At 57.5% G+C, this 55,301-nt stretch carries 43 protein-coding genes and 2 rRNA genes (1 of these 45 only partly in view); 17 read left to right on the top strand and 28 right to left on the bottom strand.

Annotation, left to right across the window (positions count from 1 at the left end; translation table 11 throughout):
* The 9 genes from IEX77_RS08200 to rpsA form a co-directional block, all read left to right on the top strand.
* On the top strand, window positions 1-70 hold the final stretch of the coding sequence (locus tag IEX77_RS08200) for a helix-turn-helix domain-containing protein (protein WP_188808493.1). 2,201 nt of this gene lie to the left of the window's left edge; the window shows 70 of its 2,271 coding nt (coding positions 2,202-2,271); its start codon lies beyond the left edge, outside the window; it ends in the stop codon at window positions 68-70.
* A 90-nt stretch (window positions 71-160) separates the two neighbouring features.
* Window positions 161-775: a DUF4254 domain-containing protein gene (locus tag IEX77_RS08205; RefSeq protein WP_188808494.1), complete on the top strand. Its 615-nt coding sequence runs from the start codon at window positions 161-163 to the stop codon at window positions 773-775.
* A 24-nt stretch (window positions 776-799) separates the two neighbouring features.
* On the top strand, window positions 800-1,867 hold the full coding sequence (locus tag IEX77_RS08210) for a glycosyltransferase family 9 protein (protein ID WP_188808495.1): 1,068 nt from the start codon (window positions 800-802) through the stop codon (window positions 1,865-1,867).
* A 30-nt stretch (window positions 1,868-1,897) separates the two neighbouring features.
* Window positions 1,898-2,416: a S4 domain-containing protein gene (locus IEX77_RS08215; RefSeq protein WP_188808496.1), complete on the top strand. Its 519-nt coding sequence runs from the start codon at window positions 1,898-1,900 to the stop codon at window positions 2,414-2,416.
* Between the two features lie 53 nt (window positions 2,417-2,469).
* Complete coding sequence (locus tag IEX77_RS08220; protein WP_188808497.1) at window positions 2,470-3,018, top strand: histidine phosphatase family protein; 549 nt, start codon at window positions 2,470-2,472, stop codon at window positions 3,016-3,018.
* 156 nt (window positions 3,019-3,174) lie between these two features.
* A complete protein-coding gene (locus tag IEX77_RS08225) occupies window positions 3,175-3,660 on the top strand; it encodes a ferritin (protein WP_188808498.1) in 486 nt (161 codons plus the stop codon).
* 270 nt (window positions 3,661-3,930) lie between these two features.
* On the top strand, window positions 3,931-4,503 hold the full coding sequence (locus IEX77_RS08230) for a hypothetical protein (RefSeq protein WP_188808499.1): 573 nt from the start codon (window positions 3,931-3,933) through the stop codon (window positions 4,501-4,503).
* Between the two features lie 70 nt (window positions 4,504-4,573).
* Entirely contained in the window at window positions 4,574-5,062 is a 489-nt protein-coding gene (locus IEX77_RS08235; RefSeq protein WP_188808500.1) for a hypothetical protein, read from the top strand.
* A gap of 276 nt (window positions 5,063-5,338) precedes the next feature.
* Entirely contained in the window at window positions 5,339-7,132 is a 1,794-nt protein-coding gene (rpsA, locus tag IEX77_RS08240; RefSeq protein ID WP_188808501.1) for a 30S ribosomal protein S1, read from the top strand.
* Window positions 7,133-7,238: 106 nt separating this feature from the next.
* Here rpsA and IEX77_RS08245 read toward each other — a convergent pair whose 3' ends face one another.
* Window positions 7,239-8,213 (bottom strand): endonuclease/exonuclease/phosphatase family protein, encoded by a 975-nt coding sequence (locus tag IEX77_RS08245; RefSeq protein ID WP_188808502.1) that lies wholly within the window; start codon window positions 8,211-8,213, stop codon window positions 7,239-7,241.
* Window positions 8,214-8,749: 536 nt separating this feature from the next.
* Here IEX77_RS08245 and IEX77_RS08250 point away from each other — a divergent pair.
* From IEX77_RS08250 to dnaJ, 5 genes are all read left to right on the top strand, one after another.
* Entirely contained in the window at window positions 8,750-9,253 is a 504-nt protein-coding gene (locus tag IEX77_RS08250) for a DUF4199 domain-containing protein (RefSeq protein WP_188808503.1), read from the top strand.
* A gap of 9 nt (window positions 9,254-9,262) precedes the next feature.
* Window positions 9,263-10,216, top strand: coding sequence for a glycosyltransferase family 2 protein (locus IEX77_RS08255; RefSeq protein WP_188808504.1), 954 nt, complete (start codon window positions 9,263-9,265; stop codon window positions 10,214-10,216).
* A 19-nt stretch (window positions 10,217-10,235) separates the two neighbouring features.
* On the top strand, window positions 10,236-11,264 hold the full coding sequence (locus IEX77_RS08260) for an FAD:protein FMN transferase (protein WP_188808505.1): 1,029 nt from the start codon (window positions 10,236-10,238) through the stop codon (window positions 11,262-11,264).
* A 233-nt stretch (window positions 11,265-11,497) separates the two neighbouring features.
* A complete protein-coding gene (locus IEX77_RS08265; RefSeq protein ID WP_188808506.1) occupies window positions 11,498-12,082 on the top strand; it encodes a nucleotide exchange factor GrpE in 585 nt (194 codons plus the stop codon).
* Window positions 12,083-12,100: 18 nt separating this feature from the next.
* On the top strand, window positions 12,101-13,264 hold the full coding sequence (dnaJ, locus tag IEX77_RS08270) for a molecular chaperone DnaJ (RefSeq protein ID WP_188808507.1): 1,164 nt from the start codon (window positions 12,101-12,103) through the stop codon (window positions 13,262-13,264).
* Window positions 13,265-13,370: 106 nt separating this feature from the next.
* Here the strand turns inward: dnaJ and IEX77_RS08275 are convergent, their stop codons facing one another.
* The 3 genes from IEX77_RS08275 to IEX77_RS08285 form a co-directional block, all read right to left on the bottom strand.
* Window positions 13,371-13,739, bottom strand: coding sequence for a DUF805 domain-containing protein (locus IEX77_RS08275; RefSeq protein WP_188808508.1), 369 nt, complete (start codon window positions 13,737-13,739; stop codon window positions 13,371-13,373).
* Window positions 13,740-13,928: 189 nt separating this feature from the next.
* Window positions 13,929-14,294 (bottom strand): DUF805 domain-containing protein, encoded by a 366-nt coding sequence (locus IEX77_RS08280; protein WP_188808509.1) that lies wholly within the window; start codon window positions 14,292-14,294, stop codon window positions 13,929-13,931.
* Window positions 14,295-14,475: 181 nt separating this feature from the next.
* Entirely contained in the window at window positions 14,476-16,122 is a 1,647-nt protein-coding gene (locus IEX77_RS08285; protein WP_188808510.1) for a diphosphate--fructose-6-phosphate 1-phosphotransferase, read from the bottom strand.
* A 579-nt stretch (window positions 16,123-16,701) separates the two neighbouring features.
* Here IEX77_RS08285 and IEX77_RS08290 point away from each other — a divergent pair.
* Both IEX77_RS08290 and IEX77_RS08295 read left to right on the top strand, forming a co-directional pair.
* Window positions 16,702-17,502 carry a patatin-like phospholipase family protein gene (locus IEX77_RS08290; protein WP_188808511.1) on the top strand — a complete coding sequence of 267 codons (801 nt, stop codon included), beginning with the start codon at window positions 16,702-16,704 and terminating at the stop codon, window positions 17,500-17,502.
* 21 nt (window positions 17,503-17,523) lie between these two features.
* Window positions 17,524-19,185, top strand: coding sequence for an alpha-amylase family protein (locus IEX77_RS08295; RefSeq protein WP_188808512.1), 1,662 nt, complete (start codon window positions 17,524-17,526; stop codon window positions 19,183-19,185).
* Between the two features lie 96 nt (window positions 19,186-19,281).
* Here the strand turns inward: IEX77_RS08295 and lpdA are convergent, their stop codons facing one another.
* The 22 genes from lpdA to IEX77_RS08405 form a co-directional block, all read right to left on the bottom strand.
* The gene (lpdA, locus tag IEX77_RS08300) at window positions 19,282-20,628 is read right to left on the bottom strand and encodes a dihydrolipoyl dehydrogenase (RefSeq protein ID WP_188808513.1); all 1,347 of its coding nucleotides are present in this window, start codon (window positions 20,626-20,628) and stop codon (window positions 19,282-19,284) included.
* A gap of 36 nt (window positions 20,629-20,664) precedes the next feature.
* Window positions 20,665-22,329: a formate--tetrahydrofolate ligase gene (locus tag IEX77_RS08305; protein WP_188808514.1), complete on the bottom strand. Its 1,665-nt coding sequence runs from the start codon at window positions 22,327-22,329 to the stop codon at window positions 20,665-20,667.
* A 134-nt stretch (window positions 22,330-22,463) separates the two neighbouring features.
* Window positions 22,464-24,512 carry a dipeptidyl-peptidase Dpp5 gene (gene dpp5 / locus IEX77_RS08310; protein ID WP_188808515.1) on the bottom strand — a complete coding sequence of 683 codons (2,049 nt, stop codon included), beginning with the start codon at window positions 24,510-24,512 and terminating at the stop codon, window positions 22,464-22,466.
* A gap of 36 nt (window positions 24,513-24,548) precedes the next feature.
* A complete protein-coding gene (locus IEX77_RS08315; RefSeq protein WP_188808516.1) occupies window positions 24,549-26,399 on the bottom strand; it encodes a DNA polymerase III subunit gamma/tau in 1,851 nt (616 codons plus the stop codon).
* 166 nt (window positions 26,400-26,565) lie between these two features.
* The gene (locus IEX77_RS08320) at window positions 26,566-28,671 is read right to left on the bottom strand and encodes a M3 family metallopeptidase (protein WP_188808517.1); all 2,106 of its coding nucleotides are present in this window, start codon (window positions 28,669-28,671) and stop codon (window positions 26,566-26,568) included.
* A gap of 41 nt (window positions 28,672-28,712) precedes the next feature.
* Window positions 28,713-29,228 (bottom strand): isochorismatase family protein, encoded by a 516-nt coding sequence (locus IEX77_RS08325; RefSeq protein ID WP_188808518.1) that lies wholly within the window; start codon window positions 29,226-29,228, stop codon window positions 28,713-28,715.
* A gap of 139 nt (window positions 29,229-29,367) precedes the next feature.
* Entirely contained in the window at window positions 29,368-30,561 is a 1,194-nt protein-coding gene (locus IEX77_RS08330) for a saccharopine dehydrogenase family protein (RefSeq protein WP_009433404.1), read from the bottom strand.
* A gap of 653 nt (window positions 30,562-31,214) precedes the next feature.
* Window positions 31,215-32,321: a BACON domain-containing protein gene (locus IEX77_RS08335; protein ID WP_188808519.1), complete on the bottom strand. Its 1,107-nt coding sequence runs from the start codon at window positions 32,319-32,321 to the stop codon at window positions 31,215-31,217.
* A 9-nt stretch (window positions 32,322-32,330) separates the two neighbouring features.
* Window positions 32,331-33,656, bottom strand: coding sequence for a DUF4302 domain-containing protein (locus tag IEX77_RS08340; RefSeq protein ID WP_188808520.1), 1,326 nt, complete (start codon window positions 33,654-33,656; stop codon window positions 32,331-32,333).
* Between the two features lie 28 nt (window positions 33,657-33,684).
* Window positions 33,685-34,758 carry a zinc-binding metallopeptidase gene (locus IEX77_RS08345; protein WP_188808521.1) on the bottom strand — a complete coding sequence of 358 codons (1,074 nt, stop codon included), beginning with the start codon at window positions 34,756-34,758 and terminating at the stop codon, window positions 33,685-33,687.
* Window positions 34,759-34,787: 29 nt separating this feature from the next.
* Window positions 34,788-36,332 (bottom strand): RagB/SusD family nutrient uptake outer membrane protein, encoded by a 1,545-nt coding sequence (locus tag IEX77_RS08350; RefSeq protein ID WP_229770844.1) that lies wholly within the window; start codon window positions 36,330-36,332, stop codon window positions 34,788-34,790.
* Between the two features lie 24 nt (window positions 36,333-36,356).
* Complete coding sequence (locus tag IEX77_RS08355) at window positions 36,357-39,710, bottom strand: SusC/RagA family TonB-linked outer membrane protein (RefSeq protein WP_229770845.1); 3,354 nt, start codon at window positions 39,708-39,710, stop codon at window positions 36,357-36,359.
* A gap of 1,199 nt (window positions 39,711-40,909) precedes the next feature.
* Complete coding sequence (locus IEX77_RS08360) at window positions 40,910-41,185, bottom strand: Txe/YoeB family addiction module toxin (RefSeq protein ID WP_009433636.1); 276 nt, start codon at window positions 41,183-41,185, stop codon at window positions 40,910-40,912.
* Between the two features lie 2 nt (window positions 41,186-41,187).
* Window positions 41,188-41,454: a hypothetical protein gene (locus tag IEX77_RS08365; protein ID WP_188808523.1), complete on the bottom strand. Its 267-nt coding sequence runs from the start codon at window positions 41,452-41,454 to the stop codon at window positions 41,188-41,190.
* Between the two features lie 210 nt (window positions 41,455-41,664).
* Window positions 41,665-42,903, bottom strand: a complete 1,239-nt coding sequence (locus IEX77_RS08370) for a 3-deoxy-D-manno-octulosonic acid transferase (RefSeq protein WP_188808524.1) — start codon at window positions 42,901-42,903, stop codon at window positions 41,665-41,667.
* 18 nt (window positions 42,904-42,921) lie between these two features.
* Window positions 42,922-44,445: a glutamate--tRNA ligase gene (gene gltX / locus IEX77_RS08375; protein WP_188808525.1), complete on the bottom strand. Its 1,524-nt coding sequence runs from the start codon at window positions 44,443-44,445 to the stop codon at window positions 42,922-42,924.
* A 41-nt stretch (window positions 44,446-44,486) separates the two neighbouring features.
* Complete coding sequence (locus tag IEX77_RS08380; RefSeq protein ID WP_188808526.1) at window positions 44,487-44,777, bottom strand: hypothetical protein; 291 nt, start codon at window positions 44,775-44,777, stop codon at window positions 44,487-44,489.
* A 9-nt stretch (window positions 44,778-44,786) separates the two neighbouring features.
* Complete coding sequence (locus tag IEX77_RS08385; protein WP_188808527.1) at window positions 44,787-45,662, bottom strand: DUF4296 domain-containing protein; 876 nt, start codon at window positions 45,660-45,662, stop codon at window positions 44,787-44,789.
* A 17-nt stretch (window positions 45,663-45,679) separates the two neighbouring features.
* The gene (locus IEX77_RS08390; RefSeq protein ID WP_188808528.1) at window positions 45,680-46,348 is read right to left on the bottom strand and encodes a lipoprotein signal peptidase; all 669 of its coding nucleotides are present in this window, start codon (window positions 46,346-46,348) and stop codon (window positions 45,680-45,682) included.
* A 15-nt stretch (window positions 46,349-46,363) separates the two neighbouring features.
* Window positions 46,364-46,747 (bottom strand): TraR/DksA family transcriptional regulator, encoded by a 384-nt coding sequence (locus IEX77_RS08395; RefSeq protein WP_060935719.1) that lies wholly within the window; start codon window positions 46,745-46,747, stop codon window positions 46,364-46,366.
* A gap of 57 nt (window positions 46,748-46,804) precedes the next feature.
* The gene (ileS, locus tag IEX77_RS08400; RefSeq protein WP_188808529.1) at window positions 46,805-50,233 is read right to left on the bottom strand and encodes an isoleucine--tRNA ligase; all 3,429 of its coding nucleotides are present in this window, start codon (window positions 50,231-50,233) and stop codon (window positions 46,805-46,807) included.
* Between the two features lie 876 nt (window positions 50,234-51,109).
* Window positions 51,110-53,476, bottom strand: a complete 2,367-nt coding sequence (locus tag IEX77_RS08405) for a TonB-dependent receptor (protein ID WP_188808530.1) — start codon at window positions 53,474-53,476, stop codon at window positions 51,110-51,112.
* A gap of 264 nt (window positions 53,477-53,740) precedes the next feature.
* On the opposite strand from IEX77_RS08405, the gene IEX77_RS08410 reads away from it, so the two are divergent.
* Window positions 53,741-54,286 (top strand): DUF1697 domain-containing protein, encoded by a 546-nt coding sequence (locus tag IEX77_RS08410; RefSeq protein ID WP_188808531.1) that lies wholly within the window; start codon window positions 53,741-53,743, stop codon window positions 54,284-54,286.
* Between the two features lie 659 nt (window positions 54,287-54,945).
* On the opposite strand, the gene rrf is transcribed toward IEX77_RS08410, so the two are convergent.
* Together rrf and IEX77_RS08420 are read right to left on the bottom strand one after the other, a co-directional pair.
* Window positions 54,946-55,055 (bottom strand): 5S ribosomal RNA (rrf, locus tag IEX77_RS08415).
* An 82-nt stretch (window positions 55,056-55,137) separates the two neighbouring features.
* Window positions 55,138-55,301, bottom strand: a 23S ribosomal RNA gene (locus tag IEX77_RS08420); the annotation flags it as partial.

Here is a 55,301-nt window from a genome sequence, read left to right on the forward strand (position 1 = left end):
GGGTCGCCTTGACTACTACGAACTGCGCCTCTACCTCACCGCCTTCCGACAGCATCGGACCCGCCGATAGAGGTAAGTCGGAGTCCATTAGGACAATACACCTTTTTCATTATCTTTGATAGGCGCTACACCTGACACTAATAAGGCGCTCAGATAAGATATGAAGCAGTTCAGCCAATTAGCTATCCGCATCTTCCAGGAAGCTATCCAAGCCTACGAGCTACGAGGCAGCGTGGACACACCCTGCACAGGCAACCCCTACCCCGAGCACACGATCGAGCATGACCTCTTCCGCAAGAACTGGATCGACAACGCCCAGTGGTGCCTCGAGGACATCATCCGCGACCCCGAGATCGACCCCGTCGAAGCGCTGAAGATCAAGCGCCGTATCGACCGCAGCAACCAAGAGCGCACCGACCTCGTAGAGCTCATCGACAGCTTCTTCTACACCCACTTCGCGGATGTGAAGTCCCTCCCCGATGCCAAGATCAACACCGAGAGCCCCGCTTGGGCTATCGACCGTCTCTCCATCCTCGCGCTGAAGATCTACAATATGAACAAGGCCGTCCAGCAGGCTGGCTCCGACGAAGCACTCCGTGAGAAGTGCGCCTCCAAGCTCCGCACCCTACGCGAGCAAGAGGTTGACCTCACGACAGCTATCAACGAGCTCCTCGAGGACATCGCCGCTGGTCGTAAGTACATGAAGGTCTACAAGCAGATGAAGATGTACAACGACCCCGAGCTCAACCCTATGCTCAAGGGTCAGACCTTGTAGTCTCACCACTCCTACCCGCTATCTGTGGCCCGCTACCTCATCATCCGCCTCTCTGCCATGGGCGACGTGGCGATGCTCATCCCCCTGCTCTACGCCGTAGCACGTGCCAACGAGCAGCATGAGTTCATCCTGCTCACCCAGCCGTTCTTCACGGAGCTCCTCCTCGATGCCCCCGACAATGTCGAGGGGATGGCTATCGACATCCGTCGTGGCGAGGAGCGTAGCTTCCTCGGACTGCTGCGCTATGCTCGGCGCCTAAGGCATGAGCACTTCGATGCGGTACTGGATCTGCACGACGTACTGCGCACCAAGGTACTCCGCTCGATCCTCCGACTGACGGGCGTACCCACGCAGCACCTCATCAAGCCCCGTGAGGGGCGACGCCGCCTCGTCGCCGACAGTGCGACGAAGGATCTCACGCCGCTGCCGCCGATGTGGAGCCTCTATCAGCAGGTCTTCCGCTCGGCGGGGCTGAGCGTCCCCGAGGCCATCCCTCCAGTGGCCATCCACCCCAGCCTCCGTGCGACCTTCGAGCGGCTCCACCCCGAGCTGACTCAGCCTACGCCTGGACGCCTGCGTCTCGGCATAGCTCCCTTCGCCTCGACACGGGCGAAGACCTACGACCCCGCTCTGATGCAGGAGGCACTCCGCCTCATCGAGGAGAGCGAGCGCTTCGAGATCTTCCTCTTCGGTAGCCGTGGCAAGGAGCAAGCGCAGATAGAGCAGTGGGCTACGAACCGCCCTCATGTCCACTCCGTCGCTGGGCGGCTTGACCTCTCAGACGAGCTCATCCTCATCGCTTCGATGGACGCTATGATCTCGATGGACAGCGCGAATATGCACCTGGCGTCCATGGTCGGCACGCGTGTCTTCTCCGTCTGGTGCTGCACACATCCCGCAGCTGGATTCCTCGGTATAGGCCAGCGCCTGGAGGATTGTCTACAGCCCGAGGATGCTCCTCGCCGTCCATGTAGTATCTTTGGGGACAATAAGCACTGCCACACGGGGCTCGACTTCGCTTGCTCAAGGGCACTTCGTCCCGAGCGCATCCTCGAGGCAGTCCTCACTCTCAGCGAAGGCGCAGCTTCATAGCGCCACCCTTTTCCCGCCCTTTCTCCACGAATGAAACTACGTATCAATAAGCTGATCAGCGACGCTGGCCTGGGCTCTCGACGTGATGTCGAGGAGTATATCCGCCTCGGTCGCGTCAAGATCAACGGGCGTCGCGCCCAGCTCTCCGACCTTGTCTCGGAGACCGATGTCGTCTTCTTCGACGAAGTAGACCTCCCTGTCAAGGAGCTTATCCAAGAGCATGTCGCCGAGGAGAAGCTCCAGACCAAGCTCAAGAAGGATAGCGAGCGCCCTCGTACCCGCGACCGCCGCAGCGAGCGCGCCGAGAGCCAGCGCATCCTCTCCGCTCCGAAGAGCGCTGCTCTGCGCAAGACGAGCAAGAACAACCCAGAGAACAAGCGCACCCATAAGGCTCGCACTGAAGGCTGGGGCGACGAAGAAGAAGTCTTCGACGAACGACTCCTCCGCCACCACAATAGTGGCCGCCGCGGCAGTGCACGCAACACCCGCCCCGCTCGCTCTGAGCATCGCGGGCATGGTGGCAAGCGCCGCTCCTTCGACGAAGAGTAGTCCGCACGGCGTGCAGGCTTCACCTCTTCACGCTCTTATCCCCACACATCTTTATGCACGTATATATTGTACGCCACACGTCTGTCGTCCTCGACGGCAATGAGACGTGCTACGGCGATATGGACATCGACGTACGCCCCACCTTCGAGGAGGAGGCCAGCGTCACACGCGCCGCACTCGAAGGTCTTAGCTTCGACGGCGTCTTCTCCTCGCCCCTACAGCGCGCCCGCAAGCTCGCGGACTTCTGTGGCTACGGCTTCGCCACCCTCGATGACCGACTGAAGGAGATGAACTTCGGCCATTGGGAGGGTCAGCCTTGGGCCGAGATCATCAAGGACGAGCCTGTGGATCAGTTCTTCGCCCGCTACATCGAAGGCGTCCCTCCTGGCGGTGAGTCGCTGATGATGCAGTATGCTCGCGTGCGGGACTTCCTCCTCGAGAAGCGTCGTGAGGGCTATAAGCAGATCCTCGTCTTCTGCCACGGCGGCGTCATCAACTGCGCCCGTGCGATCACTGGTGAGGTGCGCCTCGTCGATGCCTTCGCTACCCTCCCCGGCTTCGGCTCCGTCACACGCCTCGACTTCACCCATCTCGAGGACTAATCGACATCACGAAGGACACGGAGCGAACAATTATGCCCTGTATCTTGTAGTTATATAAATAGGGATCCCGTGGGTACGCATACCCGATGGGGCTTCCCATACAGACAAGACGCAAGACCCGCTATTTACTATTATCACTTCTACATAAACAAGACAATGAAATTCTCAGAAAGAATGCAGTCTGCTATCAATGAGCAGATCAACTTAGAGATGTTCTCCGCGAACACCTACCTCTCTATGTCCACTTACTTCGCTCAGCAGGGCCTCGACGGCTTCGCTCACTGGTACTATATGCAGTACAAGGAGGAGCTGACTCACGCCGAAGACATGATGCGCTACGTCATCACGCGCGGTGGCAAGGTCGAGATCAAGGCTGTCGCTGCAGTAGAGACGGAGTTCAACTCTCCCCTGGAGATCGCTGAAAAGGCTTACCACCACGAATGCCTCGTCTCCGAGAAGATCGAAGGCCTCGTGCGCATCGCTTCTGAAGAGAAGGATATGCCTTCGCAGGACTTCTTCTGGAAGTACATCCGCGAGCAGGTCGAAGAAGAAGCTAACGCTACGAACCTCATCGAACGCGTCCGCATGGCTGAGGGTGCTGCTATCCTCTTCCTCGACAAGGAGCTCGCTGCACGCCAGTAATTCCTTCGTCCCCCTAACGACGAGCCGCCAAGTCACCCCGCCGGGGTACTTGGCGGCTCGTCTGCTTTATACAGTGACCGCTCAGAGGGGTAAAACGAACCAGTACTGGTCACCGCTCCGAGCAGTACTGGTCACGATGCGAAGTAGTACTGGTCACCATGAGCTACCAGTACTGGTCCACTCAGTGACCAGTACTGGTACGAAATCCCTCCCCTGCGGGAAGCTTACCCGACCCGCAGTACTAAGGCTATTTCGCCTATATTTGCAGCCATGAAAAAGATATTACTCTCTCTTATCCTCCTCGCTTGCCTCGGGGTCAGCCAGCGCGCCACTGCGCAGAACGAAGACCGCGTACACTCCGCCACCGTCGTCGAGCTCGGCCTACATAGCCGCTTAGCCTACCACCAAGCCCTACCACTGGGACTGGTGGCGAGCGCACACGCCGGCTACGAGCTCCACACCAACCCCGTCGGCTTCCTCGACAAGGAGAATAGTGCTCCCCTCGAGTACACCTTCCCGATGCTTCTCCCCACGGCGGGCATTGAGCTTCGCTGGTACACAGGGCGTGAGAAGAGCCAAGAGGAAATCAATAGCGGGCTCTATGTCGTGGCAGGTGGTGACGTGCAGACGCGCACCGCAGGCGTCGTCTTCAACCGCCTCTACCGCGGTCCGTGGCGCTATCGCTACGGAGCAAAGGCAGGCCTCGGCCTTGTGTCCGTCCTCGGCGATGTCATCTACGCCAAGATCGAGATCGGCGGACGCTATAGCAGCCCCTTCCTCGGGAGCCAAGGCAGCGAGTACTTCGCCCCCTACGGCGACATCGGGATCGGTATCAAGCTGTAGACGGCTGAGGAAGGACTTGATATGAAAGCTCTACCTTTGATCGTTTCGCTTATAGAGTAGCACGATCATTATGAAAGCAAATAAGATCCTCCTTGGCTTAGCACTAAGCCTCTCCGCCTTGACAGCTTGCGGTGGCGGACAGAGCGAGCAGTCCGCGCAGGATAGCACCGCTCAGCCCTCTGCCAGCGTCGTGGCCAACCCCGACAGCCTTCCCTACCGCATCGCAGAGAACTACTTTGCAGCTCAGGACTCCCTACCTGCGACCCTCACGAGCGAAGAGGGGCTGAATCGTCACCTCGGTATGGCTACGACCATGGCGGACAAGCCCACCGAGATCGACTGGCAGCGTGAGTTCGTCATCCCCGTCGTCCTCCCTGCTACGACGATCTCCACGGAGATCCTCCCCGTACGCTTGAAGAAGGACGCCGAGGGCAACCTTGTCCTCACCTACAAGGTGCAGCGTGGCGAAGACATGAAGACCGCTGAGATACGCCCCTTCACCGCGATCATCGTATCGCGTGACTTCCTCGCTCCTGTACGCCTCGAGGAAGTGCAGTAACCTCCTTATTACCTATTGAATAGGGCATACGCAGCCCCGCTTCCGAGCCTTCGGGAGCGGGGCTGCGTGCGTCTATACAGCCGGCTCTCGGTGGGGCAGTCGCAGAGTGTATGAAAAAAGACAGTGACAGTGGGGGATAAGTACGTGACTTTTTCGTACATTTGCGCTGACTTTTGCGGGGGTAGTGCATCGCTTGATGTCCACTTTGCTGGGTCACAAGTCATGTGCTATGCACCAGCAGAAGCACTCGTGTGTAATTCATAGTAAGTTTAACAAATGGAAAATTTGAAAGAGATCAAGCCCATCGCGGACTTCAACTGGGATGAGTTTGAGAAGGGAGAGATAGCGTGCTCTGCTTCTCGTCAGGAGCAGGAAGCCGCTTATGATGGCACCCTGAACAACGTTAAGGATCAGGAGATCGTCATCGGTACGGTTACCAAGATTGGTAAGCGCGAAGTACTCGTCAACATCGGCTTCAAGAGCGAAGGTGCGATCAACTCAGCTGAGTTCCGCTACAATCCTGACCTCCAGGTAGGCGACAAGGTCGAGGTCTTCATCGAATCACAGGAAGACAAGAAGGGACAGCTCGTCCTCTCACACCGTCAGGCACGTGTCGCTCGCTCATGGGATCGTATCAACGAAGCCCTCGAGAAGGACGAAGTGGTACGCGGCTACGTCAAGTGCCGCACGAAGGGTGGTATGATCGTCGATATCTTCGGTATCGAGGCCTTCCTCCCTGGCTCACAGATCGACGTCCGTCCTATCCGCGACTACGATGCTTATGTCGACAAGACCATGGAGTTCAAGATCGTCAAGATCAACCAGGACTTCAAGAACGTCGTCGTATCGCATAAGATCCTCATCGAAGCTGAACTCGAAGCTCAGAAGGCTGAGATCATCAGCAAGCTTGAGAAGGGTCAGGTCCTCGAAGGGGTCGTCAAGAACATCACCTCTTACGGTGCCTTCATCGACCTCGGTGGTATCGATGGTCTCGTCCACATCACCGACCTCTCTTGGGGCCGTGTATCTCACCCCAGCGAAGTTGTTAGCCTCGACCAGAAGCTCAACGTCGTTATCCTCGAGTTCGACGAAGCTAAGAAGCGCATCGCTCTTGGTATCAAGCAGCTCCAGCCACATCCCTGGGATAGCCTCGACCCTAACCTCAAGGTGGGCGACAAGATCAAGGGTAAGGTCGTTGTCCTCGCTGACTACGGTGCATTCATCGAAGTTGCTCCTGGCGTAGAAGGTCTCGTCCACATCTCTGAAATGTCTTGGACGCAGCACGTCCGCTCGGCTCAGGAACTCCTGAAGGTCGGCGACGAAGTCGAAGCTGTCATCCTCTCTCTCGACCGCGAAGAGCGTAAGATGAGCCTCGGTCTCAAGCAGCTCAAGGAAGATCCATGGGAAAACATCGACAAGCGCTTCCCCATCGGCTCTCGCCACACGGCTAAGGTCCGCAACTTCACCAACTTCGGTGTCTTCGTAGAGATCGAAGAAGGTATCGATGGTCTTGTACACATCTCCGACCTCTCTTGGACGAAGAAGATCAAGCACCCCAACGAGTTCACGGAAGTCGGTGCTCCTCTGGAGATCGTCGTCCTCGAAATCGACAAGGAAAACCGTCGTCTCTCTCTCGGCCACAAGCAGCTTGAAGAGAACCCCTGGAACGCCTTCGAAGCTGACTACCGCGTAGGTACGATCCACGAAGGTACGATCCGCGAATTCGTAGAGAAGGGCGCTGTCATCTCTCTCCCCGAAGGTATCGAAGCATTCGCTACGCCTAAGCACCTGGTCAAGGCCGATGGTACGCAGGCTGTCAAGGGCGAAACGCTCCCCTTCAAGGTCATCGAATTCAACAAGGATTCTCGCCGCATCATCGTCTCTCACAGCCGCACCTTCGAAGACGAAGCTAAGGCTGAAGCTCGTGCAAGCGAGCGTGCAGAGCGCGCTGACCGTCAGGCTCGCCACCAGGATGCTGCCGCTGCCGTCGCTGCTACCAACGCTGCTACGGAGAAGGCTACCCTCGGTGACCTCGATGCACTGGCTGCCCTTAAGGAAAAGCTCTCCTAAGAGACGCTTCGCATAGCCTACCCATAAGGTAGGTGCAAAACAACGGACGCCCCGTCTTCCACTGTGGAAGGCGGGGCGTCTTCTTTATATCGCTGGGCGCTTAGGCCTATCGCTTCTGAGGCGCAGTGTGCTTGCGGGAGATATGGGCAGTGCCGCACTCGGCATCCCTATCATAGCTCAGGCGAGCAAAGACGGGATAGTGGTCGGAGGGAGCGCGACGCACGTGCTTCTTCAGGCGCACCTCGGCGGGGGCTTGGCTGCTCCCCTCTTCGGTAGCGTCCTCACGCTCCGTCCAGTAGCTATCGGTACGCACGGCATAGCGCAAGACACGGTAGTCAGGTGAGACGAAGATATGGTCGATACGGCTCGGCGTCTTCAGCTCGGTGTCGAAGGCATTGAACGTCCCGTTGGGCGCCAACTTACGCTCGGCGATAGCATACGAATCGCGAAGGAGGGCTGTCGAGGTCAGTAGGCCATAGACCTCATCGGTCTGGTCGACATTGAAGTCACCCGTGAGGATGTGAGAAGCACCCGCAGGCACGAGACTCCGGATACGGCTCATGACGAGGCGAGCGGACTCCATACGCGCCCGACGCCCGACGTGGTCGAGGTGGAGGTTGAAGAAGTACAGACGCTGATGAGTGCGCAGGTCTTCAAATTCGCCCCACGTACAGATACGGATGCAGGCAGCATCCCAGCCGAGGGCGGGGCGGTCGGGCGTCTCGCTGAGCCAGAAGTTACCCGAGCGGATCTTCTTCAAGCGCCCCTTGTGGTAGAAGATGGCGGAATACTCGCCTTCCTCACGCCCATCATCACGGGCGACACCGATGTAGTCGTATTCGGGAAGTCCTTTCAGAAGGTCATGGATCTGCCCGACCTTCGCCTCCTGCGTGCCGAAGATATCGGGGCTTTCGTAGGAGAGGATTTCGCAGATGACGGGGCAGCGCTGGCTCCAGCCATTGCCCTGCTTGGCGTCGGATTCATTCTGGTAGCGGACGTTGTACGTCCCGACGAGAAGCTCTTGGGCCTGCACACCGAGGACGGCGACGAGGCTAAGAGCGAGGGTGAATAGTCGCTTCATGCTGATTGATTCATGTATTCAGTGTGTATCTATACAAATATACGCCATTCACCAGACTGCTCTGCGACCCGCTCCTTGCGCACATCACTGCTCCTCCTCTGATTCTGGAGGCGTGACGACCTATATTGGTCACTGAGTCGACCTATATAGGTCCACGTCGCGACCAATATAGGTTCGTATGCGGACCAATAGTGGTTCACCCGCAGACCTATATAGGTTCATACTCCGATCCAATAGTGGTTCATACCACGAACCCATAGTACTTCCACTGCAAACCAATAGTGGTCGAAATAGGGGCGCTATATAAGTGCACGCTCTACCCCAAGTAAGTCACTGAAATATAGCGGGCTAATCGGAGTGCCTTTACCCTGCCCTTCCTCACACCACCAGCGAGGTACGATCAGGCGTAACTCACCGAGCGAGGAAGTCGTACCTCCCGCCCCTCCTCACCCTACCCCACAGGAATGCGCGGGAGAGGCTAAAGTCTGGATAACCACGAGAATAGTCGTACCTTTGCGCCCAAGAATAGATAACTGATGTCGACAACACCTCATCCCTCCCCCCTCATCCCATCGGCAGCACGTGCCGGCCTGACCTTCGGGCTCATCCTCGTCGTGATGTACACCGCCCGTATACTGAGCTTACAGGTACCCCTCCTACAGATTCTCTACTTCTTCGGGGTCATCATCGTGCCCATCGTGGCCTATCGTGGTGCCCGAGCTTATCGAGATTACTTCTACCCCACGGGGCCCTTCAAGGCTGGTCAAGGCTTCAGCTACGTCGTCCTCCTGCACGTCTTCGGCGGTATCTTGGCCTTCATCCCTCAGTACTTCTACTTCCGCTATGCGATGCCTGCGCTCCTGGCGGCTTGGGAAGAAGCCCTGCGCACGATGCCAGGGGCGACCGCTCAGATGCGTGAGATGATCCTGCAGATGCAGGGTATCACCCTCTGGCAGTGGCTCTGGACGGACTATTGCCTGACGATCATCCTGGGCGGGATCTGGGGCCTCATCACGGGGCTCATCCTACGTCGCAAATAAGATAGATATATGGACATCTCTGTCGTAATACCCCTATATAACGAAGCCGAATCCCTGCCCGAACTCGAGGCATGGATCCGACGCGTGATGGAGGAGCATGGCTTCTCCTACGAGATCATCTTCATCAACGATGGTAGCACGGACGACTCCTGGCGCATCATCCAGGAGCTTCGCGAGAAGAATCCCCATGTGCGTGGCGTGAAGTTCCGCCGCAACTATGGGAAGTCCCCCGGTCTGCAGTGCGGCTTTGCCCGCACCCAAGGCGATGTAGTCATCACGATGGACGCTGACCTGCAGGACAGCCCCGACGAGATCCCTGGCCTCTACCACATGGTCAAGGAGGAGGGCTACGATCTGGTCAGCGGCTGGAAGCAGAAGCGCTACGACCCCGTCCTCAGCAAGAACCTCCCCTCCAAGCTCTTCAACGCTACGGCGCGTAAGCTCTCGGGCATCGACAACCTGCACGACTTCAACTGCGGGCTCAAGGCCTATCGCTCCGAGGTCGTCAAGAGCATCGAGATCTACAACGACATGCACCGCTACATCCCCTACATGGCGAAGGTGGCGGGCTTCTCTCGCATCGGCGAAAAGGTCGTACAGCATCAGGCGCGTAAGTACGGCACGAGTAAGTTCGGCCTCAACCGCTTTGTCAATGGCTACCTCGACCTCATCACGCTGTGGTTCACCTCGACCTTCGGCCGCAAGCCCATGCACTTCTTCGGGCTCGGCGGGAGCCTGATGTTCATCATCGGCTTCCTCGCGCTGGCCGTCGTCCTGTGCAGTAAGCTCTTCCACATCTGGACGGGTACGCCTGCACCGCTCGTCACGGACCGCCCCTACTTCTTCATCGCACTCACGGCGATGGTCATCGGGACGCAGCTCTTCCTCTCGGGCTTTGTAGCAGAGCTGCTGGCACGTCAGTCGCAGGACCGCAACGACTACAGGATCGACGAAGAAATCTAACTCCACATACACACACGCTATGCACCACCTACGCCACGTAGCGCTGGCTGCTGCCCTTCTCCTCGGCTTCGGCTCGTGCCAGAAGTCTGGGAGCGGTAGCGAAGGCGACTACACCAAGCTCACGGGGGAGGTCTTCACGACGACCTTCTCCATCCAGTACAATGCCCAGAAGGACTATTCGGAGGCCGTTGACTCGACCTTCCATGCCTTCAGCCACTCGCTCAATCCCTTCGACTCCACGAGCCTCATCTCAGCGATCAACCGCAATGAGTCACAGCTCATGGACTCGATGCTGCGCGAGGTCTTCCTGCAGTCCGTCGTCATCTCGCGCCACACGGGTGGGAGCTATGACGTGACCTGCGCCCCACTCATCAACCTCTGGGGCTTCGGCTTCGAGAAGAAGAAGACCGATAGCGTCACCCCCGAAGCTATCGACAGCGTCCGCACCTTCGTGGGCTTCGACAAGATCCACCTCGACGGCATGCGCATGATCAAGGAGGACCCTCGTATGAAGATGGACTTCTCCTCCATCTCCAAGGGCTACTGCTCCGATCTCGTGGCACGCATGCTCAAGCGCCGTGGCGTGACGAGCTACCTCGTCGAGCTCGGTGGGGAGATCGCCTTCGAGGGCACCAACTCACGAGGTGAGAGCTGGGTCATCGGTGTCGACAAGCCCATCGCAGACCCTGCGGGCGTCATCAATGACTTCCAGGTGCGCGTACAGCTCCCCCGTACCGCTGGCGGGCTGGCGACCTCGGGCAACTACCGCAACTTCAAGGTCTTGAATGGCAAGAAGATCGCCCACACCATCGACCCACACACGGGCTATCCCATCCAGACGGACGTGCTGAGTGCAACGATCATCGCCCCCACGTGTATGCTCGCTGATGGGCTGGCGACGGCCTGCATGACCCGCATGGCAGCCGACGTCCCCGCACTGATACAGAACTTCCCTGGGGTCGAATACATGCTCATCCTCGGTGACGAGAAGACGGGCTTCCGCACGGTGATGTCTCCCGGCTTCGAGCGCCTCATCCTCCCCGACTAAGGAGCATCGCACTCCCGAGCACCAAGAGTCAGGGGATCCAGCCGCACCGCTTGCAGCTGGATCCCCTGATTCTTTCTCCCCCACTCCCCGCCTGCTAAGAGATTGGTATCATATTTGCACGAAGGTAAATAGCTCCCGCACGACACAGCACGATCGGGAGGATAATGATAGCGCCTACACCGCCCCTCCATACGGTGTAAGCCACTAATATATAGCAAATAACAATAAATAATATGAGCGAAGAAATCAAAGATCAAGAGCTGGAGTGCAACGAGCAGACAGCCGCAGAAGAACAGACAGATTGTCAGACAAACGAGCAGGCTCAGCCTCAAGAGGAAGAATTGACCGAGAGTCCAGCCGAGGAACTTTCGCCCGAAGCCAAGCTTCAGGCTGAGCTCAACAAACTCAAGGACACGCACCTGCGTCTGGTCGCCGAGTACGACAACTACCGCAAGCGCACCCTCAAGGAGAAGAGCGAGCTCATCCGCAGCGGTGGCGAGAAGGCCCTCACCGACCTCTTGCCCGTCGTCGATGACCTCGAAATCGCCCTGCAGAACCTCGACAAGGCCACCGACCTTGATGCCCTCAAGGAAGGCGTGCACCTGATCTACTCAAAGTTCGTGGACTACCTCAGCCGTCAGGGCGTCACAGCTATCCCCACCGAGGGCGAGAGCTTCGACGATGAGCTCCACGAAGCCATCGCCACCTTCCCCGCCCCCGAGGAGAGCCTCAAGGGTAAGATCATCGACTGCGTCAAGAAGGGCTACAAGCTCCACGACAAGGTACTACGCCACTCCTCTGTGATCGTAGGTCAGTAAGGAAAGGAGAAACTATCTATGGCAGAAAAGAGAGATTACTATGAAGTCCTTGGCGTAGCTAAGGGCGCTTCAGCCGAAGAGCTGAAGAAGGCCTACCGTAAGCTCGCCATCAAATATCACCCCGACAAGAACCCCGGGGACAAGGAGGCCGAAGAGAAGTTCAAGGAGCTTGCTGAGGCCTATGACGTACTGAGCGATCCAGAGAAGCGTCAGCGCTACGACCAGTTCGGTCATGCCGGCGTCGGCAGCGGCGCCGCCAGCGGTGGCGGTGGCTTCGGCGGAGGCATGTCGATGGAAGATATCTTCAGCCGCTTCGGTGACCTCTTCGGAGGTGGTGGCTTCGGAGGCTTTGACTTCGGAGGCTTCGGCGGTGGCGGCGGCGGTGGCCGTCAGGTCCTGCGCGGCTCCGACCTTCGCGCTCGCGTCCGCCTCACCCTCGAGGAGATCGACAAGGGCGTAGAGAAGAAGCTCAAGGTGAAGAAGCAAGTCGCCTGCTCCCACTGTCACGGCGACGGCACTATGGAGAAGGACGGCAAGAAGCAGTGCGACACGTGTCACGGCTCGGGCGTCGTCATCTCCGCTCAGCGCAGTATCTTCGGCATGATGCAGACGCAGTCCGTCTGCCCCACCTGTGAGGGTACGGGCGAGGTCATCACCAAGCCCTGTAGCTTCTGTAAGGGTAAGGGCACGCAGATCGGCGAAGAGGTCGTATCCTTCCGCATCCCTGCTGGGGTCGCCGAAGGCATGCAGTTCTCCGTCCAAGGCAAGGGGAACGCAGCTCCCCGCGGTGGTATCCCCGGTGACCTGCAGGTCGTCATCCAGGAAGAAGAGGATCCCAATCTCATCCGCAATGGCAATGACCTCATCTACAACCTCCTCATCTCCGTACCTACAGCCGCCCAAGGTGGCTCCGTCGAGGTACCTACGATCGGCGGGAAGGCACGTGTGAACATCGCCGCAGGCACTCAGCCAGGCAAGGTCCTCCGTCTGCGTGGCAAAGGACTACCTTCGGTCAATGGCTACGGCAAGGGTGACCTCTTAGTCAACGTGAACGTCTTCATCCCGAAGCTCAACGAGAAGACCGATGCCTCCGTCCTTGAGACGATGTCTGCACCCGCCTTCGAGCCCACAGACGAAGCCCGCAAGGAGATCGATAGGCACTACCGTCAGATGCTTCGATAGTCCCGACAAAAAGGGAACTCTATAAATAGGCGAGGCCGCGATCATCAGATGATCGCGGCCTCGCTGTCGTTTTGTGTGTACGTTCGTGGAGAAGTCTGTGTCCTACTTAGAGGCTCTTAGGATTGGGGCCATAGGCATTTTCCTCAGGCTCGCTGTCTTCTATAAAGAGGAAGAGCAGGTAAAAAGCACCGAGGATAGGGATAAGCCCAGCGAGGATATAATACCCGGGCTTACCGACATCATGGAGACGCCGCACACTCACAGCAAGACTGGGGAGGGCGAAAATAAGGGATACGATTTTCGGTAAGATCAGGCCGAGGTCGAGGAGAATATCGATGAAGATAAATACAAAGGCAATGATACTGTAGAAGAGTACATACCCCCAGTATTCACGACGGCGTGCACGACCATCGAAATCAGCAAGCTTGAGCGTGATACAATCCGTGAAGTACTCGAAGAGACCTTTTTCTTGCATGAGTCTTTTAGTTATTTGCGGGTTGATGAATATGATTGGAACGTGCACAAAGGTACAGATATTATCGACCGCTACAAAGGTCATAGCAGAGAAGGCATAATGAAGTATAGAAGTGAGGCCGCGATCATCAGATGATCGCGGCCTCGCTGTCGTTTTGTGTGTATGTTCGTGGAGAGGTCTGTGTCCTACTTAGAGGCTCTTAGGATTGGGGCCGTAGGCGTTGTCACCGGGCTCGCCTTCCTGAACGAAGAGATAGATCAGGTAGAAAGCACCGAAGGGGATAAGAGCAATAAGGAGGTACTTCCAGTCCTTACCCAGGTCATGGAGACGACGTACAGCGATTGCGAGACCAGGGAGGAGGAGAGCAAGGCTTACAATAAGGGAAAGGACGCTGTGCAGACCGATGAGGCCATCAATGAGACCAGCTACAAAGCCAATGACGAAGGCGCAGAGTGCATAGCTCCAATATTCACGGCGGCGTGCACGGCCATTGAAATCCATGTACTTAAGAGTTACACCTTCCTTGAAGTACTCGAAGATACCTTTTTCTTGCATGAGTCTTTTAGTTGTTTGTGGGTTGATATATCGTAATTATAACGTAGGTAAAGGTACGTAATATTATCTACGGCAACAAAAAGACTACTCCACAGCACTCTATAAATAAAGCGAGCGTGCCCGCACCGACCTCGTGGGGTCGATGCGGGCACGCCTTGTATAGAGGTACGAGCCTCAGGGCTTACTTACCCTGCTCGAGAGCGAGCGTACGTGAGGGCTGGTCGCAGAGCTCGGGATCACCGTAGAACTGGATGGGCCCAGGGTAGATGAAGCACGTATCCTTAGCCCACTCAGCGCGGTTAGCTACGAAGTAAGCGAAGGGCTTGCCCTGAAGGTCTACGAGAGCCTTCTGGATCACAGGCTTCATTTCGCCGTGACGACGCTCCATATTCATCATCATCGTCGTGGGGATACCACCAGCGATCCACTCAGTAGCGGGAGCCGTGAGGTTCTGTACAGAGCTCATGTAGCCCGTCACACCTGAGGCAATGAGGCAAGCAGCCGTACGACCGAGGGCGTAGCAGTAGTCAGCATCGAAGTTCGAGGGCATAGCACAGCGGCCTTCGTAGCCGAAGAAGTGCGTGAGGGAAGCGAACTTACCCGTGAAGCGACCTTCTTCCTTCCAAGCAGCGAGCTTGGTAGCGACCATCTCAGCCAGGAGCTTTTCCGTCTCGATGAGCGACACCTGGACGTTGCCGTGGGGGTCACGGTCGAGCGTCAGCTGGCGAGCTACCGTAGCGGGCAGGCTGGCATAGAGAGCTGAGTTAGCAGCGCTGAGGTGCTCAGCGATATAGGCACGCTGCTCGTCAGCGGGGACAGCGCGGAACTCTGCCTCGTGGTGTGCGAGGTAGTCGTTGAGCTCAGCGATGAGCGCCTTGAAGGCAGGGATAAATTCGATAAGACCTTCGGGGATCAGGACCGTACCGAAGTTCTCACCCTTAGCAGCGCGAGCGGCTACGACCTCAGCGATGTAGGTGACTACGTCGTCGAGGGTCTGGTTCTTAGCCTCTACTTCTTCGCTGATGATAGCGACGTTGGGCTGTACCTGCAGGGCGCACTCAAGGGCGATGTGCGAAGCAGAGCGGCCCATGAGCTTGATGAAGTGCCAGTACTTGCGGGCAGAGTTACAGTCGCGCTGGATGTTACCGATGACTTCGGCGTAGACCTTCGTAGCGGTGTCGAAGCCGAAGGAGGTCTCGATCTGCTCGTTCTTCAGGTCACCGTCGATGGTCTTGGGGCAGCCAATGACCTGGACGGGAGCGCCGATGCTCTTGTAGTATTCAGCGAGGACTGCAGCGTTGGTGTTGGAGTCGTCACCACCGATGATGACCAGCGCACGGATGTCGAGCTTCTTGAGGATCTCGAGACCCTTGTCGAACTGAGCCGTTTCCTCGAGCTTCGTACGGCCAGAGCCGATGATGTCGAAGCCGCCGGTATTGCGGTACTCGTCGATGATGTCGGCCGTCAGCTCGATGTAGTTGTGCTGTACGAGACCGTCAGGCCCCATGAGGAAGCCATAGAGACGGCTATCGGGATGGATCTTCTTCAGACCGTCGAAGAGGCCTGCGATGACGTTGTGCCCACCAGGAGCCTGACCGCCAGAGAGGATGACACCGCCATTGATGGGCGTGCCAGAAGTAGCCTCGCTCGAAGCTTCGAAGGTGAGCTTGGGGAGACCGTATGTGTTAGGGAAAAGCTTGGCGATAGCTTCCTGATCGCTGACGCTCTGCGTAGCTGCACCGAAGACGGTCTTCACGCCACCTTCCAGTGCCTTAGGGAGCTTGGGGCTGTACTTACTACGAGCCTGCTGGAGTGCACTCTTAATCATATTGCTTGTTTGGGTATAATAGAACCTATGGATTTGCGGTACAAAGATCTTAAAATTTCTTCATAATAGCCCCCACTTTTCCTTTTTTCCCGTAGACAAAGGCCTTTTTAGATGCTCGCGCGCCCGCCCGCGAAGGCGATTTACCGACCACCCACCTCCATTTTTCGCCCCGCTTACCTCACCTTCTTTACCCCTCCCAAGCACCTCTATCACAGCGCCTCCCAAGGTAACCACGCCACGCACCTCGCAGCCAACGAAATTTGACCAGTACTGGTCGCCGTTCTGACCAGTACTGGTTGCTTTCGTGACCAGTACTACTTACTATGGGTGACCAGTACTGCTTGCCGTTCTGACCAGTACTGATTGCTTTCGCGACCTATATTGGTCCGCGGGTGGACCTATATAGGTTCATTCAGCGACCTATATAGCTTCACTCGACGACCTATATAGATCCACCCACCGACCAATATAGGTTCACACCACCCCTCCGATATAGATACAGAAGCTACTGTACGGGAAATGGGAGGGGGCAGGTATGCGGGGCATGGCGTATCTTTGCGACAATAAATGACTCAGCCAATGGCAGACAATCGCTCCACCCGCCCCTACCAGCTGGGGCTCGCCCTCAGTGGCGGCAGCATCAAGGGCTTTGCCCACCTCGGCGTCTTGAAGTACCTCAATGAGGTAGGCCTACGCCCCGAGATCATCGCTGGCACCAGTGCTGGCTCCATTATGGGCGCCTTCTACGCATCGGGCTATGCGCCTGAGGAGGTCCACGAGCTCCTCTCGCAGACGGGCTTCATGCAGATGACCAGCTTCACCACCAAGGGGGGCGGGATCTTCAGCACGACGAAATTCCTCCAGTTGCTTAAGAAGAACCTCCGCCACCGCAAACTGGAGGATCTACCGACCCCCATGCGTATCGTAGCCACCGACCTAAACCGAGGAGAACCACACGTCTTCACCGAGGGCCCCTTGGCGAAGATTATCTTAGCTTCATCAAGCATCCCCATCCTCTTCTGCCCTGTAGAAATCGACGGTCACACCTACGTCGACGGCGGGCTCTTCCGCAACTTCCCTGTCACGGCCATCCGCGAGGACTGCGAGGAGGTCATCGGTATGAACCTCGACCCTATGCAGAGCGCAGAAATCCCCATGAATATAAAGGACATCGCTAACCGTGCATGGGAACTAATCTTCCGCCAGAATACCACCCCTGACTGTGCAGCCTGTGATTATCTCCTTGAGACGAGCGAGGTAATGAAGTTCGGGATGTTTGAGGTCAGCGCTTCCGAGCAGCTGATGAAGATAGGCTACGAGCTGGCGAAAGCTGAGCTCGCCCCGCTGGTCAAAAAGAAGAAGGGCACGAAAAAGCCTTAGCCCCACCACCTACCCATACCTATGCAGCAGAAGATCGTCATCTACTCCGCCCTCACTCGACTCTGGGGGAATAAGAATACGACCCGTCAGCCCCATGGCACACTCTCCGCGAATGGCTCGGGGAAGCTCCGTGACTTCACTCCCGAAGCCCTCGCCTATATCCGCAGTCTCGGAGCAACTCACGTCTGGTATATCGGTCTGCTGGAGCACGCTACGAAGACCGACTACAGCGCCCAAGGCATCCGTCCCGACCACCCCGACACGGTGAAGGGGCAGGCTGGCTCGCCCTACGCTGTCAAGGACTACTACGACGTCGACCCCGACCTCGCCGAAGATCCACACACGCGACAGGCAGAGCTGGATGCCCTCATCGAGCGTACCCACCAGGCAGGGCTGCAGGTCTTGATGGACTTTATCCCCAACCACGTCGCCCGCACCTATCACTCCGATGCGTGCCCTGAGGGCGTCGCAGACCTCGGTGCTACGGACGATGTACAGCTGGCGTTCTCCCCGCGCAACAACTTCTACTACCTCCCCGACACCTCACTTATCCTACCCTTATCCACAGAGTCATCCCCATACACCGAGTGTCCCGCACGCGCTACGGGCAACGACTGCTTCAGCCCCTACCCCAGCATCACGGACTGGTACGAGACGGTGAAGCTCAACTACGGGGTGGACTACTGCGGGGGAAGTGGCCTACATGCCGACCCCATCCCCGACACGTGGGTGAAGATGCGTGACATCCTCTGCTACTGGGCTGCACGTGGTGTCGATGGCTTCCGCTGTGATATGACCGAGCTTGTCCCGCCCGCTTTCTGGGCTTGGGCGATCCCCTCGGTACGTGAGCAGTACCCCGAGACGCTCTTCCTCGCAGAGATCTACCAGCCCCACCGCTACGGCGAGTACCTCTATGCAGGCTTCGACTACCTCTATGACAAGGTCGGCGTCTATGACTTCCTCATCGCTCTCGGCAAGGGCACACGCGATGCAGCGGACTTCACTGGTGTGCGTGATGCCGTCGGTGGCGAGCAACCAGCGATGTGCTACTTCACGGAGAACCACGACGAGCAGCGCCTCGCCTCGGACTTCGTCTTCGCCTCACCCCGTCAGGGCTTCCTCGCTACGGCTGTCGCAGCCCTAAGTGGTGGCAATCCCCTACTCCTCTACTTCGGTCAGGAGCTGGGCGAGCGGGGTATGGACAGCGAGGGCTTCAGCGGGTGTGATGGCCGCACGACGATCTTCGACTACTGGAGCCTTGACAAGCTCCAGCGCCTGCAAGCAGGTAATTACACCCCCGCCCAGCTAACGGACGAAGAGGCCCGCCTACTCAGCGACTACCAGCGCCTCGCCTCCTGCTACACCGACCCCATCATCAGCCGAGGGAGCTACTACGGCCTGCGTGCCGAGGGCTCTGGCAGAGAGCGTGTCCTCGCCTTCGCCCGCGCTTCGGAGGAAGGGCTCTACCTCGTGCTGGCGAACTTCTCCAGCGAGCAGGCTGACATTGCCCTCCCCCTACCCGCCGAATTCTTCGCCGCTACGGGCATCAACGAGGGCACGGCCTTCCGTGCCGCAGACCAGCTCACGGACGCAGTGGACTTCCTCTGCCTCACCACGCTGGCTCCCCTTCGCCTGAGCCTCGCTCCCCACGGCCTGCAGATCCTCCGCCTCACAGCGGTGTAAAGCAAAGCCCCCCGTACATATCAGTATAAAAAGGCCCGCCGGCTACCCTCCTTCGTGGAGCGTAGCCGGCGGGCTTATTATGGGGAGTAGCTTCCCTTAGTGCAGGGTAGCCGAGCGAACGATCTCGCAGACCGTGGGATGTGGGAAGACGATGCGAGACAGCTCAGAGAGCTTCATACGCTGCTCGACAGCCATGATCGCAGGCACCAGGATCTCCGAAGAGCCATTACCGAAGAGATGCGCACCGAGGATGACACCCTCCTTGTCCGTGAGGAGCTTGCAGAAGCCATTGCCCTGCTCGTTCTCGATGATGAAGCGACCAGAGAGCGTCATCGGCACACGATGCACCTCATAGTCGATGCCAGCCGTACGCAGCTCCTGCTCCGTCTGACCGACAGCAGCGATCTCGGGATCGGTATAGACGATACCAGGGATAGCGCGGTAGCTCATCACATCCTCCGTGCCGGTGATGTGGTGTACAGCGACCTGCCCTTCGCGAGCAGCCGTGTGAGCGAGCATAGACGTACCGTTGACATCACCGACGGCATAGATACCAGGTACTGAGGTCTGGAGGTGCTCATCGACGACGACAGCCCCACGCTGGAGCTCGACACCGACCGTCTCCAGTCCCAGACCATCGGTCACAGCACGACGACCGACGCTGACCAGCAGCTTGTCGAAGGGGATCTCCAGCGTCTCGCCCTCATGCTCAGCGATGACCTTGCCCTCACGCACTGCAGTGACCTTCGTGGAGAGGTGGAACTTCACCTTGCGCTTCTCGAAGGCCTTCTGCAGCTCCGTGGAGAGCTCTTCGTCCATAGGCCCGAGGATCTTAGGCAGCATCTCGACGACCGTGACCTCCACGCCGAGCGTAGAGAAGAAGGACACGAACTCCATACCGATGACCCCGCCACCGAGGACGACGAGGCGCTGTGGGAGCTCCTCGACCTCGAGCGCTTCCTTAGCTGTCCAGAAGGGCACGTCGCTCAGCCCATCGATGGGTGGGATGAAGGCACGTGAGCCCGTAGCGATGATGACGTGGCGCGCCGTATAGGTCGCCTCGCCTGCAGCGATGGTGAAGCCCTCATCACCGCGCCCCGTGAGACGAGCCTCTTCGGTGACGATCTCGACCTCGTGCCCCTGCAGACCGATACGGATACCAGCACCGAGCTTCTTGAGGATCTTCGTCTTGCGCGCCATCACCTTACCGAGGTCGAAGGCTGCTTCGGGGATCGTAAGACCATATTTCTTGCCATCGAGGGCTTCGGAGAGGAGATGGGCTGAGTGCAGGAGTGCCTTCGTAGGTACGCAACCTTCGTTGAGACAGACACCACCGAGCTTATTTTTCTCGAAGATGACGACGCGGAGGCCGTGGGCTGCTGCATGCTCTGCAGCGTCGGTACCGCCAGGGCCAGCACCGATGATAGCTACATCGTAGTTCATGAATTTGAGTGTAGTGAGTGAGTTATATAGGTATTATTAGCTAAGACCCTCGATGTGTCCATCGATGAAGTCTATCTTTTCTGCTTGGGGGACGCGGGGCAGACCGGGCATACGCACCAGAGCGCCGAGGACGAGGACGATCATCTCAGCACCCGTGTTGATGACGACGTCGCGCACCTCGAGGTCGAAGTCACGCACGCTACCATAGGCCGTGGGATCGTCGCTGAAGGAGTACTGCGTCTTGGCGATACAGACGGGGAACTTCGACCAGCCGTGGCGCTCGATACGCTCGAGCTGGCGCTGTGCCTTTGCCGAGAAGTGGATGGAGCGTGCACCGTAGATGCGCTGAGCGATAGCCGTAGCCTTCTCCTCGATAGAGGCGGTGAGGGGATAGGTGAACTGCAGGGGCTGCGAGGGCTTCTGCTCGATGGTCTCGACGACGAGGCGAGCGAGCTCTTCCGCACCAGCACCACCTTCGCCGAAGGCCGTATTGACAGCGAAGCCCACACCAGCGGCGTGGCAATGCTCACGCACCAGTGCGATCTCTTCCTCCGTATCGGTAGCGAAGCGGTTGAAGGCTACGACAACCGTCTGCCCGAAGCTCTTGAGGTTCTTGATATGGCGGTCAAGGTTAGCCAGCCCATGGCGGACGCCCTCGATATTCTGCGTCTTGAGATCCTTCTCATCGACACCACCGTGCATCTTCAGCCCGCCGAGGGTAGCCACGAGGACGGTGAGCGCAGGCTGGAGGCCTGCCGTGCGGCACTTGATGTTGTAGAACTTCTCTGCGCCGAGATCCGCACCGAAGCCAGCCTCCGTGATCGTGTAGTCGGAGTGCGCCAGTGCCATGCGGGTGGCGAGGATCGAGTTGCAGCCGTGGGCGATATTAGCAAACGGGCCGCCGTGGATGAAGGCAGGGGTATGCTCGGTCGTCTGCGCCAGATTGGGCTTGATAGCGTCGAGGAGGAGGACGGTGATCGCACCCGCTACACCGAGGTCACGCACGGTAAAGGGCTCCCCCTGCTTCGTATAGCCGAGGAGGATATTCTCGATACGGCGACGCAGGTCTTCGAGTGAAGTCGACAGACAGAGGATCGCCATAATCTCCGAGGCAGGCGTAATGTCAAAGCCCGATTCGGCTGGGATACCATTGACCTGACCACCGAGGCCCGTGACGATGGAGCGCAGAGAACGGTCGTTGACGTCGAGGACACGCTTCCAGAGGACTTCGCTGAGACCCTTGTCCGTATTGCGGTTCTGGTAGATGTAGTTGTCCAGGAGCGCAGTGATCATGTTGTGCGCCGAGGTGATGGCGTGGAAGTCACCGGTGAAGTGCAGGTTGATCTTCTCCATAGGAAGGACCTGAGCGTAGCCACCACCAGCAGCACCGCCCTTCATACCGAAGCAAGGGCCAAGAGAGGGCTCACGCAGTGCGACGACCGCCTTATGACCGAGGCGGTTCATACCGAGAGCGAGGCCGATAGAGACCGTCGTCTTGCCGATACCAGCCTTCGTAGCGGTGATGGCGGTGACGAGGATGAGCTTACCAGGCTTATGACCAGCTTGGAGCTCGGAGAGGTCTACCTTGGCGAGGTACTTGCCGTAGTGCTCCAGGTGGTCGGTGGGGATAGCCACCTTGGCAGCTATCTTTTCGATCGGCTCGAGGGCTATCGAGCGGGCGATTTCGATGTCGGTCTTCATTACCAGAAAGAGAGTTAGGGGATCAATGATGTGAGTAAAAGAGCTTCCTATTCGGGAGGGAGATGGGGTGAAAGCAAGCCGTGCGAAAGGACTGTAGAGGGGACTAACAGTTCTTTCGCACGGACATATAGAGGTTACTTGAGGTACTTATCAAGCCAGCCGAAGAAGGTACGCTGCCAGAGCAGGGCGTTCTGCGGGCGGAGGATCCAGTGGTTCTCATCGGGGTAGATGAGGAGCTCGGCAGGGATGCCACGGAGCTTAGCCGCATTGAAGGCCGCCATACCTTGGCCTGCGAGGATGCGGTAGTCGCGCTCGCCGTGGATGACCAGTATCGGCGTATCCCAGTTACCTACGAGCTTGTGGGGGGAGTTGGCGAAGGTGCGCTGAGCGACTGCATTGTCCTTCTCCCAGGGAGCACCGCCCATATCCCAGTTGGCGAACCACATCTCCTCGGTCGTCATGTACTGCATCTCGAGGTTGAAGATACCTGCATGGGCGATGAAGGCCTTGAAGCGCTTCTGGTGCACGCCTGCCAGATAGAAGACGGAGTAGCCACCGTAGCTGGCACCGACACAGCCGAGACGCTCGCTGTCGACCCAAGGCTCCTTCTTCAGCTCATCGACTGCGGTGAGGTAGTCTTGGATATTCTGCCCCGAGTAGTCGCCGCTGATCTGCTCGTTCCACGCCTTACCGAAGCTGGGGACGCCGTGGCGATTGGGAGCGATGACGATATAGCCTTGCTCAGCCATGAGGCGCATATTCCAGCGGTAAGAGAAGAACTGACTGACGGGGCTCTGTGGACCACCCTGGCAGAAGAGCAGCGCAGGGTACTTCTTCATCTTGTCGAAGTTCGGAGGGAGGACGACCCAGACAAGCATGTTGCCCCCGTCGGTCGTCTTGACCCAGCGCTTCTCTACCGAGATAAGAGCGAGGCCGTCGAGTGTGGACTTATTCTCTGCTGTGAGCTGCTTCGCTACTCCCGTCTTGACGTCTACGAGGTAGAGGTCCGTGGGCTCGATGTAGCTCTGACGGCCAGCAAGGATCTTACCGCCCTGCACATCCAGCGAGGTGTAGTCATGCATACCCGTGGTGATCTGGCGGATCTTACGACCCTTGAGCGCGATCTCCCAGAGCTGGGCTTCGGCGTGCTTCGTCGAGAGGAAGAAGAGGCTCTGGCTATTGGCCGACCACTGGAGCTCATCGACATCGTACTCAAAGCCTTCGGTGAGGAAGGTCTTCTGTCCCGTCTTCAGATCCTGGACGAAGAGACGCTTGAGGTCGGCTTCGTAGCCGTCACGCTCCATGCTGATCCAGCTGATGCGCTTACCATCGGGTGAGAAGCGAGGGTGGGTATCATAGCCGCCCATCCCCTCGGTGATATTGCGAGTCTGACCCGAGGCGAGGTCGTAGAGATAGATATCGGTGTTGGTGGAGAGGGAGTACTCCATGCCCGTCTTCTTGCGGGAGGAGTAGGCTAAGGTCTTACCGTCGGGGCTCCAGGAGAGCTCTTCAGCTCCGCCGAAGGGCTTCGTAGGAGCTTCGTAAGGCTCACCTTCGAGGATGTCCTTACCGCCCGTGATCGCTTCGCCTCCTACGGGGGCGATGAAGATATGGGGGATCGTCTCTACCCATTCGTCCCAATGCTTGTACATCAGATCGGTGACGATACGACCCGTAGCCTTAGGCAGGTCGGGGTAAATCTCCTTAGTGCTCTTCCCGAAGGAAATCTCCTTGATATAGGCCAGCTGCTTCTCATCGGGTGAGAAGAGGTAGTCCGAGAGCCCGCCCTCGATATTGGTCACCTGACGGCGGTCCGTACCATCGGGAGCCATCGTCCAGACCTGAGGAGCGCCACTCTCCGAGGAGATGTAGCTGATACGACGGCCCTGCTGGATCCAGCGAGCGCCATGCACGCCAGCGACACCCTGAGTGATCTGGCGGCGTGCACTGCCATCGGAGGAGATGGTGAAGAGCTCGGTGCGGATCTTATTGTCCTTGATACTGGGGAAGCCCACGCTGTAGACGACCGTCTTGCCGTCGGGAGAGAGGGCGGAGGCACCGACACGAGCGAGCGAAAGCATCGTCTCGGGCGCCATGTGCTGCGACTGCTGAGCCACAGCAGGCAGGGTAGCTGAGAGGGCTGCTGCCGTAGCAAGAGCGGTGATGTGCTTCTTGATCTTCATAGCGATATGCGTATTGTATATGTATGTGGTCTGGGATTAGGAGAAGCGTAGGCCAAGGGCTTCCTTGAGCTTGCGCACCTCGGGGTTGATCTCCGCGAGCTGATTGAAGCGATCCTCTTGGGTGAGGACGATCTTCGCCTGCTCCTCTACGGTCTTCTCACGCAGGACGAGGTTGAACTTCCGATTCTGCAGCGTCGTACGGAGGAACTCCACGAGCTGAGGATAGACCTCCATCACCGTGGTATGGATAGCCTCACCTGGTGGGAGGGAGATCTCGGCCTGCACGCCGTCTAAGAGCTTCGGTAGCTCGGGGCGCAGGATATTGCGGTAGAGGATCTGCGAGGGCGTCAGCTCCTGCTCGACGAAGCGCACCCAAGCTCGCTGGAGGTCATCCTCCGTGAAGTCCTTATCCTCGATAGGGGCAGGAGCCTCAGCTGGAGCCGTAGAAGTGGCTTCGCTGGGAGCGTCTGCACGACGGCGTGCTCCGAAGAGGCGCTTAGGAGCGGACGAGGGGGGAGCTGGTGCAGGGGGTGTAGCAGATGCCGCAGTTGCTGGTGCTGCTGGTGCAGGCGCTGGTGTCGGTTCAGCTGCCGCGGGAGGAGGGGTCATCGCCGCAGGGGCAGGATTGGGAGCGGCCTGCGGTGCGGGAGCTGCTACGGGAGCTGTCTGCGCTTTGGGTGCAGGAGAAGCTGGGGGTGTAGTCGCAGGGGGGGTCTGAGGAGCTACCTGTGGTGTAGCCGTCGGAGGTGCAGCAGGGGCTGGCGCAGCAGGGAGATTGAGGTCGGAGTCCCGCTTGAAGAGAGGGACCATGCTGAGGAAGCTCAGCTCAACTAAGAGGCGCTTATTCGTTGCCCCTCGATACTGCTGGTCAGCCTGCACCAGAGTCTTGAGCGCAGCGAAGAGGCTGGCAGGTATGCACTGCTGGGCAATAGTCGCATAGGAGGCAGCTACGGCATCGGGCTTCTCCAAGAGCTGGAGCGTGTCGGGATGCTGGGCTACAAGGAGGTCACGCACGAAGGCCGATAGCCCCGTGAGGATCGTCTGTCCCTCAAAGCCCTTCCCCATCAGCTCATCCAGGAGGAGCAGGACACTACGATGGTCCCCGCTCAGGAAGAGCTCGAAGATGCGGATGAAGTAGGTATAGTCGAGGACATTCAGACTCTCCAGCGCATGCTGGTAAGTGATATGTCCACCGGCGAAGCTGGCGATACGGTCAAACATCGAGAGCGCATCGCGCATCCCCCCATCGGCCTTCTCGGCGATGAGCCCGAGCGCCGTCTCCTCGGCATCGATACCCTCGCTATCGGCGACATAGCGCAGGTGGCGGGTGATATCCTGCACGGTGATTCGCTTGAAGTCATAGATCTGACAGCGCGAGAGGATGGTGGGGAGGATCTTGTGCTTCTCCGTCGTCGCTAAGATGAAGATAGCGTACGAGGGGGGCTCCTCGAGGGTCTTGAGGAAGGCATTGAAAGCCGCCGCCGAGAGCATATGCACCTCGTCGATGATATAGACCTTGTAGCGACCAAGCGCAGGAGGCATCTGCACCTGCTCGGTGAGCTGACGGATGTCCTCTACGGAGTTGTTCGACGCAGCGTCCAGCTCGAAGATATTGAAGGAGCGCTGCTCCTCGAAGGCCTTACAGCTCTCGCACTGCCCGCAAGCCTCACCTTCGGCGGAGAGGTTCTCGCAGTTGATCGTCCGCGCCAAGACGCGTGCTGCCGTCGTCTTCCCTACCCCACGGGGCCCACAGAAGAGATACGCATGGGAGAGTTTGCCCGAGCGAACAGCGGTGCGTAGTGTGGAGGCCATAGCCTCCTGCCCGACGATACTACGGAAGGTATCGGGGCGGTATTTGCGTGCGGAGACGACGTAGTGCTCTGTCATTCTTCGAGGTCTGTGCTGGATCTATTACTGGTAGGACAAAGATACGTATTCCGCTCCAGCCTATAGAGTGCTATCTATAAATAAAGTAGCGCCCCCCACCCGACGGATCTCAGTCCGAGGGATGGGGGGTGCCTATTATGTGGGGAGGTGACGAAGCACCCTTAGCTTACTTCGTGAGGCCGCGGAAGCGCAGAAGGCTCGACATATCGGGCTCCGTGAGGCCGGTGAAGTTCGTGAAGAACGTGCCGACAGGGGCGGTATTCCCGCGTGAGAGGACCATCTCACGGAAGCGCTGACCATTCTCACGCGTCAGCCCGCCGTGTGCAGCGAACCACTCATAGATATTGTGGTCGAGGACCTCCGTCCAGAGGTAAGAGTAGTAGCCCGAAGCATAGCCACCAGCGAAGACGTGCAGGTAGTAAGCCGAGCGGTAGCGGGGAGGTACGAGAGCAAAGTCAAGACCAGCACGAGCGAGCGCTTCACGCTCGAAGGCATCTACATCGGTGATCTTAGTCCCAGCAGGGAGCATCCCCCAAGCCATATCAATGGTGACGGCAGCGAGGTTCTCAGCCAGCGCGTAGGACTGTCCGTAGGTAGCAGCAGCCTTCATCTTGTCGATGAGCGCCTGAGGCATAGGCTCACCCGTCTTGTAGTGGCGGGCGTAGTGGCGCAGGACGACAGAGTCCGTCATCCAGTGCTCGTTGAACTGCGAGGGCATTTCCACAAAGTCACGAGGCGTATTCGTACCCGAGAGCGTCTCGTACTTCTGCGAAGCGAAGAGGCCATGCAGAGCGTGGCCGAATTCATGGAAGAGCGTCTCTACATCCGACGAGGTGAGGAAGGCGGGAGCACCCTTAGCGGGAGCCTCGAAGTTACAGACGTTGTAGATGACAGGCTTAGTACCGAAGAGCGAGCTCTGCTGGACGAAGTTCGACATCCACGCCCCACCCGTCTTCGTTGGGCGACGGAAGTAGTCCGTATAGAAGAGGGCCATAGGGGTATTATCCTGGTCGAAGACCTCGTAGACCTGTACGCCATCAGCATAGACAGGGATATCAGGACGGGGCTTGAAGGTCAGACCATAGAGCTGGTTGGCAGCGTAGAAGACCCCATTCTTCAGCACGCTATCCAGCACGAGATAGGGCTTGAGATCGGCTTCGTTGAGGTCGTACTTAGCCTTCTTCAGGCGCTCGGCATAGTAGTCGAGGTCCCAAGCGGCGAGCTTGAAGTCCTTACCCTCAGTCTGCTGAGCGAAGGCTTCGAGTTCGGCGACATCGGCAGCGACCTTAGCACGGCAGGCGGGAGCCAGCTGGCTGATGAGGCGCTCTACGGCCTCGGGACGGCCAGCCATCTGGTCGCTCAGTACCCAAGAGGCGAAGTTGGGCAGTCCGAGGAGCTTTGCCTTCTCGGCGCGCAGGGCAGCGATGCGGGTGATCGTGGGGTGCGTATTCGTGCTATCACCACCCGAGCAGCGCGAGAGCGAAGCCTCAAGGACGCGGCGACGGACATCACGGTTGTTCAGGTCGGCAAGGTAGCCTGGGCGTGACGTATTCGTCTGCTCCAGCAGGTACTTACCCTTGTGGCCTGCAGCGGTAGCCGCCTCAGCAGCACGGGTGATCGCTTCTTCGGAGAGGCCATCGAGCTCCTCGACCTTGTCGACGAGGACGGCAGCTTCCTTCGTGCCAGCGTTCACCTGATTCGTGAACTTCGTCTGCAGCACAGCGATCTCGCTATTGATCTTCTTCAGAGCTTCCTTGTCGGCAGCTGAGAGGAGTGCGCCCTCATGGACGAACTGATCATAGAGGACCTCCGTGAGGCGTAGATCTTCACCCTGGAGGCTGGAGCGCTGGTCGTAGACGGCCTTGACACGAGCGAAGAGCTTCTCATTCAGGAGCAGCGCATCGTGGTGGGCGGAGAGCATGGGCGTCGTCTCCTCATCGATCTTCTGCAGCTCCTCAGTGCCGTCAGCACCTACGAGGCCTGAGAGGATAGAGGTAGCGCGTGCGAGGAGGCGACCGGATTTCTCATACGCCAGTACGGTATTCTCGAAGGTCGGAGCAGCCGTATTGCTCGTGATGCTGTCGATCTCGGCGAGCTGGATACGGATCCCCTCCTCGATAGCGGGGATGAAGTGCGCAGGGCGGATCTTACTGAAGTCGGGAGCTTGGTAGTCAAGCGTGCTCTCGGTGAGGAGGGGATTCTCCTTGGTCGAGCTGGTATGGCAAGCAGTGAGCATAGCGAGGAGGCTCAGAGTGGCAATGAGTCGTTTCATAGGTGTGTGGGGGAATTAGAGGTGGGAGGTCGCTGGGGGAGCTACACCAGGGGCTGGGGCTCACCGATCCAGGCGATGGCCTCATCGATCGGGTGGATCTGAGGGGCGGAGAGGAGGCGTCTGAGATCTTCGATAGTAGTCTTGACGCAGTAGTCCCCTGCGAGGCCTGCGACGTCGATGCGGCGGGCGTTCATAAGGAGGTCGGGCACTGCGTCGTGGAAGGCACTATAAGCATCCTTGTGGCGAGTCATTGCCTTGGGGATGAAGAGGACATTTTGCCCCTGACGCTTGCGCTCCATGATCGCATCAGCCAGAGGGGGATAGAGAGCCGCCCCCGTCGTGTAGCGGACGCAGTGGATAGGCCATGGGCCACCAGAGACATCGAAGCTACAGTGGTCGGCAGGATGCTGGTCCATGGTGACGACGATAGCATCGTACTCGGCGTGGTGCTCCTTGACGTAAGCGGTGAGGTAATCCATCGCTGGGATCGCGCCTTCGATGGCGAGGGAGCCAGTGATGAAGTCGTTCTGGGGATCTACGATCAGCAGGATGTTCATGATTAGAAGGGTGGTGTGGTTTTTGGGGGTAAAGAGTGAGGGGATAAGGATGGCGCGGGGAAGGCGCCTGAGTGCCCCAAGGCTGAGCCTCTAAGAGAGGGCACTCAGGCGGCTCCGCTACGCCGCATCTCGAGTCTTATCAGAGCTCGAGATCGAGGTCGAACTGCTCATGCCAAGGCAGGCCCTGCTTCATGAGCTGCTCCATGAAGGGATCTGGATCAAACTCCTCGACGTTGTACACGCCTGGGCGACGCCAGAGGCCCTTGAAGAACATCATCGCACCGATCGTGGCGGGTACACCCGTGGTGTAGCTCACGCCCTGAGCACCGGTCTCCTGATAGGCAGCCTGGTGGCTGCAGTTGTTCCACACGTAGTAGGTCTTCTCCTTGCCGTCCTTGATACCGCGGATACGGCAGCCGATAGACGTCTCACCCGTGTAGTTCTCACCGAGTTCACCGGGGTTAGGCAGGATCGCCTTGAGGAACTGGATGGGGACGATCTCCACGCCGTTGTAGAGGACGGGGTCGATACGCGTGATACCGATATTCTGCATGACGCGCAGGTGGGTCAGATACTCCTGCCCGAAGGTCATCCAGAAGCGTGCACGGCGGATCGTGGGATAGTTCTTCACGAGCGACTCAAGCTCCTCGTGGTAGAGGAGGTAAGACTCACGCACCCCGATATTGGGATAGGTCAGGGGCTTGTGGATCTCCTGAGGCTCGGTCTCGCGCCACTGTCCATCCTCGTAGTACTTACCCTTCTGGGTGATCTCGCGGATGTTGATCTCGGGATTGAAGTTCGTGGCGAAGGCCTTGTGGTGGTCGCCGCCGTTGCAGTCTACGATATCGAGGTAGTGGATCTCATCGAAGTGGTGCTTGGCAGCATAGGCGGTGAAGACCCCGGTCACCCCTGGGTCGAAGCCACAGCCCAGGATAGCCGTCAGCCCAGCTTCTTCGAAGCGCTGCTTATAGGCCCACTGCCAGCTGTACTCGAACTTAGCCTCGTCGAGCGGCTCATAGTTCGCCGTGTCGAGGTAGTTGACGCCGGCCTCGAGGCAAGCATCCATGATATGGAGGTCCTGATAGGGCAGAGCGACATTGATGACCAGCTCTGGCTTGAAGGACTTCATCAGAGCGACCAGCTCGGGGACGTTATCAGCGTCGACGGCTGCCGTCTGGATCTTGACATTGGTAATCTCGGAGGCAATCTTATCGCACTTACTCTTCGTGCGGCTGGCGAGCATAATCTCAGTGAATACGTCGCTATTCTGTGCCACCTTCTTGGCCACTACCGTACCGACACCGCCGGCACCGATAATGAGGACTCTTCCCATACGCTATTCTTAGTCTTCTTAGGCTAAAGGATAAATAATACGATTTCCGTCTATACCACTTAAGGTACAGATCTACACAAAGGTACAAAAAGTAGGGGGAAGCCCTTCTCTCCCCTCTTCAGAGTGCCTTGCCTCGACTCTCCTGAGACTGCTTCGGAGAGTCCTACCCTCTATTTATTCTGCTAAGGCATCGCACGCCCAGCTCCCCGATATACCCCTCCGAAGTGATACGCTTTTCCCTTCGCCTTATCGTGAGTATTCCTCTTATCCAGCGGAGGGGAAAGCGTCATTCCCGTGAAGAAAAAAGCACCTTCTCGCAGTGGTTTTCCTCTGTCTATGTACGTAGTCTTAAAGACCAGGCACGTCAATCCAAATATCCACGTACGTAGATTTATCGTCCACGCACGTAGCCCAAACTTATCTGCCACTCGTCCACAACTTTTATCCCTACGCGGACCAACAACCCAATGTAGGTCACGCCACAAAGCTATATAGGTTGATATCACCCTCCTATAGAGCTTTGGCGATCGATAAGCCACACCCAGCACTCCTTACCCGATGTACCACCCTCACCCACAGCATAAGAAGAAAGGCAGGCCGACCCACAGACAGTGGGCCGGCCCGCCAGGGGAATGAGCAAGAATGAGTGTGTGCTATTTCTTCGTCAGCGAGAACTCAAGGATCGTGTGGATCCCCGTAGTCCCTGAGTAGGCACTCTTATAGCTACCACCCTCAAAGAGGAAGAAGTGCAGGCCGTGATGCCCTCGAGTCTTCCCAGCTTCCGAGGGAGCGAAGGGGAAGGCGGGGTGCTCAATAGACACCGCATCCCACGTAGCGGAGTAGGTGTAGTCGGCAGCCCACGTCAGGTCGCCCGTAGCCTTGCCATTGGGACCTGGGAACCAGCCGGCATACGAAGCGAGGATGAGCGATGCCGTCACGCCCTGGGGCTTCGCGAGCTCCTGTGGCTTGATGGTCAGCGTATTCGTCTTCTCTTCGAAGGCTACTGGGATATCAGCAGCCAGCCCCTGCAGGATGAAGGCCTTCTTAGCTTGGTCAGCGATGAGCTTGACATCCGCCGTCTTCGTCTCACCCTTATAGGTGGAGATATAGGTCAGCGTATAGTCGCCGAGCACCGCATCGTAGCCGAGCGGACCATAAGACTGTATCAGGCGGAAGCTCTTACTGTAGAGCTCACTCAGCTTCAGCGTGAGGTTAGCCTCGCGCTGGAAGACGTTTGTGCTCTCGACTGTGAGGAGGAGCTTCTTACCCTCGACCTTGAAGGACGCCCATTCAGGCAGCCCCTCGATCTTGACCGCACTGGGACGGATGTCCCCGACGAGCGTGATCTCGATGGTGCCACCCTTACGCTCGATGGTGTAGGCTGACTCCAGGTCGGAGACGTAGCTATAGGCACCGAGCTGGGAGATGGCTACCTGCTGGGTCTCGTCGCCTCGCGTGAGGGTGATGAGGCCCGTGCGAGTCGTGGGCTCAGTGAAGGGTGCGACGGTGAAGGTAACCTTCGTACTCTCGGTAGCGCCAAGGGTGATCCAGCTGGCCTCCGACTTCGCGGTGAAGCCTCCTTCGGCGAGCGTGATCGTCCCCGTCCCACCTGCAGCAGTGAAGTTGTGCTCAGAGGAGAGGACACGTAGCGTGTGCTCGGTCTTCGTAGCAGGGTCGTCCTTGCGGCAGGAGCTGACACCTACGAGGAGCGTAAGCGAAGCCAGGAGGAGCGCCCCGAGCGAGCGATGTATGATCTTCATATCTCTTACTTATTTCTTAGTGAATACGGGCGAAGTGAAGCGAGAGTCACCGAAGGACTTGTATTCGCCACCACCGGGCTTCCAAAGGATATAGGAGCCTGCTATGAATGTACCCCAGATACCATTATCGACCAGCTTATAGCGCTTGCCCGTAGTATAGGTCTCATCGAGCTTGCTATACATACCGAAGCCTGTGCCCCACGAGAGGTTGGTACCATTAGGAGCAGCCCACACCGCGAGGAAGGCACCACCCGTATTCTCGAGCTTCTGCGTCTTGATCTCAAAGCGATCCTTAGCAGCGTCGTAGGTAGCGTAGATCGTGAGGTTGGGCGCCATACCCGTGATACGATAGAGGTTGCGTGCAGCCTGCGAGAAGGTGACGGTGCGAGGCGCCGTCCAGCCCGTGCACATCAGGTCATACTCACCGAGATAGTGAGCGAAGCCAGCGTAGTCGGGGTCGGTACGTGCCGTGAGCTTCTCACCCGCAGGGGTGTTGTAGCTCTTATCTGCATCCTTCCACAGCAGCGTAGAGACGCCGTTGTACTCCTTGTGGAACTGCAGTCCATCAGGCGTGTAGACGTAGGGGACCTCCGTCTTCTTGCCCGTCTCAGCATCCTCGATGGTGAGGATGTTGTATCCCTCATTATTGAGGTAGGCCACGACGGCCTTGCCTCCGAGCTTACCCGTCAGACCGTAGAGGTGCTGCTGGTACATACTCTCCGAGGTATAGGCACGAGACTTCAGGTCGAGGACCTTCGCAAGATATTCCTTAGCAGCTACCTGCGGGCGGAACATGCGCATGACGACACCCGTCTTACGGCCCTTCAGATAGAGCGTATCGGGCGAGACCGAGCGAACGAAGGTGAACTCATAGTCGCCCTCGAAGCTCTTCCCTTCGCCAGCCCCGTAGGACTTATCGGGGTCAGAGAAGAGGTGCAGAGGTGAGCTATACGTATCGAAGCTCAGCGAGACCATCTTGTCGGACTTCAGATGGTAGTTGCTCTTGACCTCTGCCGTAGAGTGGCCCTTCACGGGAGCATCCGAAGCCATGAGCACTTCGTTCTTAGCACCGAAGGTCATCGTCACGGGATAGCCCCCGTAGAGGAGCTGGGTGTGAGGATAGTACTCCAGCACCCAGCCCGTGGAGGAGGCGGTGAGGGTCTTCTGCAGCTCAGAGGTGAGTGCATCGACACGCTCCGAAGCGGACTTCTCAAAGAGTGCATCAGGCTCCTGACGACATGAGGGAAGTACCCCGAGGACAAGGCCCGCAGCAGCGAGGAGACCAAGACGGGCACCCTGCAGGACAGCCCGCCCTATCGCTATATTCTTATTCATCGTAGTCTATGAATTAGGGGGTCTGACATTAGTGGAAGTACTGGGTGATGACCTGGCACTTAGCGTGGTCTGCATGCTCACCCGTGTGAAGCTCGAGGAACTTCGGGTGGCGCATCAGCTCCTCGACGACAGCGTCGCGAGCAGCCTCGTAGCCAGCGAGCGAGCGGGCAGCCTGTGGCAGGCTATGGAGCGAAGAGCCGAGAAGCTCCTGCCAAGAGCTCTCGATGAGCGGCAGACGGCTCACCTCCTCGAGGCGACGCTGGGCGATAGCACGGAGCTGATCCATGTCGATACCCCACGTACCCTTCATGTACTTCTTGATGATCTCCATCTTCTTATTGAGCTTCGCACGACCTTCGTCACCAGCGGCATTCATCACCGCATCCCACTGACTCTGGGGGAAGGTGATGTAGCAAGCCGTCATCTCAGCGATATCCTCGCGAGGCTGACTGCTGGCGTAAGCCGTGATGAAGCCCAGAGGAGCGTAGTCGCTGAGGCTACGGCGGTTGAACCACGAGGTGGGAGCATAGCCCTCAGAGATGGCGTCGTACTCCGTCGTAGGCCAGATCTTATTCTGGTGAAGGATGTGGCTGAACTCATGGTGCATGACCTTGAAGAAGGTCGTATTGAGCGACTGAGGATCGTTCACGTTGAGCCAGTTTGCCTGATAGAGCGTGACCTTCAGCCCACCCTCGGCCGTACCTTGGGTGATCGTGCCGTCGCCGTTCCACGAAGCCGAGCCGACGATGAAGAGCTGACGGGGGGACGTCTTGCGCATGAAGTCGACACGCCCCGTGGCTTCATCATAGGCGCCATACCATGCGTGCTGGATGATCTTAGCGAGCTTCATGCTGTTCTCGAGCTTGGCAGGCGCGAGGTTGCGTGAGCGGTCGGCCTCGATATCATCCAGGGTATAGATATAGCTGGCGTTGTACGCGTCGGTATAGTTCTCTTTGAGCCAGCGGTCGAAGCTCGTCATCTCCTTGGCGGGAGCCTTGGTGACACGACGAGAGGGATCGGGCTGGTCGCTATCCTTACACCCACCGAGTGTAGCCACGAGAAGGGCTGCACAGAGGGAGAGCTTGATCTTATGTAGATACATAGTTTCTGATCTGATAAGGGGGTTCGTGTCTAATACCCAGGGTTGGGCTCTACGCCTACCGAGCGGATGCTGGCAGGGATCTGGAGGGCACGGCGATGGTCGTCGGTCTTGAGCGTCATCGTCTCGCCCGTGTAGAGCTTGTGGGTGATCTCGATGCCGTAGCGCTTGATATCATCCCAGCGCGTACCATCGTGCATGCTGAGGATACGGCGGGCATGGAGGACGGCGTGCATCATATTCGTCTGCATACCTGCAGCGATGTCGAACTTAGGATGCAGGGGCTTGGAGACCGTCTCTTGCTTGCGGATCATCGCCTCGCGTACATCGTCGGGATCGGTGGGATTGATGACGACGTTGTAGTAGTCCGAGATCTGCTGAGCTGTAGCAGCCTGTCCCTTCTTAGAGACGTACCAAGCGGAGAGGTCGCTGGCAGCACCGTCGAAGTCGGAGAGCATCACGCGGGCCTCAGCTCTCCACAAGAGGACGCGGTCCACCGTGAAGGGAAGCGCCACGACGTGGGGCTGACCCGTGCGGGCCACGACGTCGGTGATCTCGAAGAGCTCACGATACTTGGGGTAGTAGAGTGCGCCATTATTCGAGCCGAAGAGGCGGTCGTAGACGGGGAAGTAGCCTCCCCATGGGCCTGGGCTACGATAGGTCTGCGTCGAAGCGACATGCCCATTGTGAGCATAGCGGTAGGACGTCAGCGCACGGATCCAGAGCGAGCGGGTGACGATGAGCATAAGGTTAGCAGGCTCGTCATCGCGGATATAAGCATTACAGATCTCATCGGCGTTGGTCAGCTTGTCGTACTTCGACATATCACGCAGATTGGAGACGGCACCTGTGCCGAGCACTTCGTCAGCATACTGCTTGGCCTTGTCCCACTTCTCGTAGTAGAGGTAGAACTGCGTAGCGAAGGCCTTCGCTGCTCGCGTCGTGAAGTGGAAGATGGGCTTGCTGTAGCGGTCGTCATTGATCAAGGGAATACCCTCCTCGATGTCCTTAGCGATGAGCTCGTAGACCTTCGCCACAGAGAGGCGGGGTACGGCACGCTCGAGCTTCGTCTCGGGCTTCGTGAAGTAAGGGATACCGAGATCCTTGTCGCTGGTGCGGCCGTTGTAGGCCTGACCGAAGACATTGACCCAAATGAAGTTGGTATAGGCACGGCAGAGGAGCGCTTCACCGCGGGCGGACTCCAGCTCCTTGGGGTTGCCGAGTTCTTCGATGGACTTCAGAGCTTGGTTGGCAGTACCGACTATGCTGTAGCAGGTACTCCAGAAGTTCGTCTCATCATCCCAGGCCGTTCCGCTGGAGGGTTCCCAGAAGAAGGCTTCGTGATTGCCAATATGGCTATCCTCGAAGAGGCGGCCGTTGTCCTCGACGTTGTCGGTACGGTTCTCCGTGAAGCCCATAGGCAGGAGCGTCGGATAAGCCGAGACGAGGAGGCGCTCGATCTTGTCAGCGCGGTTGAGCTCTGTACGGGTATCGGGCATGGTATCCAGGTAGCGATTGCAGCTACCGAGGGCGCCTGCCAGGAGGCAGAGGCCTGCCATTCTATATAGTCGTTTCATAGTGTACATGATCCTATTGCATGATTAGAAGCCAATGTGCACCGTAGCCGTGACCTGCTTAGGCAGCGGAGCAGCTACCCCACCCGAGCGGAAGAACTCAGGGTCTTGGCCATAGAGCTTCTTATCGGCGTACAGCAGAGCGAGGTTCGTGGCCTGCACCTTGAAGGAAGCACTCTTGAGGAAGCCCAGGCGCTTGATGAGAGGCGTAGGCAGCGTATAGGTCAGTGAGACCTCCTTGAGGCGGATGAAGCTACCATCAGCGACACGAGCCGTAGAGTAGTTGTAGGCTGCATAGCCCGTACCGAGGTTGGAGTAGCTGTAGTGGTCGCGTACCGAGGCGATGACAGGGATATCCGTCTTACGCTCATCTCCGAGGGTCGTCCAGCGATTGCGGTATTCCTTAGGCGTAGCCCAGAGGTCGGAATAGGAAGCATAGAAGGAAGGATCCAGGCGGAGCTTGTTACCACCCGAGTAGGTGATGAAGACGTTCAGCTTGAAGTTCTTGAACGTGAAGATATTCCCGAAGCTACCATTGTAGGTAGGCTCTGACGAACCCTCATACTTGAGGAAGTCCAGATCATCGACCTGCTGGAAGTTGATATCACGATAGTTGCGACGCGTGACTTCCTTCCCGTTGACCATAAAGGTGGGGAAGCCCTCATCATCGAGCCCTGTGAAGGGGATCGAGAAGAGCGAACGTACGGGATAGCCCTGACGAGCGAAGCCGTTACCGGTGAGGAAGTTGAACATATTGCGCTTCGTATCGAGCTCAGTGACCTTATTGAAGGTCGAGCCGAAGATGAAGTCCGTCGTCCAGCTAAAGTCCTTCGACTGGATATTCTTCGTCGATACGGAGAGCTCGAAGCCGTGGCTCTTCATCGAAGCGACGTTGCCCCAGCGAGTCCCCCCGATGGTATAGGCTGCACCGATGAGGTCGAAGTTGTTACGCCAGTAGATGTCAGCAGCGATGTTGAGGCGGTTCTTCAGCAGACCCATATCGACACCGAAGTTCAGCTCATGCTTCTTCTCATAGGTGAGGTCTTCGTTCTCGAAGCTACCGATGTAGTTACGGTTCTCCGACTGCCCAGCCGAGGGTCTCCAGGCCGCGCGGCTATAGATGATGGCGCGGGAGTTGGTGACCCAGCTGGGGGCAACCCCTACGAGGGAGTATGAGCCCTTGAGCGTCAGGTGTGAGAGGAGGTGCTGCTTCTCGAAGAAGTCTTCGCTGTGGGCGTTCCATGCACCAGAGATATTCCAAGTGGGGAGCCAGCGAGCCTTGCGTGTGCGACCGAGTCTATTCGTCCCTTCATAGCGGGTCGTACCCGTGATCGTATAGCGGCCCTTGTAGGAGTAGGTGGCATTGGCGAAGAAGGCGACCGAGCGGCCGAAGCTCTTCGACAGGCCGTAGTAATCCCAGTTCTTCTCCGTGAGGCGCTTGAAGGCGCGGTAGTCCCAGAAGGGCGTCAGACCACTGTCGTACTGCATACCCCAGCCGTCCATCCAGCGCGAGACGCGGTCCTGTGAGTTGACTTCGGAGCCGAGGTAGGTATTGATGATGTGGTCGTTGTTGAGCGTCGTATTATACGTAGCAGAGGCACGGAAGTCATAGCTCTCCATGGTGCGCGTCTGCGTATTGTAGAAGCCCCCAGCAGGGAGGATGGTCTCAGGCAATGAGTTGGGCTTATCCTGATCCTTCCAGAGGTACTGGTTGCCATTGCGTACGGTAGCATCCTGCATAGCGCGGAAAGCGAGTGCGCGGTTGGCATACTCCGTGACGATGCTCTCCATCGTCGTACCCGAGTCCTTGTAGGCACCGAGCAGAGCGAGAGTCAGCCCCTTGATGGGCTTCCACTTCAGCTCGAGCTGGAGCTTGACATCCTTCACACCGAGGTCGATATAGTTGTTGTCGAGCTCGTGCTTGATATTGAAGGGAGCGTAGTCACGGGTGTAGAACTCATTGGGGTCGAGCGTGCGGCTCGTATTGAGCGCGTAGGAGAAGGGGTTGATGTCGAAGCCACGTGACACCTCACCAGTAGTGGCGTTAGCATCCTGAGTGACCGTACCTGGAGCACGCTGCATACGTGAGGAGAGGTTGATCAGGGCAGATACTGAGAGCTTGGGCGAGAAGGTATAGGTAGCGTTGAGGTTCCCCGTGTAGCGGCGTACGTTGCTGGCACGCATCCATCCTGGGTCGAGCATAGCCGAGACGGATACATAGGTCTGGAGGTTCTTCGTCCCCCCTGAGAAGCTCAGTGAGTGATTCTGAATGAGGGAGGGAGAGAAGAGTTCGCCGAACCAGTTGGTATTGCGCATCTCTGCATCGCGGAGGTAGTTAGCACGAGCCTCGGGCGTGTTCTCCAGCCCGAAGATCCCCGTCGTGGGGTCGTAGTCGTGCGTCAGGTGGTACATCTTCCCGTAGATACCTGAGGAGCTGTAGTTGTAGACGCGGGCAAAGTTCAGCCAGCCCTTACGCTCCATCTCGTTGTAGACCTCCATCTGGTCCTGCGAGTTCATGATATTGTAGTCGCGGTAGCTGGGCACAAAGCGCGAGGTGAACTCCCCCGTATAGGAGAAGGAGCTGCTACCCGAGCGACCCTTCTTCGTCGTGATGACGATGACCCCTGCCATAGCCTTTGCCCCGTAGATGGACGTTGCCGAGCCGTCCTTGAGGATCTGGAAGCTCTCGATATCGTCGGCATTGAGGCCTGCGATAGCCGAGCTGAGGAGTGTCGTAGCGTCCCCTGAGCTGAGGTCATCAGCGCCGACGTCGACGACATCCTCCTGGATGACCCCGTCGACGACCCAGAGGGGCTTGGACGAACCCATGATCGAGGTCGCCCCACGCACGCGGATCTTAGGTGCTGTACCGAAGGTCCCCGAGAGGTTCTGCACGGAGACCCCTGCGGACTTCCCTTCGAGACCGCGGCTGATGTCAGCCATACCTGCCATCTTCACCTTGTCGGCCTTGAGCTTGTCGCTCGCACCCGTGAAGAGGCGCTTGTCGGTGGCGACCATACCCGTGACGACAATATTGTCGAGGGTGGTGGCTTCGGGCTGGAGCTTGATGACCATACCGTCCTTAGCCGTGACGGTCTGGCTCTTGTAGCTCACGAAGCGAATGAGGAGCTGGTTCTTGCCAGCAGGGAGCTTGATGGTGAAGTCACCCTTGGTGTTGGTCGTGACACCCACCTTCGTCCCAACGACTAAGACGGAGGCCATAGGTAGGGGATCTCCGCTTTCGTCGAGGACCTTGCCTCGGATGGTCTGAGCTGTACCCTGGGCTAAGAGGTCGCCCCCTAAGCCAATGACCAGGCCTATCATCAATAGTCCTAATCGGATCCAGCCCATGCCCAATCGAAGTACTCTTTGATTGTTCATAAGCAGTGTGTAGTTTGTTTGTGTAAGTGATTAGCGTGTATGCATGGCGATGTGGGCGAAGGCAAGGCACAGAGCTGGGTGCTCGGATCAGCTGAGGGATGCACTCCTCCCGTGGTATCGTGTAGCTATTTCTTCATACAGTATCGTTTAATCGTGACGGTGTCCGGTGACAGAGTAGAGGTCAAGGGTAGCTCATACTGCGGGACCACTCCATGGTACATTGGGCTCGCGACGCTACACCTTCGATTGGCGTGCTCTATCGTTGTCAAATGTATGGATTTCCCTTATACACTCCAAAAGCTCGGGCTAAATAAAATTCACGCTAGGTGAGCTGCCGAAAATACCGAAATTCCCTCGCGCTAATATTTCCTAAAATAATTACCTTTCATAGCTATGACAAAAGGATAGCACTCACACCATATTTATACGCTCTACCCTACCCCAACCCCTACAGATTGCCACATTTCCCCACGATTCTGTGGCACAGGCTCCCACCTAAGTACTCTACGAAGAGGTAAAGGAAAGCACAAATACCCTTGTATTTCATACCGTATTTGCCCCTCCTTCGGGGATATTCTTCACCTCCTCAGAGAGGCTTTTCTGAGGGGCTGTAGCACAGAGCAATATGAGGGCGAGAAAGTAACCTATAGTGGTCGGCGAGTGAACCACTATAGGTTTGCAGTAGCAACCACTACTGGTCCGACGCTGAACCAGTAGTGGTCGGTGAGCGAACCAGTAGTGGTCAGAGCCGCGACCAATACTGGTCGGATGAGTGACCACTACTGGAGACTGTTGCTCCGCGTAGGGATAAAAGTTGTGGACGAGTAGCAGATAAGTTTGGACTACGCACGTGGCTCTAATATCTCCGTACGTGGATATTTGGATTTACGTGCCTGGTCTTTAAGACTACGTACATAGATAGAAGAATACCACTACGGGAAGACGCTTTTTTCTTCACGAGAACGATGCTTTTCCCTCGGCTGGATAAGAGGAATACTCGCGATAAGGTGAAGGACTTGCGTATCTCTTCGGAGAGGCATATCGGGGAGCTGGGTGCGCGACGCCTTAGCACTCTAAATAGAGGACAGGACTCTGCCGCAACAGTCTCTACTGGTTGCGTCCACCCCTCCGAGCGAGTAGCAAAAACAAAGGGGTATCCCGATGACGGGATACCCCTTACTATAGAGTCGAGAGAGTAGCTACTCTCCACTATAATCGTGGTCATACGTATTGACCACGATGACCTGTATACAGACTTCCTCTACACGGTAGATTAGGCGATGACGCCTACTGATGCGCCGACTCCAGTAGCCAGCTAAGTTCCCTTTGAGAGGCTCGACCTGCCCCGTCCCCGTCAGAGGATGCTCCTGCAGCTCTACCAGCAGGGTCAAGAGCTTCTTATACGCCTGGGGCTCGTGTCGCTTGAGCCGTCGGATGCCCTCCGTCGCCTTGTCTGTATAGAGGACTTCGTACATCGCTAAAGGGCATCCAAGAAAGCCTGCAACTCCTCGGGTGTACGGACGGATGTATAGCGCCCCGCACGCAAATCCTCTTCGCCGGCCTCGATGCTTCGCTGTAGCATCTCTTCTTCATGAGGAGTCAAGCCGTTTTCAGTCAACGCTTCGGCCTGCCCTATATGGAGCATCTGCCCCTCAGAGGTAACGATACGAAGCCCCCGCTGGAGTGCCTCCTTGAGGTAGCGCTCCACATTCTTTGCAAATGCCTCTGCTGTTATCGTTGTCATAGCCATAGTTACTTCGTTATCATCTATATGAGTAGTACAAAGGTACACACTTCTCTCGCATCATAGTCTTCGTAAGAGGAGTAGACCAATAAGTCCACCCTTCTGCCTCTACCAATCTCCCCATCAGTTAGCTTCTCTTCTCTCCACCAAAAAGCAGCGCCCCCGAAGGATGACCTTCGGGGGCGCTGCTTATATATATAGGTATAGGGCTTATTCGCTGGGGAGGATATCGCCGAGGATAGCTGCCGTAGCACCGCACTCCTCTCTGAAGTAAGCACGGGTACGTGCCTCAAGGGCCTTGCACTCTTCCTCCGAGGAGAAGCGCTGGAGGAGCTGCGAGAGCTCCGCCCGATCGTGCAAGATGAAGCCCGACTCACGGCGCACCAGCTCGCGCACCTCACGGTGCTTGTGGATCTCTGGGCCGAAGAAGACGGGGATACCATATACCGCAGCCTCGAGCGTATTGTGCACGCTCTTGCCGAAGCCACCGCCTACATAAGCCCACGTGCCGTAGCGGTAGACCGAGGAGAGCAGGCCGAAGCAGTCGATGATGATGCAGGCTGTGCCCTCAGGTAGACCCTTCGCTTCGTCATACTCGGAGAGGCGGATGGACGGACGCTTGATCCCCGACTCGATAGCTCTTAGGTGCTCCTCGTGGATCTCATGCGGTGCCAAGACCAAGGCGAAGTCCTCGGGAGCCTCCTCATTGAAGTAAGGCAGGAGGATAGCTTCGTCCTCGGGCCACGAGCTACCGACGACCAAGAGGCGACGACCACGAGAGAGCTCCGCTACCGCAGGGATATCCTTCGCTGCACGGGCGATCTCCTCGACACGGTCGAAGCGCGTATCCCCTGTGACCTTGACCGACTCGATACCGTGCTCCAGAAGAAGCGTGCGCGAAGCCTCGTCCTGCACGTAGAGACGGCGGAAGAGGTGCAGCAGGCGCAGGTACCAGCCTCCGTAGCTACGGAAGAAGAGCTGGTCGGGGCGGAAGATCGCCGAGACGAGGTAGGTAGGGATAGAGCGCGTAGCCAGCTCACTGAGCATCGTAGGCCAGAAGTCATACTTGATGAAGATAGCTACCGTAGGGTGCGCCAGATCAAGGAAGCGACGTACCGATGAGGAGCGATCCGAAGGCAAGTAGACCACGACATCTGCCCCAGCATAGTCCCGACGCACCTCATAGCCCGAGGGGCTGAAGAAGGAGAGCAGGATCTGATACTCGGGGTGCGCCTTACGCCACGCCTCCATAAGAGGACGGCCTTGCTCGAACTCTCCCAGCGACGAGGCGTGGAACCACACCACGGGACGATCTGCCGTGAGCCCCTTGAGGCGCTGAGGAGTCTCCCGACGCCCCTCGATGATGAGACGAGCCTTCCGATGGAAAGGGGCCACCAGATGCAGCAGCGCCGAGGCCGCTATGCCAGCGAAGCTATATAGAGGATTCATGCAGTGGGTACGACCCGCTTAGCCCAGGACTTCGATAGCACGCTGCAGACGCTGGAGGGTCTCTCCACGGCCGAGCAGTGCGGTGATATCAAAGAGGTGGGGACCCTTAGCAGCACCGACGAGTGCCAGACGGAAGCAGTTCATCACCGCACCGAGGCCGTAGCCCTTCTCCTCGATCCAAGCCTTGACGACCTCTTCGGTCGCTTCGCTGGGGAGGTCTTCGGGCTGGGTGGCGAGGAGTGCAGCGAGCTCGGTGAGCTGGGCTGCGCTGTCTTCCTTCCAGCGCTTCTTCACGGTCTTCTCATCGTAAGCCGTGGGGGCGGTGAAGAAGTAAGCGATCTGCTCCTCAAGCTCGGGGAGCGTCTGAGCACGCTCCTTCGTCAGGGCGATGGCGCGAGCTACATAGTCTGCATCGAAGGTGATACCTGCAGCCTCGAGGCTGGGGCGCAGGAGGGCAGCCAGACGCTCATTGCTGGAGGTCTGGATATAATGATGGTTGAACCACTTGCCCTTCTCGTAGTCGAACTTAGCGCCAGCCTTGCTGCACTTCTCGATACGGAAGTAGCGGATCAGCTCGTCCATGCTCATGACTTCCTCATGATCATTACCGGGGTTCCAGCCGAGGAGTGCGACGAAGTTCACGACAGCCTCGGGGAGGTAACCGCTCTCGCGGTAGCCAGAGGACACCTCGCCCGTCTTGGGATCGACCCAGCGCAGGGGGAAGACAGGGAAGCCGAGGCGGTCGCCGTCACGCTTACTGAGCTTGCCGTTGCCCTCGGGCTTGAGGAGGAGTGCCAGGTGAGCGAAGCGGGGCATCGTGTCGCGCCAGCCGAAGGCTTCGTAGAGAAGCACGTGCAGCGGTGCGCTGGGCAGCCACTCTTCACCACGGATGACGTGGGTGATGCGCATCAGATGGTCGTCGACGATGTTCGCCAGATGGTAGGTAGGCAGGTCGTCAGCGCTCTTGTAGAGCACCTTGTCATCGAGGACGGAGCTATTGAAGGTCACGCGCCCACGGATCATATCGTCGACCTCGACCTCTACATCGGGCGTGACGAGGAAGCGGACGACATACTGCGCACCGCCTGCGATGAGAGCATCGACCTCCTCACGTGGCAGGACGAGCGAATTGCGCATCGAGGTACGGGTCGTAGCGTCGTACTGGAAGTTCGCTACCGTCTTACGCTTCTCCTCCAGTTCCTCGGGCGTGTCGAAGGCGATATAAGCCTTACCCGCATCGAGGAGCTGCTGGACGTACTTGCGGTAGATATCACGGCGCTCGCTCTGACGATAGGGGCCGCAGTCCCCACCATAGCTCACGCCTTCGTCGAAGCGGATACCGAGCCACTCGAGGGCCTCGATGATATAAGCCTCCGCCCCTGGGACGAAGCGCTGGCTATCCGTATCCTCGATACGCAGCAGGAGCTCACCGCCGTGAGCCTTCGCGAAGAGATAGTTATAGAGAGCTGTGCGGACACCGCCGATATGCAGCGCTCCCGTAGGGCTGGGAGCAAAGCGAACGCGTACTGATTCGTGTGACATAGTGCTATGGTGATATGCTTGTTGTGTAGATGCTGATGCGACTACCGCCCATCATCGGATGGGAGCTGGAGCGTCCAGCCCGTGTGGCTGTTGAGTTCCTGCTGTAGGAGGGTGAGGCTATCAGCCTCGAGAGGTGCCCCTTCACTCAAGGGGCAGGTGGGGGAAATGAGATGTATGGTACCTGAAAGGAATATCGTGCGCTCCCCTTCGCCGACGAAGGGAGCTAAGATGAAGCTCCCTGGCGAGTACTCCTCGATGAGGACCGAGTGAGCGACCCAGCGCCCGAGGCGCAGGTGGTGGCTGGCATAGCGTGGCCGGGGTGCGAGGGACATACGGAGTGATTAGAGAGCCGTAGCGAAGTCATCGCCAGACAGCTCCGTTGCGGGCTCCTCAGCCTGAGGCTCGTCGGCTGGAGTGGGTGTAGGCTCGGGAGCTGCACCCGTATAGCGGACAAGGCTGAAGCTATCGACGACGAAGAGCGGGCTCTTGCTCTTGGGGAGGCGACCGCGCAGCAGCCCATAAGCCGCACGCATCGTCTTACCACTGGGTATGGTGATGGCGACTTGGTTGAGGCCAGGATGTAGGGAGGGAAGGGTCTCGGCTTGCTGCGTAGAGTCCGCATACTGCAGGCGGAGCTGGAGCTGAAGTGCCGAGGGAGATGCCCCGCTTACACGGACGATGAAGCGGAGCTCCGTACCGCTCGTATAGCTGACGCTGGGCTCGAGAGCGAAGGAGCGCTCGACGTAGCTCCCTGCGAGGTAGCGGCTAGCACTATCACGCAGGAGGTTCACCGAGTCAATATCGTGCGCCTCCCACAGGCTGCGACGTCGCTCGATGCGGTCAAGGCTATCGACACGTACCTGCAGCGTCGCTTGGCGGGACTCCAGCACCAGAGCAGCGTGCTCATAGAGCTTCTGATACTCGACGATCTGATGCCGTCCGTACCAGACGAGCGAGCTATCCCAGTCTGCCAGCGTATAGCCGTAGCGGCTAAGGATGGCTTGGAAGCCAACGATACGCAGGCTATCCTCGAGGCCTCGCTGGTTGAAGGAAGCCTCTGCCGTGAGCATCTCAGGCAGGAGTTCCTTGACCGTCTTGAGGTCGATCTGCTTCCACTTCCCCTTAGAGCCACCGCAGGCACTCCCCCCGACAAGGAGAAGCGCCAGCACGAGGGCCTTCAGTAGGCTGCGATGGGGCAGGGTGAAGCGAGACGACATAGGGCAAGACGACTAAGCTATTCCTCCGTATCAGTCTCCGTAGACGTATCCTTATCCTTTGCAGGGAAGAGGGTATCCAGCGCCGTGGAGAACGTGCGGCGATAGCAGAGGAGCAGGAGCGCCACACCTACAGAGATGCAGGCATCAGCGAAGTTGAATATCGGACTGAAGAAGACGAACTGCTCACCGGAATGGATAGGACTCCACGAGGGGTAAGTCGTCTGGATGATGGGGAAGTAAAGCATATCGACCACCTTGCCATGCAGGAAGGTGCCGTAGCCTTCGCCCCAGGGGACGAGCTGTGCCACTACCCCGCGGCTCGTGGAGAAGATCTCCCCGTAGAAGAGGCAGTCGATGACGTTCCCAAGTCCACCAGCGATGACGAGACCAAGCGTCAGGCAGAAGCCGAGAGAGAAGCGGCGCAGGCGCAGCAGACGCACCAGATAGTACACCCCTGCACCCATCGCCAGTATACGGAAGAGCGTCAGAAGGAGCTTACTACCGAGCGTGATCCCGTAGGCCATCCCTTCGTTCTCGACGAAGTAGATCTTGAACCACGAGGTGATCTCGTGCATCTCCCCCTCGACCATCGAAGTCTTGACCCAGATCTTCGAGGCCTGGTCAATGACGAGTAGGAGGACGATAAACGCCGTCGTCCAGAGGGCCGTCTTGGAGCTTCTTGTCATCAGTCGCGTGGGGGCTTACTTCTTCTCTTGGAGCTTCGCCTCGATAGAGAGCGTAGCATGAGGCACAGCGCGCAGACGCTCCTTGGGGATGAGCTTACCGGTCTGGCGGCAGATGCCGTAGGTCTTGTTCTCGATGCGGCGCAGGGCTGCCTGGAGATTGTGGATGAACTTCAGCAGACGCTCAGCCATACGACCTGCTTCACCCTTGGAGAGGGAAGCAGCGCCCTCATGGACTGCCTTGAAGGTGGGCTGTGTGTCGGCTACGTCATTGCTCTGATAGTCGACGGCACTCTCACGCAGGAGATCGTAATCGCGGATAGCTTGCTCGAGCTTCTGCATGATAAGCTCACGGAACTCCTGGAGCTCCTCGTCTGTGTAGGAAGTCTTCTGGTCACTCATTGTATAGTTATCTGAATTATAGGCAGGGCGGAAGAGTACACCCGCCCTGCCCGTGTGTTAGTTTGCCTTCTCTATATAGATGGGGATCATACGTTCGTCCAGATCAAGCTCCAGCGTGGGTGTGAAGCCTGTCTGCTGCTCGATGGAGACAGCCTGCACCTCCTTAGCGATGTAAGCCGAGTAGACGCTGAGCACACGGTGGAGCTCTTCGTCCTCGGGCAGGAGGATGCGTACCTTGTCACTGACCTCGAAGCCGCTCTGCTTACGCAGGTTCTGAATGCGGTTGATCAGCTCACGAGCCGTACCCTCGAGGCGCAGCTCATCGGTCACGGTGATATCCAGAGCGATGGTCAGCGTGCCTTCGTTGGCCACGAGCCAGCCAGGGATATCCTCTGAATAGATGTCGACGTCGTCGCGGAGGATCGTCACAGGCGCCCCTTCGACTGTGAAGTCGATCTGACCAGTGCGCTCGATCGTAGCGATCTCGTCCTGCGTGAACTCTGCCACCACAGCAGCGATAGCCTTCATGATCTTGCCATAGCGTGGGCCGAGCTTCTTGAAGTCGGGCTTGATACGCTTGACGAGCACGCCTTCGCCGTCGGTGACGAACTGCAGTTCCTTGAGGTTCACCTCACTGAGGATGAGGGGCACGACGGGCAGGATAGCCTGATGGTCGGCCTCGTTGACGATGGGGATCATCAGACGCTGCAGGGGCTGACGCACCTTGATATTGACCTTACGACGCAGGGCCAACACCATCGAGCAGATGCTCTGTGCCAGGTGCATACTGCGCTCCAGGCTCTCGTTGATCTCCTCTCGGCAAGCGGTGGGGAAGTCAGCCAGATGCACTGAGTGCTCCGTAGCATTCGTACCCTTGCTGGTGAGGTCGCGGTAGAGCTGGTCAGCGTAGAAGGGAGCGATGGGCGCCATGAGGCGAGCCACCGTGACCAGACAGCGGTAGAGCGTCTGGTAGGCGGAGAGCTTATCCGTGGTCATCTCACCAGCCCAGAAGCGGCGGCGAGAAAGGCGCACGTACCAGTTGCTCAGCTGCTCGGAGACGAAGTCGCCGATAGCACGAGCGGCACGCGTAGGCTCGTAGTCCTCCAGATCGCTATCGACCTCGAGGATGAGGCTATTGAGTGTAGAGAGGATCCAGCGGTCGATCTCGGGGCGCTCAGCGTAAGGGAGCTCCTCACGAGCCGTAGGATCGAAGCCATCGAGGTTCGCATACAGCGCGAAGAACTGATACGTATTGTACAGCGTCGCGAAGAACTTGCGGCGTACCTCATCGATACCCTCGACGTCGAACTTCAGGTTGTCCCAAGGCGACGAGTTGCTGATCATATACCAGCGCAGGGGGTCAGAGCCATACTTCTCGATCGTCTCGAAGGGATCGACAGCATTGCCCAGACGCTTACTCATCTTGTTGCCATTCTTATCGAGCACGAGCCCGTTAGAGATGACCGCCTTGTAGCTATTCGTACCACGTACCATCGTAGCGATAGCGTGGAGCGTGAAGAACCACCCACGCGTCTGGTCCACCCCTTCGGCGATGAAGTCCGCGGGGAAGGCACGACCGCTGTCGAGCAGTTCCTTATTCTCAAAGGGATAGTGGAGCTGTGCGAAAGGCATAGCACCCGAGTCAAACCACACGTCGATGAGGTCCGTCTCACGACGCATGGGCTTGCCCGAGGGTGAGACTAAGATGATATCATCGACATAGGGGCGGTGCAGGTCGATCTTATCGTAGTTCTCCTGCGTATATACCCCTGGGGTGAAGTCCTTCCAGGGGTTAGCCGTCATGAAGCCAGCTTCTACCGAGCGCTCGATGGCGTGGTAGAGCTCTTCGACGGATGAGATACAGATCTCTTCACGACCATCCTCGGTGCGCCAGATAGGCAGAGGCGTACCCCAGTAGCGGCTACGCGAGAGGTTCCAGTCCTGGAGGTTCTCCAGCCACTTACCGAAGCGACCCGTACCGGTGCTCTCGGGCTTCCAGTTGATGGTATCATTGAGGCGCATCATCTCCTCACGGCAAGCCGTGGTGCGGATGAACCAGCTATCCAGCGGGTAGTAGAGTACGGGCTTGTCCGTACGCCAGCAGTGGGGATAGGAGTGCACGTGCTTCTCGATCTTGAAGGCACGACCCTCGCCCTTCAGCAGCAGTGCGATAGTCACATCCAGCGTCTCATCCTGATCGGTGAGCGTGTCGTCGTAGGCGTTCTTGACGTAGCGCCCCGCGAACTCCTTATATATATCTACGTTGACAAAGTCCTTGACGAAGGCGGGATCCATATCCTCCAGACGGAAGAGACGGCCCTGCATATCGACCATGGGGCGCACATTGCCATCACGATCGAGGACGGTCAGCCCTGCGATGTCGCTGGCCTTAGCCACCTTGTTGTCGTCCGCACCGAAGGTAGGTGCGATATGCACGATCCCCGTACCATCGCTCGTGGTGACGAAGTCGCCAGCGATGACGCGGAAGGCATCCCCATCGGGACGCATCCAGGGGAGGAGCTGCTCATAGCGCATGCCTACGAGGTCCTTACCCTTCCACTCGCCGACGATGACGTAGGGGAGCTTCTTGTCACCAGGCTGATAGGCTGCGAGGGCTTCTTCGCCTTCGTGCTCCTTGCTGAAGAGCGTATGCAGGAGTGCACGAGCTACCACGGCCGTGATAGGCGCACCCGAATAGGGGTTGAAGGAGCGGACGGCTACGTAGTCGATCTCAGGACCGACGCAGAGAGCCGTATTCGAGGGTAGCGTCCAGGGGGTCGTCGTCCAAGCGAGGAAGACGGCTTCACCATGGCCCGTCAGCTCAGCACGTGGGTCGATGATGCGGAACTGTGCGACACACGTCGTGTCCTTCACATCACGATAGCACCCAGGCTGATTCAGCTCGTGCGTGCTCAGCCCCGTACCTGCAGCAGGCGAATAGGGCTGGATCGTGTAGCCCTTATAGAGGAGGCCCTTCTTATAGATCTCGCTGAGGAGGTACCAGAGGGTCTCGATATAGCGGTTGTCGTAGGTGATATAGGGGTGATCCACGTCCACCCAGTAGCCCATGAGGCGGGTGAGCTGCTCCCACTCCTGCGTGTACTTCATCACCTCACGGCGACAAGCAGCATTGTATTCGTCGACGCTGATCTTCTTGCCGATATCTTCCTTCGTGATGCCGAGAGCCTTCTCGACCCCGAGCTCTACGGGCAGACCGTGGGTATCCCAGCCGGCCTTGCGGTCGACGCGGAATCCCTTCATCGTCTTGTAGCGGCAGAAGATATCTTTGATCGAGCGCGCCATGACGTGGTGAATACCAGGCATCCCATTAGCCGAGGGAGGCCCTTCGTAGAAGACGAATGAGGGCGCGCCTTCGCGCAGGGCAAGCGTGCGGGCAAAGAGGTCTTCCTCCTGCCACTGATCCAGTACCTTCTTATTGACCCCCGAGAGCTGGAGGTTATCGTATTCAGGGAACTTATGGCTCATACAGCGTCTATATTATATCGTCGTCGGGAGGAGCGGCGGGCCGAGTGCGGCTACACCCCATCCCAAGGTAGTTCAAAAATTGATACAAAGATACAGCTTTCCATCGACGCAGATTCTATGCGTGCCATCCGACCTCCCCGCACCTCCCACCTCTCTATAGAAGTAACGTAAAAGAGAGCGCCCCCACGTAGTGTGTACCATAGATACACGCTACGTGGGGGCGCTGGTTTATAATACGTAGAGACCATTGCGCAAGGCCACCTCTTCACAGCTTACACAATGGTCTCAGAATAGGTATATGGTGCGAGGGTAGAGCTATATAGGATGGCTAAGAAAGCTATATAGCTTTGGACTGATTCCTATATAGCTTTGTGAAGTGACCTATATTAGGTTGTTGCTCCGCGTAGGGATAAAAGTTGTGGACGAGTGGCAAATAAGTTTGGTCTACGTACGTGGCTCTAATATCTACATACGTGGATATTTGGATTTACGTGCCTGGTCTTTAAGACTACGTGCGTAGATAGAAGAATACCACTAAGGGAAGACGCTTTTTTCTTCACGAGTAGGACTCTTTTTCCTCCGCTGGATAAGAGGAATACGCGCGATAAGGCGAAGGACTTGCCCGATCACTTCGGAGAGGCATATCGGGGAGCTGGGCGTGCGAAGCCTTAGTACTCTACATAGAGGGCAGGACTCTGCCGCAACAGTCTCAAACAACTATTGCTTCGCACCACACTCCCGCAGAGCTGTCCGTACCACCTTACATACAAGCCCTTCTTTCCCCTACCCCAAAGCCAAAGAGAAGCCCCCGCCCACAGACGTCACTTCGTCCGTGAGCGGGGGCTATCCCGTAGGGTATTTGCTAAGCAGTGATGCTTACAGCTTGTAGCTCAGCGTCACCAGCGCATTGGTAGGCTCGTTGGGGAAGAGCTGCGTACCATTCAGCACCGAGGTGTAGTTCTTTGCATTGAGGACATTGCGCACCTGTACAGCGATGCCGAAGCCTGCGGGCAGGCGATAGGAAGCACCGAGGTCCAGCTGCGTGTAAGCAGGGAAGGTCAGCGACTGCGCTACGTTGTAGTACATCGCATCGCGGTAGCTCAGGCTATAGTTCAGCGAGAGGTTGCGGAGCGTACCACGCTGGAAGTCATAGCTCCCATAGGTAAAGAACTGCTTGCGGGGTACCCAGCTCATAGGCGTACCATCATGCAGGTTCAATAGCTTAGTCACCGCTGTTTCCTTGGCATCGGCTACGTGGATATCCGTATAGCTATAGCCAGCGACCAGCTCAAGACCAGCCACGGGGCGATAGGTCAGATCCGTTTCGAAGCCATTACCCTCCGTAGCACCCACCTGAGCCACGATGCTATAGCGCTTGGGCTTGCCGTTCTCCTGCTCTGTCACCGAGGTACGCTCAAGCTCGTTATTGCGACGGATATGATAAGCGGAGAGATTGAGCTGGAGCACATCAGAGAGCGTGTAGCGAGTGCCGACCTCGAACTGGTAGCCCGACTGAGGATCGAAGTAAGCACCACCACGGCGACCCGTGATCAGCTTACCATCCTTATCGTAGAAGCGCTGACGATTCGTATCCAGCGTAGTCGTCTTGTCGGGGATATAGAAGCTACCCAGCGACGTATAGAAGGAGAGCGCCTCCGTGGGCTGGTAGACGAGACCGAGGCGATAGCTGATAGCGTCGTCCGAACTCTTGTTATACTTATCACGAGCGATATCATCATAGCTATGCTTACCATCCTTGATCGCAAGACCTGAGGTATGACGGTAGCTGTAGTGATCATAGCGGATCGCAGCCATGGCCTTGATCTTCTCCGAGAACTCAAAGACATTAGAGAGCGCGAAGCCATGGACCCACGTGTGCTGAGGCGAGGCCTTAGAGAGTGTCGTCTTGATGTGCCCATTGAAGCTGGGGTTGTAGGTCGTGTTCTCCGAGAAGGTGAGCGTTTCCCCATCGCTATCGAAGGTACGGCCTCCCCCCTGGACGTCCGTCCCATTATACCCCGTATAAGTGGTACGCTGCATATAGGTCGTGCTATAGGCAAAGCGCAGGTTGTTCTTCACCGAGCCGAGAGAGAAGCTACCCGTCAGATCGACGGTATTCTGCAGCGTCTTAGCGATGTGCTCGAAGCGCAGGGGGAAGGTGAACTGGACGTGATCCAGATCGTAGTATGTCTTATTCCCTGCTTCATCCTTCGTATAGTAGCCGTACTTCGTACCAGCCGTAGCGCTCGTAGGATAGGTCAGCTCTTCCGTGCTGAAGTAGTCGATATCATCGTAGGCATAGGACACGTAGTCGGAGAGCTTCCAGCCTGAGGGGAGCGAGAGCGTGTACTTGAGGCTACCATTGTAGGCGCGGTTGTACATGAAGTCCGAAGCATCGTTGTAGCGCCATTCGCGCTTGAGACCTGGAAGCAATTCACCCTTCTTGAGGTAGAGCTTATCATCACTCACGCGATACATATCGGCCTCCATGACGGGGGGGAGACCCGTATCAGTGCCGTAGAAGTCATTACGACCTTCGAGGCGCAGGATGAGGTTGTGAATCCCCTTCGTATAGCTGAGAGCCGCGAAGAGCGAGCGGTTCTTGTCATTCGTAGAGCGCCACTGCTTGCCTCCAGAGAGGAAGCCACCAGCGTAGAAGTGCAGACCATCAGTGATCTTCCCCCCGACATTTGCACCCAGGTCGAAGTAGCCCAGTGAGCCACCACGGACGTGAGCACCGAGGATAAACTTCTCCGTAGGGACGCGACGCGTGACGTTCACGACGCCACCCGTAGCAGCATAGCCATAGAGCACCGAAGCAGGGCCCTTGAGCACCTCGATCTGATCGACATTGTAGAGGTCACCTAAGGGATAGGAGTTCAGCGTAGAGCGTTCGTCACGAACTCCGTCAACCATGTAGACCGTGTTGTAGAAGCCACGGACAGAGATCTCACGGAAAGCGCCGTAGCTGGACTTCATCTGCACGGCAGGCACGAAGCGCAGAGCGTCCTTGACCTGCGTGATAGCGCGAAGGGAGAGGGTAGAGTCCGCAAGCGAACTAATCGTAAGAGGGAGCTTCTTGGCAGGGACCCCCAGCGGGTTGATCCCCTGCTCCTGTCGCAGGCGTGCTGTCACTTCGACAGCTTCAAGATGACGAACGGAGTCGGCAGGCGAATGCTGTCCTGCCCATGCAGGTGCAGCAAGGCACAGCGCGCTCAGGAGCGAGACGGTAAGAGTCTTCATAAATGAATCGTCAAAATCGAATTTAAGGGTGATGTAAAATAGTTATCGGTCTTGGTCTGCTCGGGTGAAGGCGAGCCATAGGCTTAGCACCTCCCGAGCATTTCCGCTACAAAGGTAGGCCTTTTATCCCAACTTCCCGAAAGATATCCACCAGCTGAGCCTCAAAAGATGGTAGATTCCAACCCCTACAATCCCACTCCATACCACTATAAAGGGCTACCTTTGCGCTCGGAAAGGCTTATTCCAACAGCCTCTACCCTTTCAATGAAGCAAGAGCAAATCATACTTCTACGTGGCGTCATGCCCAGCGGAAAGAATAGCATCCCCAAGATGGCTATCCTACGCCAGCACCTCGAAGAGGCTGGCTTCGAACGTGTACGCACCTACATCCAGAGTGGGAACATCCTTCTACTTAGCGACCTTCCCAAAGATCTACTTAGCCAGCGCATCCATGACCTCATCAAGGAGCGCATCGGTGCAGACCTCGCGGCACTCGTCTTCCTACCCGAAGAGCTGCAGGCGTGGGTAGACCGTCTTCCCTTCGCAGACGACCTGGATGCCAGCCGCATCTTCTTCACCATGACCATGGAGCGCCCCACAGCCGACCGCCTGCAAGAGCTCGCCGAGAAGACTTGGGGCGAAGAGGCTACCCTTCACCTCACCGAGCGCTGTGCCTACATATACGCCCCAAAGACCTATAAGAACACTCGTCTCACCAACAATGCTCTGGAGCGCTACCTCGGTGTAACCTGCACCACACGCAACCTCAATACCATCCGTCGCCTCCTCTCCCTCTCCCGAGGCGAATAGCGAGCAAGCTGCCCCCTCGGCTTCTCTCCCCTCCTCCTTCAATAAAAGTACACGCAGCACGCGCCCTATGGGACTTCCATCGGGCGCGTGCTGCATTATATAATGGTCGGACTATCGTGTCCTACCGAGAGGATAGCTCTTCCCTCCCGACGACAGCCTCACGCGATAGCGTAGATGAGAGCGCAAGACCAGAGCCCATACCTCCCAAACGAAGCAGTACTGGTCGCCGAAGCAACCACTACAGGTCACGATACGAAGCAGTAGTGGTAACATAGAGTAACCGCTACTGGTCGGGAAAGCAACCACTACTGGTTCATTTCAGAGAATTAGAGTGGTATGCCCTCAGCAAAGGGAAAAGGCAGATAAAGGCAAGCAGCTAAGGCGAAGCATCGAGGGCAGGTGCCTTCATCCGATAGACGTATAAACGACGATAGGGTGACGAAGCCTCATCGGCTCCATCACCCTACCCCATCGATCGTTTTGTAGTATTACTGCATAGCTTGCTATCTCATCGCTCGCTACATCGCGCCTTGCTACGGCATAGCAAGCGGAATAGCAGTAAATGGAATGGTAGCAAGCAGCAAGCTCACTGCATCATCATTACCTTGCATAAAACGAAGTGGGTGTGATCACTTGCGTAATCACACCCACTCTTCTTAAAATGGCGGCTACCTACTCTCCCACGAAACGCAGTACCATCGGCACGATTGGGCTTAACTTCTCTGTTCGGAATGGGAAGAGGTGGAACCCCAACGTTATAACCACCTAAATATCTCTGTATTTAGACAATCATTGACTTGATAAAAACGCACGATACTCACTCACGTATCGCTAAGTCGGTATACAACCTCTTGGCAAAAACTTTCGGGCAATTAGTACTACTCGGCTATGACGTCACCGCCTTTACACCTGTAGCCTATCAAGGTCATCGTCTATAACCACCCTTAATGAGATCTAATCTTGAGGCAAGCTTCGTACTTAGATGCTTTCAGCACTTATCTCAACCGAACGTAGC

It is taken from the genome of Porphyromonas pasteri (genome assembly GCF_014647755.1).
In the GTDB taxonomy this organism is placed as follows: domain Bacteria; phylum Bacteroidota; class Bacteroidia; order Bacteroidales; family Porphyromonadaceae; genus Porphyromonas; species Porphyromonas pasteri.

What these genes read in the sequence shown, in the direction of transcription:
- IEX77_RS08295 (WP_188808512.1), top strand. Translation starts at nt 17,524, where the DNA reads ATGCAGCAGAAGATCGTCATCTACTCCGCCCTCACTCGACTCTGGGGG.
- IEX77_RS08255 (WP_188808504.1), top strand. Translation starts at nt 9,263, where the DNA reads ATGGACATCTCTGTCGTAATACCCCTATATAACGAAGCCGAATCCCTG.
- IEX77_RS08305 (WP_188808514.1), bottom strand. Translation starts at nt 22,329, where the DNA reads ATGAAGACCGACATCGAAATCGCCCGCTCGATAGCCCTCGAGCCGATC.
- IEX77_RS08345 (WP_188808521.1), bottom strand. Translation starts at nt 34,758, where the DNA reads ATGTATCTACATAAGATCAAGCTCTCCCTCTGTGCAGCCCTTCTCGTG.
- IEX77_RS08320 (WP_188808517.1), bottom strand. Translation starts at nt 28,671, where the DNA reads ATGAAACGACTCATTGCCACTCTGAGCCTCCTCGCTATGCTCACTGCT.
- IEX77_RS08290 (WP_188808511.1), top strand. Translation starts at nt 16,702, where the DNA reads ATGGCAGACAATCGCTCCACCCGCCCCTACCAGCTGGGGCTCGCCCTC.
- IEX77_RS08275 (WP_188808508.1), bottom strand. Translation starts at nt 13,739, where the DNA reads ATGCAAGAAAAAGGTCTCTTCGAGTACTTCACGGATTGTATCACGCTC.
- IEX77_RS08235 (WP_188808500.1), top strand. Translation starts at nt 4,574, where the DNA reads ATGAAAGCAAATAAGATCCTCCTTGGCTTAGCACTAAGCCTCTCCGCC.
- ileS (WP_188808529.1), bottom strand. Translation starts at nt 50,233, where the DNA reads ATGAGCCATAAGTTCCCTGAATACGATAACCTCCAGCTCTCGGGGGTC.
- IEX77_RS08350 (WP_229770844.1), bottom strand. Translation starts at nt 36,332, where the DNA reads ATGAAACGACTATATAGAATGGCAGGCCTCTGCCTCCTGGCAGGCGCC.
- lpdA (WP_188808513.1), bottom strand. Translation starts at nt 20,628, where the DNA reads ATGAACTACGATGTAGCTATCATCGGTGCTGGCCCTGGCGGTACCGAC.
- IEX77_RS08280 (WP_188808509.1), bottom strand. Translation starts at nt 14,294, where the DNA reads ATGCAAGAAAAAGGTATCTTCGAGTACTTCAAGGAAGGTGTAACTCTT.
- IEX77_RS08385 (WP_188808527.1), bottom strand. Translation starts at nt 45,662, where the DNA reads ATGTCGTCTCGCTTCACCCTGCCCCATCGCAGCCTACTGAAGGCCCTC.
- IEX77_RS08220 (WP_188808497.1), top strand. Translation starts at nt 2,470, where the DNA reads ATGCACGTATATATTGTACGCCACACGTCTGTCGTCCTCGACGGCAAT.
- IEX77_RS08405 (WP_188808530.1), bottom strand. Translation starts at nt 53,476, where the DNA reads ATGAAGACTCTTACCGTCTCGCTCCTGAGCGCGCTGTGCCTTGCTGCA.
- IEX77_RS08335 (WP_188808519.1), bottom strand. Translation starts at nt 32,321, where the DNA reads ATGAAGATCATACATCGCTCGCTCGGGGCGCTCCTCCTGGCTTCGCTT.
- IEX77_RS08390 (WP_188808528.1), bottom strand. Translation starts at nt 46,348, where the DNA reads ATGACAAGAAGCTCCAAGACGGCCCTCTGGACGACGGCGTTTATCGTC.
- dnaJ (WP_188808507.1), top strand. Translation starts at nt 12,101, where the DNA reads ATGGCAGAAAAGAGAGATTACTATGAAGTCCTTGGCGTAGCTAAGGGC.
- IEX77_RS08355 (WP_229770845.1), bottom strand. Translation starts at nt 39,710, where the DNA reads ATGAACAATCAAAGAGTACTTCGATTGGGCATGGGCTGGATCCGATTA.
- IEX77_RS08395 (WP_060935719.1), bottom strand. Translation starts at nt 46,747, where the DNA reads ATGAGTGACCAGAAGACTTCCTACACAGACGAGGAGCTCCAGGAGTTC.
- IEX77_RS08205 (WP_188808494.1), top strand. Translation starts at nt 161, where the DNA reads ATGAAGCAGTTCAGCCAATTAGCTATCCGCATCTTCCAGGAAGCTATC.
- IEX77_RS08340 (WP_188808520.1), bottom strand. Translation starts at nt 33,656, where the DNA reads ATGAATAAGAATATAGCGATAGGGCGGGCTGTCCTGCAGGGTGCCCGT.
- IEX77_RS08370 (WP_188808524.1), bottom strand. Translation starts at nt 42,903, where the DNA reads ATGAATCCTCTATATAGCTTCGCTGGCATAGCGGCCTCGGCGCTGCTG.
- IEX77_RS08265 (WP_188808506.1), top strand. Translation starts at nt 11,498, where the DNA reads ATGAGCGAAGAAATCAAAGATCAAGAGCTGGAGTGCAACGAGCAGACA.
- IEX77_RS08315 (WP_188808516.1), bottom strand. Translation starts at nt 26,399, where the DNA reads ATGACAGAGCACTACGTCGTCTCCGCACGCAAATACCGCCCCGATACC.
- IEX77_RS08230 (WP_188808499.1), top strand. Translation starts at nt 3,931, where the DNA reads ATGAAAAAGATATTACTCTCTCTTATCCTCCTCGCTTGCCTCGGGGTC.
- IEX77_RS08245 (WP_188808502.1), bottom strand. Translation starts at nt 8,213, where the DNA reads ATGAAGCGACTATTCACCCTCGCTCTTAGCCTCGTCGCCGTCCTCGGT.
- IEX77_RS08380 (WP_188808526.1), bottom strand. Translation starts at nt 44,777, where the DNA reads ATGTCCCTCGCACCCCGGCCACGCTATGCCAGCCACCACCTGCGCCTC.
- gltX (WP_188808525.1), bottom strand. Translation starts at nt 44,445, where the DNA reads ATGTCACACGAATCAGTACGCGTTCGCTTTGCTCCCAGCCCTACGGGA.
- IEX77_RS08325 (WP_188808518.1), bottom strand. Translation starts at nt 29,228, where the DNA reads ATGAACATCCTGCTGATCGTAGATCCCCAGAACGACTTCATCACTGGC.
- IEX77_RS08260 (WP_188808505.1), top strand. Translation starts at nt 10,236, where the DNA reads ATGCACCACCTACGCCACGTAGCGCTGGCTGCTGCCCTTCTCCTCGGC.
- dpp5 (WP_188808515.1), bottom strand. Translation starts at nt 24,512, where the DNA reads ATGAAGATCAAGAAGCACATCACCGCTCTTGCTACGGCAGCAGCCCTC.
- IEX77_RS08225 (WP_188808498.1), top strand. Translation starts at nt 3,175, where the DNA reads ATGAAATTCTCAGAAAGAATGCAGTCTGCTATCAATGAGCAGATCAAC.
- IEX77_RS08410 (WP_188808531.1), top strand. Translation starts at nt 53,741, where the DNA reads ATGAAGCAAGAGCAAATCATACTTCTACGTGGCGTCATGCCCAGCGGA.
- IEX77_RS08330 (WP_009433404.1), bottom strand. Translation starts at nt 30,561, where the DNA reads ATGGGAAGAGTCCTCATTATCGGTGCCGGCGGTGTCGGTACGGTAGTG.
- IEX77_RS08360 (WP_009433636.1), bottom strand. Translation starts at nt 41,185, where the DNA reads ATGTACGAAGTCCTCTATACAGACAAGGCGACGGAGGGCATCCGACGG.
- IEX77_RS08365 (WP_188808523.1), bottom strand. Translation starts at nt 41,454, where the DNA reads ATGACAACGATAACAGCAGAGGCATTTGCAAAGAATGTGGAGCGCTAC.
- rpsA (WP_188808501.1), top strand. Translation starts at nt 5,339, where the DNA reads ATGGAAAATTTGAAAGAGATCAAGCCCATCGCGGACTTCAACTGGGAT.
- IEX77_RS08250 (WP_188808503.1), top strand. Translation starts at nt 8,750, where the DNA reads ATGTCGACAACACCTCATCCCTCCCCCCTCATCCCATCGGCAGCACGT.
- IEX77_RS08285 (WP_188808510.1), bottom strand. Translation starts at nt 16,122, where the DNA reads ATGATTAAGAGTGCACTCCAGCAGGCTCGTAGTAAGTACAGCCCCAAG.
- IEX77_RS08215 (WP_188808496.1), top strand. Translation starts at nt 1,898, where the DNA reads ATGAAACTACGTATCAATAAGCTGATCAGCGACGCTGGCCTGGGCTCT.